52 protein-coding genes (2 of these 52 running past the window's edge) are annotated in these 55,992 nt (G+C 73.8%); 26 read left to right on the plus strand and 26 right to left on the minus strand.

Annotation, left to right across the window (positions count from 1 at the left end):
- The 3 genes from A6F73_RS07700 to A6F73_RS07710 all read right to left on the minus strand — a co-directional run.
- Positions 1 to 705, minus strand: the 5' end (the start) of a protein-coding gene (locus tag A6F73_RS07700) for an AlkA N-terminal domain-containing protein (RefSeq protein WP_063347092.1). 813 nt of this gene lie to the left of the window's left edge; the window shows 705 of its 1,518 coding nt (coding positions 1–705); its start codon is at positions 703 to 705; the stop codon falls past the left edge of the window.
- A gap of 541 nt (positions 706 to 1,246) precedes the next feature.
- Entirely contained in the window at positions 1,247 to 2,308 is a 1,062-nt protein-coding gene (gene rsgA / locus A6F73_RS07705; RefSeq protein ID WP_244293599.1) for a ribosome small subunit-dependent GTPase A, read from the minus strand.
- Positions 2,309 to 2,715: 407 nt separating this feature from the next.
- Entirely contained in the window at positions 2,716 to 3,711 is a 996-nt protein-coding gene (locus tag A6F73_RS07710) for a cytochrome c oxidase assembly protein (protein ID WP_079135508.1), read from the minus strand.
- Between the two features lie 302 nt (positions 3,712 to 4,013).
- Between A6F73_RS07710 and A6F73_RS07715 the strand changes: the two genes are divergently transcribed.
- The gene (locus A6F73_RS07715) at positions 4,014 to 5,690 is read left to right on the plus strand and encodes an FtsW/RodA/SpoVE family cell cycle protein (protein WP_063347094.1); all 1,677 of its coding nucleotides are present in this window, start codon (positions 4,014 to 4,016) and stop codon (positions 5,688 to 5,690) included.
- A 193-nt stretch (positions 5,691 to 5,883) separates the two neighbouring features.
- On the opposite strand, the gene A6F73_RS07720 is transcribed toward A6F73_RS07715, so the two are convergent.
- A complete protein-coding gene (locus A6F73_RS07720) occupies positions 5,884 to 7,176 on the minus strand; it encodes a YihY/virulence factor BrkB family protein (RefSeq protein WP_079135509.1) in 1,293 nt (430 codons plus the stop codon).
- A gap of 178 nt (positions 7,177 to 7,354) precedes the next feature.
- On the opposite strand from A6F73_RS07720, the gene A6F73_RS44360 reads away from it, so the two are divergent.
- From A6F73_RS44360 to A6F73_RS07770, 11 genes are all read left to right on the plus strand, one after another.
- Positions 7,355 to 7,438, plus strand: a complete 84-nt coding sequence (locus A6F73_RS44360; protein WP_347878562.1) for a putative leader peptide — start codon at positions 7,355 to 7,357, stop codon at positions 7,436 to 7,438.
- A gap of 199 nt (positions 7,439 to 7,637) precedes the next feature.
- Positions 7,638 to 9,362 carry a nitrite/sulfite reductase gene (locus tag A6F73_RS07725; protein ID WP_063347095.1) on the plus strand — a complete coding sequence of 575 codons (1,725 nt, stop codon included), beginning with the start codon at positions 7,638 to 7,640 and terminating at the stop codon, positions 9,360 to 9,362.
- Positions 9,359 to 9,604: a hypothetical protein gene (locus tag A6F73_RS07730; protein ID WP_063347096.1), complete on the plus strand. Its 246-nt coding sequence runs from the start codon at positions 9,359 to 9,361 to the stop codon at positions 9,602 to 9,604. The genes A6F73_RS07725 and A6F73_RS07730 overlap by 4 nt, the downstream gene beginning before the upstream one ends.
- Positions 9,585 to 10,286, plus strand: a complete 702-nt coding sequence (locus A6F73_RS07735) for a phosphoadenylyl-sulfate reductase (RefSeq protein ID WP_063347097.1) — start codon at positions 9,585 to 9,587, stop codon at positions 10,284 to 10,286. Before A6F73_RS07730 ends, A6F73_RS07735 begins: the two co-directional genes overlap by 20 nt.
- Before the next feature lie 34 nt (positions 10,287 to 10,320).
- The gene (gene cysC / locus A6F73_RS07740; protein ID WP_279634886.1) at positions 10,321 to 10,917 is read left to right on the plus strand and encodes an adenylyl-sulfate kinase; all 597 of its coding nucleotides are present in this window, start codon (positions 10,321 to 10,323) and stop codon (positions 10,915 to 10,917) included.
- Positions 10,914 to 11,855: a sulfate adenylyltransferase subunit CysD gene (gene cysD / locus A6F73_RS07745; RefSeq protein WP_063347098.1), complete on the plus strand. Its 942-nt coding sequence runs from the start codon at positions 10,914 to 10,916 to the stop codon at positions 11,853 to 11,855. The genes cysC and cysD overlap by 4 nt, the downstream gene beginning before the upstream one ends.
- A gap of 2 nt (positions 11,856 to 11,857) precedes the next feature.
- Positions 11,858 to 13,192 carry a GTP-binding protein gene (locus A6F73_RS07750; protein ID WP_063347099.1) on the plus strand — a complete coding sequence of 445 codons (1,335 nt, stop codon included), beginning with the start codon at positions 11,858 to 11,860 and terminating at the stop codon, positions 13,190 to 13,192.
- A gap of 195 nt (positions 13,193 to 13,387) precedes the next feature.
- On the plus strand, positions 13,388 to 14,575 hold the full coding sequence (locus A6F73_RS07755; protein WP_063351024.1) for an aliphatic sulfonate ABC transporter substrate-binding protein: 1,188 nt from the start codon (positions 13,388 to 13,390) through the stop codon (positions 14,573 to 14,575).
- A 173-nt stretch (positions 14,576 to 14,748) separates the two neighbouring features.
- Complete coding sequence (locus tag A6F73_RS07760; protein WP_063347100.1) at positions 14,749 to 15,552, plus strand: ABC transporter ATP-binding protein; 804 nt, start codon at positions 14,749 to 14,751, stop codon at positions 15,550 to 15,552.
- Complete coding sequence (locus A6F73_RS07765; protein WP_063347101.1) at positions 15,539 to 16,459, plus strand: ABC transporter permease; 921 nt, start codon at positions 15,539 to 15,541, stop codon at positions 16,457 to 16,459. Before A6F73_RS07760 ends, A6F73_RS07765 begins: the two co-directional genes overlap by 14 nt.
- 11 nt (positions 16,460 to 16,470) lie before the next feature.
- Positions 16,471 to 17,199: a CbiX/SirB N-terminal domain-containing protein gene (locus A6F73_RS07770; RefSeq protein ID WP_063347102.1), complete on the plus strand. Its 729-nt coding sequence runs from the start codon at positions 16,471 to 16,473 to the stop codon at positions 17,197 to 17,199.
- Positions 17,200 to 17,224: 25 nt separating this feature from the next.
- Here A6F73_RS07770 and A6F73_RS07775 read toward each other — a convergent pair whose 3' ends face one another.
- The 4 genes from A6F73_RS07775 to A6F73_RS07790 form a co-directional block, all read right to left on the minus strand.
- Entirely contained in the window at positions 17,225 to 17,626 is a 402-nt protein-coding gene (locus A6F73_RS07775) for a hypothetical protein (protein WP_063347103.1), read from the minus strand.
- A 284-nt stretch (positions 17,627 to 17,910) separates the two neighbouring features.
- Positions 17,911 to 19,425: a DEAD/DEAH box helicase gene (locus A6F73_RS07780; RefSeq protein WP_079136222.1), complete on the minus strand. Its 1,515-nt coding sequence runs from the start codon at positions 19,423 to 19,425 to the stop codon at positions 17,911 to 17,913.
- A gap of 409 nt (positions 19,426 to 19,834) precedes the next feature.
- Complete coding sequence (locus tag A6F73_RS07785) at positions 19,835 to 20,038, minus strand: cold-shock protein (RefSeq protein ID WP_063347104.1); 204 nt, start codon at positions 20,036 to 20,038, stop codon at positions 19,835 to 19,837.
- Between the two features lie 323 nt (positions 20,039 to 20,361).
- Positions 20,362 to 22,509: an MMPL family transporter gene (locus A6F73_RS07790; protein ID WP_244293601.1), complete on the minus strand. Its 2,148-nt coding sequence runs from the start codon at positions 22,507 to 22,509 to the stop codon at positions 20,362 to 20,364.
- Between the two features lie 472 nt (positions 22,510 to 22,981).
- Here A6F73_RS07790 and A6F73_RS07795 point away from each other — a divergent pair, with 472 nt between their 5' ends.
- Complete coding sequence (locus A6F73_RS07795) at positions 22,982 to 23,875, plus strand: aminoglycoside phosphotransferase family protein (RefSeq protein WP_063347106.1); 894 nt, start codon at positions 22,982 to 22,984, stop codon at positions 23,873 to 23,875.
- Between the two features lie 251 nt (positions 23,876 to 24,126).
- Complete coding sequence (locus A6F73_RS39150; RefSeq protein ID WP_079135511.1) at positions 24,127 to 25,155, plus strand: polysaccharide deacetylase family protein; 1,029 nt, start codon at positions 24,127 to 24,129, stop codon at positions 25,153 to 25,155.
- Between the two features lie 27 nt (positions 25,156 to 25,182).
- On the opposite strand, the gene A6F73_RS07805 is transcribed toward A6F73_RS39150, so the two are convergent.
- The 7 genes from A6F73_RS07805 to A6F73_RS07835 form a co-directional block, all read right to left on the minus strand.
- On the minus strand, positions 25,183 to 25,884 hold the full coding sequence (locus A6F73_RS07805) for an exonuclease domain-containing protein (RefSeq protein WP_063347107.1): 702 nt from the start codon (positions 25,882 to 25,884) through the stop codon (positions 25,183 to 25,185).
- 201 nt (positions 25,885 to 26,085) lie between these two features.
- On the minus strand, positions 26,086 to 27,339 hold the full coding sequence (efeB, locus tag A6F73_RS07810; RefSeq protein WP_063347108.1) for an iron uptake transporter deferrochelatase/peroxidase subunit: 1,254 nt from the start codon (positions 27,337 to 27,339) through the stop codon (positions 26,086 to 26,088).
- A gap of 173 nt (positions 27,340 to 27,512) precedes the next feature.
- Positions 27,513 to 29,456: an ABC transporter permease gene (locus tag A6F73_RS43925; protein ID WP_079135513.1), complete on the minus strand. Its 1,944-nt coding sequence runs from the start codon at positions 29,454 to 29,456 to the stop codon at positions 27,513 to 27,515.
- Positions 29,453 to 30,193: an ABC transporter ATP-binding protein gene (locus A6F73_RS07820; RefSeq protein ID WP_063351026.1), complete on the minus strand. Its 741-nt coding sequence runs from the start codon at positions 30,191 to 30,193 to the stop codon at positions 29,453 to 29,455. Before A6F73_RS07820 ends, A6F73_RS43925 begins: the two co-directional genes overlap by 4 nt.
- A gap of 73 nt (positions 30,194 to 30,266) precedes the next feature.
- Positions 30,267 to 30,722 (minus strand): GNAT family N-acetyltransferase, encoded by a 456-nt coding sequence (locus A6F73_RS07825; protein ID WP_063347110.1) that lies wholly within the window; start codon positions 30,720 to 30,722, stop codon positions 30,267 to 30,269.
- 145 nt (positions 30,723 to 30,867) lie between these two features.
- Complete coding sequence (locus A6F73_RS07830; RefSeq protein WP_159398396.1) at positions 30,868 to 32,427, minus strand: carboxylesterase family protein; 1,560 nt, start codon at positions 32,425 to 32,427, stop codon at positions 30,868 to 30,870.
- 310 nt (positions 32,428 to 32,737) lie between these two features.
- Positions 32,738 to 33,928 carry an SAV2148 family HEPN domain-containing protein gene (locus A6F73_RS07835; RefSeq protein WP_159398587.1) on the minus strand — a complete coding sequence of 397 codons (1,191 nt, stop codon included), beginning with the start codon at positions 33,926 to 33,928 and terminating at the stop codon, positions 32,738 to 32,740.
- Positions 33,929 to 34,473: 545 nt separating this feature from the next.
- On the opposite strand from A6F73_RS07835, the gene glgX reads away from it, so the two are divergent.
- The 3 genes from glgX (at position 34,474) to treZ (ending at position 41,064) form a co-directional block, all read left to right on the plus strand.
- Positions 34,474 to 36,696: a glycogen debranching protein GlgX gene (glgX, locus tag A6F73_RS07840; RefSeq protein WP_079135515.1), complete on the plus strand. Its 2,223-nt coding sequence runs from the start codon at positions 34,474 to 34,476 to the stop codon at positions 36,694 to 36,696.
- Positions 36,697 to 36,766: 70 nt separating this feature from the next.
- A complete protein-coding gene (treY, locus tag A6F73_RS07845) occupies positions 36,767 to 39,298 on the plus strand; it encodes a malto-oligosyltrehalose synthase (RefSeq protein WP_063347112.1) in 2,532 nt (843 codons plus the stop codon).
- An 8-nt stretch (positions 39,299 to 39,306) separates the two neighbouring features.
- On the plus strand, positions 39,307 to 41,064 hold the full coding sequence (treZ, locus tag A6F73_RS07850) for a malto-oligosyltrehalose trehalohydrolase (RefSeq protein WP_063351028.1): 1,758 nt from the start codon (positions 39,307 to 39,309) through the stop codon (positions 41,062 to 41,064).
- A 13-nt stretch (positions 41,065 to 41,077) separates the two neighbouring features.
- Here the strand turns inward: treZ and A6F73_RS07855 are convergent, their stop codons facing one another.
- Both A6F73_RS07855 and A6F73_RS07860 read right to left on the minus strand, forming a co-directional pair.
- A complete protein-coding gene (locus A6F73_RS07855) occupies positions 41,078 to 41,971 on the minus strand; it encodes a transketolase C-terminal domain-containing protein (protein ID WP_063347113.1) in 894 nt (297 codons plus the stop codon).
- A 106-nt stretch (positions 41,972 to 42,077) separates the two neighbouring features.
- On the minus strand, positions 42,078 to 42,791 hold the full coding sequence (locus A6F73_RS07860; RefSeq protein ID WP_063347114.1) for a transketolase: 714 nt from the start codon (positions 42,789 to 42,791) through the stop codon (positions 42,078 to 42,080).
- A 57-nt stretch (positions 42,792 to 42,848) separates the two neighbouring features.
- On the opposite strand from A6F73_RS07860, the gene soxR reads away from it, so the two are divergent.
- Positions 42,849 to 43,388 (plus strand): redox-sensitive transcriptional activator SoxR, encoded by a 540-nt coding sequence (soxR, locus tag A6F73_RS07865; protein ID WP_063347115.1) that lies wholly within the window; start codon positions 42,849 to 42,851, stop codon positions 43,386 to 43,388.
- Positions 43,389 to 43,494: 106 nt separating this feature from the next.
- Here the strand turns inward: soxR and A6F73_RS07870 are convergent, their stop codons facing one another.
- Complete coding sequence (locus A6F73_RS07870; protein WP_063347116.1) at positions 43,495 to 44,031, minus strand: GNAT family protein; 537 nt, start codon at positions 44,029 to 44,031, stop codon at positions 43,495 to 43,497.
- Positions 44,032 to 44,082: 51 nt separating this feature from the next.
- The gene (locus A6F73_RS07875; protein WP_063347117.1) at positions 44,083 to 44,727 is read right to left on the minus strand and encodes an SUMF1/EgtB/PvdO family nonheme iron enzyme; all 645 of its coding nucleotides are present in this window, start codon (positions 44,725 to 44,727) and stop codon (positions 44,083 to 44,085) included.
- Between the two features lie 76 nt (positions 44,728 to 44,803).
- On the opposite strand from A6F73_RS07875, the gene A6F73_RS07880 reads away from it, so the two are divergent.
- Complete coding sequence (locus A6F73_RS07880; protein ID WP_063347118.1) at positions 44,804 to 45,448, plus strand: CatB-related O-acetyltransferase; 645 nt, start codon at positions 44,804 to 44,806, stop codon at positions 45,446 to 45,448.
- Positions 45,449 to 45,572: 124 nt separating this feature from the next.
- Complete coding sequence (locus A6F73_RS07885) at positions 45,573 to 46,004, plus strand: SRPBCC family protein (protein ID WP_063347119.1); 432 nt, start codon at positions 45,573 to 45,575, stop codon at positions 46,002 to 46,004.
- 22 nt (positions 46,005 to 46,026) lie between these two features.
- Here the strand turns inward: A6F73_RS07885 and A6F73_RS07890 are convergent, their stop codons facing one another.
- The 3 genes from A6F73_RS07890 to A6F73_RS07900 form a co-directional block, all read right to left on the minus strand.
- Positions 46,027 to 46,488, minus strand: coding sequence for a hypothetical protein (locus A6F73_RS07890; protein ID WP_159398397.1), 462 nt, complete (start codon positions 46,486 to 46,488; stop codon positions 46,027 to 46,029).
- 92 nt (positions 46,489 to 46,580) lie between these two features.
- A complete protein-coding gene (locus tag A6F73_RS07895; RefSeq protein WP_063347121.1) occupies positions 46,581 to 46,868 on the minus strand; it encodes a hypothetical protein in 288 nt (95 codons plus the stop codon).
- Positions 46,865 to 47,314: an ATP-binding protein gene (locus A6F73_RS07900; RefSeq protein WP_063347122.1), complete on the minus strand. Its 450-nt coding sequence runs from the start codon at positions 47,312 to 47,314 to the stop codon at positions 46,865 to 46,867. Before A6F73_RS07900 ends, A6F73_RS07895 begins: the two co-directional genes overlap by 4 nt.
- A gap of 319 nt (positions 47,315 to 47,633) precedes the next feature.
- On the opposite strand from A6F73_RS07900, the gene A6F73_RS07905 reads away from it, so the two are divergent.
- The 3 genes from A6F73_RS07905 (at position 47,634) to A6F73_RS07915 (ending at position 50,127) form a co-directional block, all read left to right on the plus strand.
- Complete coding sequence (locus tag A6F73_RS07905) at positions 47,634 to 48,479, plus strand: helix-turn-helix transcriptional regulator (protein ID WP_063347123.1); 846 nt, start codon at positions 47,634 to 47,636, stop codon at positions 48,477 to 48,479.
- Positions 48,476 to 48,697 carry a DUF397 domain-containing protein gene (locus A6F73_RS07910; protein WP_244293326.1) on the plus strand — a complete coding sequence of 74 codons (222 nt, stop codon included), beginning with the start codon at positions 48,476 to 48,478 and terminating at the stop codon, positions 48,695 to 48,697. The genes A6F73_RS07905 and A6F73_RS07910 overlap by 4 nt, the downstream gene beginning before the upstream one ends.
- A gap of 170 nt (positions 48,698 to 48,867) precedes the next feature.
- Positions 48,868 to 50,127, plus strand: a complete 1,260-nt coding sequence (locus A6F73_RS07915; protein ID WP_063347125.1) for an alpha/beta hydrolase-fold protein — start codon at positions 48,868 to 48,870, stop codon at positions 50,125 to 50,127.
- A 722-nt stretch (positions 50,128 to 50,849) separates the two neighbouring features.
- Here the strand turns inward: A6F73_RS07915 and A6F73_RS07920 are convergent.
- Together A6F73_RS07920 and A6F73_RS07925 are read right to left on the minus strand one after the other, a co-directional pair.
- A complete protein-coding gene (locus A6F73_RS07920) occupies positions 50,850 to 51,404 on the minus strand; it encodes a hypothetical protein (protein ID WP_063347126.1) in 555 nt (184 codons plus the stop codon).
- Positions 51,405 to 51,560: 156 nt separating this feature from the next.
- Complete coding sequence (locus A6F73_RS07925; protein ID WP_079135516.1) at positions 51,561 to 52,457, minus strand: LysR family transcriptional regulator; 897 nt, start codon at positions 52,455 to 52,457, stop codon at positions 51,561 to 51,563.
- 70 nt (positions 52,458 to 52,527) lie between these two features.
- On the opposite strand from A6F73_RS07925, the gene A6F73_RS07930 reads away from it, so the two are divergent.
- Positions 52,528 to 53,313, plus strand: a complete 786-nt coding sequence (locus tag A6F73_RS07930; protein ID WP_063347127.1) for a hypothetical protein — start codon at positions 52,528 to 52,530, stop codon at positions 53,311 to 53,313.
- On the plus strand, positions 53,310 to 53,951 hold the full coding sequence (locus A6F73_RS07935) for an HD domain-containing protein (protein ID WP_063347128.1): 642 nt from the start codon (positions 53,310 to 53,312) through the stop codon (positions 53,949 to 53,951). Before A6F73_RS07930 ends, A6F73_RS07935 begins: the two co-directional genes overlap by 4 nt.
- 59 nt (positions 53,952 to 54,010) lie before the next feature.
- Here A6F73_RS07935 and A6F73_RS07940 read toward each other — a convergent pair whose 3' ends face one another.
- Entirely contained in the window at positions 54,011 to 54,550 is a 540-nt protein-coding gene (locus A6F73_RS07940; RefSeq protein WP_063347129.1) for a GNAT family N-acetyltransferase, read from the minus strand.
- 101 nt (positions 54,551 to 54,651) lie between these two features.
- Between A6F73_RS07940 and A6F73_RS07945 the strand changes: the two genes are divergently transcribed.
- Positions 54,652 to 55,938 (plus strand): histidine kinase, encoded by a 1,287-nt coding sequence (locus tag A6F73_RS07945; protein ID WP_063347130.1) that lies wholly within the window; start codon positions 54,652 to 54,654, stop codon positions 55,936 to 55,938.
- Between the two features lie 3 nt (positions 55,939 to 55,941).
- Here A6F73_RS07945 and coaE read toward each other — a convergent pair whose 3' ends face one another.
- Positions 55,942 to 55,992 carry the 3' portion of a dephospho-CoA kinase gene (gene coaE, locus A6F73_RS07950; protein WP_063347131.1) on the minus strand. 552 nt of this gene lie beyond the right edge of the window, so only the last 51 of its 603 coding nucleotides appear in the window; its start codon lies beyond the right edge, outside the window; its stop codon occupies positions 55,942 to 55,944.

Below are 55,992 nucleotides of genomic sequence, written 5' to 3' on the forward strand. Positions count from 1 at the left end.
GCCGGAGCGCGGACCGGGGACGACCTCCTCCACGCCGGGGACGGCACGCAGAGCGAGGAAGTCGATCAGGTGGTCGCTGTCTAGCGCGCCGCGGTAGGCCAGGCGCAGGGTGAGGCCGCCGGCCGGCGTCGCGACGCGGCGGCCGGCCACGACCTCGGCGCGCAGACCGCTGGGGGTGCGGTCGTAGACCTCGCGGACGGTGTCGTTGAACTGCCGCACCGAGGCGAAGCCGGCGGCGAACGCGATGTCGGTGACCGGGAGTTCGGTCGTCTGCAGCAGCAGGCGGGCGGTCTGGGCGCGGCGGGCGCGGGCCAGCGCGATCGGGCCGGCGCCCAGCTCGGCGATGAGCTGGCGCTGGAGCTGGCGGGAGCTGTAGCCGAGGCGGCTGGCCAGGCCCGCGACGCCCTCGCGGTCCACCACGCCGTCGCCGATCAGGCGCATCGCGCGACCGACCAGGTCGGCGCGGTGGTTCCACTCCGGGGAGCCCGGCACGGAGTCGGGGCGGCAGCGGCGGCAGGCACGGAAGCCGGCCCCCTGGGCGGCCGCGGCGCTGGGATAGAAGACGCAGTTGACGCGCTTGGGGGTCACGGCGGGGCAGCTCGGTCGGCAGTAGATGCCGGTGGAGGTGACGGCCGTGAAGAAGACGCCGTCGAAGCGGGCGTCTCGGCTGTCCACGGCTCGGTACCGGATGTCGTCGTCGATCACGCTGTCCAGTCTGCGGCACTGGGGCGGGGGGTGACTGGCGGGAATCGGACATGGCCGTTGGGGGCCCTCCCCCTCCCCCCTCCCCCACCCCACCCTCCGCCCACCTCCACCCACCCATCCCGAGCACCGGCCCGGAGGGCCCGCACCGGAGGCCCGCACTGGGGCCCATGCTGGGGGCCCAACCGGAGGACCACGCCGGAGGACCACGCAGGGAGCCCGCACCGAGGGGCTCACACCGGCGCCCACGCCGGAGGCCCCACACCGAGAGACCCACACCCGGAGACCCGCGCTGGGACGCCCGCACCGGGGCCACCCCAGGGGAAGACCGCGCCGCAGCGCTCGGCGCACGCGCGCGTTGCTCGCGGTCTGGCCGCCGGCCAGGGCGGCTCGCCGCCCTCGGTGACCCGGGTTTCACCGTGGACAACGCCACCACAGTGGCCCTGAAGCACTTCCGGCTGCCGGCCCGCCCGGCCTCCGCCGAGCCGGGTGGCCCGGGCGGAGGCCGGCCACGGCCCCCTGATTTCCTGGTCGGCTTTCCTGGTCAGCGCTTCACGGAGCCTCCCGCGGCGCGCATCGACTTGGAGAGCGACTTCCACTTCTTCGCCCGGGCCGAGGCCAGTCGAGCGTCCGAGCGGGAGGCGATCCACTCGTTCTCGCGCTGGAGCTTGAGGTAGCTGTCCATCCGGCGCTGTGGCAGGGTGCCGTCGGCGAGCGCCGCCTGCACCGCGCAGCCGGGCTCGGTGTGGTGGCCGCAGTCGTGGAAGCGGCACTCCTCGGCCAGTCCGGCGATGTCGGCGAAGGCCAGGTCCACGCCCTCGCCACCGTAGAGGCCGACCTCGCGCAGCCCGGGGGTGTCAATGAGCACACCCCCGCCGGGCAGCGGGATCAGTTCACGGGTGGTCGTGGTGTGGCGGCCCTTCTGGTCGACCGAGCGGGCCTCCTGGACGGCCATCGCCGTGACACCGGCGAGCGCGTTGGTGAGCGTGGACTTGCCGACGCCGGACTGGCCGATCACGGCCGTGGTGCCGGGCGCGCAGGCGCGCAGCACGTCCATGCCCTCGCCCGTCCCGGCGCTGACCACGAGCACGGTGACACCGGGCGCGACCGCCTCGACGTCGGCGCGGATGAACTCGGCGTCGTCCACCAGGTCGGCCTTGGTGAGGACGACCAGGGGGTCGGCGCCGGACTCCCAGGCCAGGGCGAGGAAGCGCTCTATCCGGCCGAGGTCCGGATCGGCGGCGAGTGAGGCGGCGATCAGGACGGTGTCGACGTTGGCGGCGAGCACCTGGCCGTCGGAGCGCTTGCCGGCCACCTTGCGGATGATCGCGGTCGAGCGGGGCAGCAGTGCGGTGACGGCGGCCATCGGCTGGGCGTGGAGGTCCACGGCGGCCCAGTCGCCGGTGCACGGGCAGTTGATCATGTCGGCGTCGCCGACCGGGCGGGTGTCGAGCCGGACGGTGCGCGGCTCGCCCGTCTCCGGATCGGCGAGCACGGCGTCGCACTGGCCGCGGTCGACCCGGACGATCCGGGCCGGGATCAGCCCGGCCTCGGCGAGCGGGGTGAAGAGTTCGGCGAGCTCGGGCGTCCAACCGTAGCCGGACAGCGGCAGCTCGTCAGAGGGGAAACCAGAGGGGGAGCCAGAGGCGGAGGTGGAGGGGAACGACGAAGTGGAGGCAGCGTTGAACAACGCAGTGGGCCCTTCGGGAGGAGATGATCCCGGCGGGCTGCGGCTGGCGCGGAAAAGGTCAGCCGGCGGCCGGGAAGAGGAGGTGAACGCGAGTACTGCCCAAGGCAGCTATCGGGGCGACAACGACCACGGGGTTCACCTCCTGCTCTCTACTCCTCGGGCGGCCGTGAAGGCCCCCGATCTGGACGGGACAAACGCTAGCTGGTGGGGGTGGCGGGGCCAAGTGGTTTTTGACCTGCGGAAACGCGGTGAAGGGATCCACAAGGGACCAACATTGGACCTACAAAAGTGCGGGCCCGCGCCCAGGAACCCGCCGGAGCCGACTACCCGCCGTACCGGTGCTTGAGGTTCGGGTCGTCCAGCCACCAGGGCCGCATCCCGGCCTCCTCCTCGGCCGGCAGCCCCGCCGCCTGCGCCTGCGCCGCGGCCTCCTCGAAACGGGCGTCCAGTTCGGCGTCCACCGCCTTGATCTCCTCCCGCCCCTGCACCACCATCCGCCGCACCAGCGCGGCCAGGAACGGCAGCCCGACCAGGTCGCCCAGCACCCAGAGCATGTTGCCGCCCCAGGTCTGGTCCTGCGCCAGGCTCGGCCCCCACGGCCGCCCGAGCGCCACGTAGTAGTGCTCGGCGACCAGGTGGCCGCCGTAGATCAGCACCAACCCGAGCCCCGCGTCGAAGATCACCTCGGCGAAGGTGATGAACAGCCCGACCAGGTGCGGGTACTCGCGCCCGACCGGGTCGATCTGCAGCCGCGGCCAGAAGTACGCCAGCCCGAGCAGCACCAGCGCCAGGTGCAGCAGCACGTTCCCGAACGCGCTGGACACCGACTCCTCGTACCAGGGCGTGAAGTAGAGCAGCCACGGCGGGGCCATCAGCAGCGCGGTGGAGACGGCCGGGAACATCAGCACCTTGGACGGCCGGCTGCGCAGCGCCCGCAGGATGCGCTCGCGCCGGGCCGGCGGCGCGGCCGCGACCAGCAGCGAGACCGGCGCGCCGAGGGCGAGCAGCAGCGGGACGAGCATCAGCAGCAGCACGACCTGGACGGCCCGGTCGGTGAACAGGATCCGCTCGTACACGCCGAGGCCGGAGCAGGTGCACCAGATCCACAGCAGCAGCCCGCCCAGGAAGGCGGCGGTGCGGGAGGGCTGCCAGCGCTCGCCGCCGGCCCGGTGGACGGTGCGCACCGCGGCCAGGTACCAGCCGCCGAGCAGCACGGAGAGGGTGAGCACCAGCGGTTCGGCCGTCCACGCGGTGGCCAGGTCGGACCACTGCCAGGGCGGTGGTCCGCTGTAGGCGAGCACTCGCACCGCGCCGTCCATCCGTCCGCCCACCTCGTTCGCGCCCTGCCGCCGCCGGCGCCGTCCGGCGGTCCGTCGGGCGCCGCGGACCGGACCGCGGCGCCCCGGCCATGATGGCCTCCCGGCCGGGGCCCGCCGCGCCCGGGGCCCGCCTCTATACCTGCGCCTGAACAAAGCTTTACCGAGCCCCGAAAAAGCTTTGCCCAGGCAAAGTTCCGGCCTCGACGGCCCCCGGACCGCAACCGGCGCAGGGCCGTGTTCGTCTGGCAGGATGCACCGTCGGCGATACCGGCCACGCGGGTGATGACAAGGGGAAGACAAGGGTGCAAGGCACTGCACGCGGCGAGGGCCGCCGACTGGCGGCGCGCCACCGCAACATCGAGCTGGGCCTGCTGGCGCTCGCGGTGGCCGTCTGTCTGGCGGGGCACATCGACGCCGATCTGGCACTGACCGGCAAGATGCCGCCCGGGCTGCTGGTCCACGGCCTGGCGCTGGGCGGCCTGGCCGGGGCGGCGCACCTGGCGGTGCGGCGGTTCGCCCCGTACGCGGATCCGCTGATCCTGCCGCTGGGCGTCTTCCTGACCGGCTTCGGGCTGATGCTGCTGGACCGGCTGGACATCTCCTACGCGGCGGCGCACGCCAAGAAGGGCGACTACCAGAAGCTCCCGGCCGCGCCCTCGCAGCTGATGTGGGTGTTCGTCTCGGTCGCGGTGGCGATCGCGCTGATCGCGCTGATCAAGCACCACAGGTTCTTCCAGCGGTACGTGTACCTGCTGATGACGGGGGCGCTGATCCTGCTGGCGGCGCCCGCGTTCTTCCCGGGCCGGCCGGAGGACTTCGGCGCCAAGCGCTGGATCCGCCTGTTCGGGCTCTCCTTCGAGCCGGACGAGTTCGTGAAGGTCGCGATCACGATCTTCTTCGCCGGCTATCTGATGGCCTCCCGGGACGCGCTCGCGCTGGCCGGCCGGAAGATCTGGGGGATGACCCTGCCGCGCGGGCGGCACGTCGGCCCGGTGCTGGCGATCTGGGTGGTCAGCCTGCTGGTGCTGGTCTTCGAGCGCGACCTCGGCACCTCGCTGATCTTCTTCGGCGTCTTCGTCGTGATGCTGTACGCGGCGACCGAGCGCACCAGCTGGGTGGTGCTCGGCCTGCTGATGGCGGTCGGCGGCGCGGCCGTGGTCGGCACCGTGGAGCCGCACGTGCACGGGCGCGTCGAGGCCTGGCTGCACCCGCTCGACATCTACAAGGAGCACCACGACCCGGCGATCATCTCCGACCAGCCCGCCGAGGCGCTGTTCAGCCTGGGCACCGGGCACCTGACCGGGACGGGCCTGGGCTCGGGGCGGCCGTGGCTGATCGGCTTCGCCGGGCGCAGCGACTTCGTCTTCACCACGATCGGCGAGGAGCTGGGCCTGGCCGGGGTGACGGCGGTGCTGCTGGTGTACCTGCTGCTGGTCCAGCGCGGGCTGCGGACGGCGGTCGGGCTGACCGACCCGTTCGGCAAGCTGCTGGCGACGGGGCTGTCGACGGCGCTGGCGCTGCAGGTGTTCGTGGTGGTCGGCGGGGTGAGCGGGCTGGTGCCGCTGACCGGCAAGGCGCTGCCGTTCCTGGCGGCGGGCGGCTCGTCGCTGCTGGCGAACTGGCTGATCGTGGCGCTGCTGATCAAGCTGAGCGACTCGGCCGGGCGCACGGCGCTGGAGCCGGCGCCGCCGAGCCCCGATCCGCTCCCGGCGCAGGCCGGGCCGGCGGGCCGGGCAGCGGCCCCGGGCGGTGCGGCCGCGGTGGATCCGGGCCCGAACCCGGGTCCGAACCCGACCGCGCCGAGCGGCCCGAACCCGACGGCCCCGGAGCTGACGCTCCCACGCCCGGCCGCCCCGGGCCCGGATCCGGACCGGACCGAGGTCAACCCGGCCGCCCCGCACCTCCCGGCCGGGCAGTCCCCGTACGGGTACCACCCGGCCCCGCAGTCCCCCTTCCCGCCGAACCCGTCCACCGCCTGACCGTCCGCCGCCTGACCGTCCGCCGGCCGCCCTCCAGGCAACGGCGAGCCGACGCCAGGAGAAGAACGGCGCCAGGAGAAGAACGGACGTCAGGAGACGGCCGGCGTCGGGAGACGAACCGACGCACAGGGCCTCCCCCGCGGGATGCGGGGGAGGCCCTGTGCGTCCGCCGTCGCGCCCGGAGCCCCGGGCGCTACTGCTGCTCCCACGGCGGCCGGGGCGGGTAGTCGGGCGCCCGCCGCTCCGGCGGCGGCCCGGCCGGCCGGTCGCTGTCCGGCGGGGGCGGCCCGGGCCGGTGGTGGGGCCCGCCGCGGGCGGTGAGGCGGCCGCGGACGTTGTCGGCGGCCAGGACGTCGGCCCAGCGTTCCGGGTACTCGGAGGGGACGTCGACGTCGTCGCCGTCCTCCTCGCCCCACTCCTCCTCGGCGCCTTCGGCGAGGCCGAGTTCGCGGGCGCGCCGGGCCCGTTCGGCGGCGCGCCTGGCGGCGACCTCGCGGACCACGGCGGCGGCGGCCTCCTCCTGGGCGCGCTCGTTCTCGGCGCGGGCGTCGGCGGTCTCCAGGGTGGGCCAGCGGCGGTCTATGGCGGCGTTCATGGCGGCGCCGATGAGGACGGCCAGGGCGACCACGAAGATCCACAGCAGTACGGCCACCGGCGCGGCCAGCGAGCCGTACACCGAGGGGACCTCGACCGAGCTGACCAGGTAGATCCGCAGGGCGACGCTGCAGACGACCAGCACCACCAGGGCGACCAGGGCGCCGGGGACGTCCTCGCGCCAGGGGGTGGAGACGGGGACGGCCAGGTGGTAGAGGGTGGTGAGGGAGACGATCAGCAGCACGATGGCGACCGGCCAGTAGGCGGCGCCGACCAGTCCGGCGACGCCGGGCACGGCGTTCTCGATGAGTCCGGGTCCGGCCATCAGCAGCGGCAGCACCAGGGAGCTGATGACGAGGGCGCCGAAGTAGAGGCCGAGGGACATCAGCCGGGTCTTGACGATGCCCCGCTTGCCGTCGAGCCCGTACATGACGGTGATGGTGTCGATGAAGATGTAGAGCGCTCTGGAGCCGGACCACAGCGACAGCAGGAAGCCGATCGAGACGAGGTCGGGCCGGGAGTGGGCGAAGACCTGGTCCAGCAGCGGCACCACGACCTCTTTGACGGACGAGTCCGACAGGACCGTCCCGGAGGCCGAGACGATGTCGTGCTTGAGCCGGTCGATGGTGCCGGCCCCGAGGAACTCGTCGAGGTAGCCGAGGGTGCCGGCCAGGCCGAGGAGCAGCGGCGGGATCGACAGCAGGGTGAAGAAGGCCGCCTCCGCGGCGAGTCCGGTGACCCGGTACTCGACGCAGGTGTTGGTGGTGTCCTTGACCAGCTCCCACGCCGTACGGCGCCAGGCGGCCTGTTTGGCCGCGCGTCGGGAGCCCTTGCCCCGGCGCCGGGAGGGCCGTTCGGGGTTCGGTCTGCTCGTCTCGCCTGCTGCTTGCACGGGTCTAACGGTATCGGGCCGGGGCCGCGCGGTTGATCTCCCCCGGGGTACGGGCGCGTGGACGGGCGCCGGGGCGGGGAGCGGCGGGAATCCCCGGCTGTCTCACATAACGAAACATCAGCGTCCACCATCCGGATGTTAGTGGACCGCAAGTCCCGCGCCGTGCCAATCTCTTGCCATGCCGAGCGCCGGAACCACCCTAGTTGGTCGACTCCACGTCGATCTCCTTCGCGTGTCCAGCGCCATCTGTCCGGCGATCTGAGCCCACCCCGCCGCATCACCGCACCCGGGCGCCACCCACCTCGCAGTCCCCGCTGGAGCGGACGCGCGGGCGCCCGGCCGGCCACGGTCACTGCTCTCCCCGGCCCTGGGAATACCCGCAGGTCACAGCAGCACCGCACCGCCGCGCACCCCCAGCGACCCACCCGGCGTCAGAGCCATCTGCCCCGAAGGACTTCACCATGGCCACCACCCCCGAGACCGCCGAGCCCACGGCCGACCGCGCCGCCGCGCGACGCCCCGCCGCGCCTCGCAAGGTGACCCGTCACCGCGGCGAGGGCCAGTGGGGCATGGGCCACTTCACCCCCCTGAACGCCAACGAGCAGTTCAAGAAGGACGACGACGGTCTCAACGTACGGACACGTATTGAGACGATCTACGCGCACCGGGGCTTCGACTCGATCGACCCCGCCGACCTGCGCGGCCGGATGCGCTGGTGGGGCCTGTACACCCAGCGCAAGGAGGGCATCGACGGCGGCAAGACCGCGATCCTGGAGCCGCACGAGCTCGACGCCGAGTACTTCATGCTGCGCGTGCGGGTCGACGGCGGCCGGCTGACCGTCGCCCAGCTGAAGGCGATCGCCGAGGTCTCCGAGCAGTACGCCCGCAACACCGCCGACCTGACCGACCGCCAGAACGTCCAGTACCACTGGATCCGGATCGAGGACGTCCCGGCGATCTGGCAGAAGCTGGAGGCCGTCGGCCTGTCCACCACCGAGGCCTGCGGCGACACCCCGCGCGTCATCCTCGGCTCCCCGGTGGCCGGCATCGCCGAGGACGAAATCATCGACGGCACCCCCGCCATCGAGGAGATCCAGCGGCGCTTCATCGGCAACAAGGACTTCTCCAACCTGCCGCGCAAGTTCAAGTCCGCCGTCTCCGGCTCCCCGCTGCTGGACGTCGCGCACGAGATCAACGACGTCGCCTTCGTCGGCGTGGTCCACCCCGAGCACGGCCCCGGCTTCGACCTGTGGGTCGGCGGCGGGCTGTCCACCAACCCCAAGCTGGGCGTGCGCCTGGGCGCCTGGGTCCCGCTGGACGAGGTCGCCGACGTCTACGGCGGCGTCATCGGCATCTTCCGCGACTACGGCTACCGCCGGCTGCGCAACCGCGCCCGGCTGAAGTTCCTGGTCGCCGACTGGGGCGTGGAGAAGTTCCGCCAGGTGCTGGAGGACGAGTACCTCACGTACCGGCTGGTCGACGGCCCCGCCCCGCAGGAGCCCAGCGGCCGCTGGCGCGACCACGTCGGCGTCCACCGGCAGAAGGACGGCCAGTACTACATCGGCTTCGCGCCGCGCGTCGGCCGGGTCGACGGCCGGCTGCTCGGCCAGATCGCCGACCTCGCCGCCGCGCACGGCAGCGACCGGCTGCGCACCACCGCCGAACAGAAGATGCTGGTCCTCGACATCGCCGAGGACCAGGTCGACTCGGTGGTGGCCGGCCTGGAAGCGCTGGACCTGCGGGTCACCCCGTCGCCGTTCCGCCGCGGCACCATGGCCTGCACCGGCATCGAGTACTGCAAGCTCGCCATCGTCGAGACCAAGGAGCGCGGCCGCACGCTCATCGACGAGCTGGAGAAGCGCCTGCCGGACTTCGCCGAGCCGCTGACCATCAACATCAACGGCTGCCCGAACGCCTGCGCCCGCATCCAGGTCGCCGACATCGGCCTCAAGGGCCAGCTCGTCCCGGACGGCAACGGCGAGCAGGTCGAGGGCTACCAGGTGCACCTGGGCGGCGCGCTCGGCCTGGAGGCCGGGTTCGGCCGCAAGGTCCGCGGCCTCAAGGTCACCAAGGACGACCTGCCCGACTACGTCGAGCGCGTCCTGACCCGCTACCAGGCCGACCGCACCGAGGGCGAGCGCTTCGCCCAGTGGGCGGCCCGGGCCGGCGAGGAGCAGCTGTCGTGAGCGAGCGTGCCGCACCGTTCTTCTGCCCGTACTGCGGGGACGAGGACCTGCGCCCCTCCGAGGTCGGGCACGGCGCCTGGGAGTGCCACGGGTGCCGCCGCGCCTTCCAGCTGAAGTTCCTCGGCCTGCTGTCCCCGACCGCCTCGGCCCCGACCGCGACCTCCTCGAACGCGGCCATCATGACTGCGCCCAACTCGACTGCGACCGACGGGGGTTCGTCCAGTGACCAGCGCGGCGACTGACTACGAGGAGATAGCCGTCCGGGCCGGCCGCGAGCTGGAGGAGGCGACGCCCCAGGAGATCCTGGCCTGGGCCGCCGACACCTTCGGCCGCCGCTTCTGCGTCACCTCCTCGATGGAGGACGCGGTCGTCGCCCACCTCGCCTCCTCGGTGTTCCCCGGCGTGGACGTGGTGTTCCTGGACACCGGCTACCACTTCCCGGAGACCATCGGCACCCGGGACGCGGTGGCCGCGACCATGCCGGTCAACGTCATCACCCTCAGGCCGCTGCGCACCGTGGCCGAGCAGGACGCCGAGCACGGGCCGCACCTGCACGACCGCGACCCGGACCTGTGCTGCTCGCTGCGCAAGGTCGAGCCGCTGAACCGCGGCCTCGGCGGCTACGACGCCTGGGCGACGGGGCTGCGCCGCGACGAGTCCCCGAGCCGGGCGGACACCCCGGTGGTGTCCTGGGACGCCCGGCGCCGCAAGGTCAAGATCGCCCCGATCGCCCGGTGGACGCAGGAGGACGTGGACGCCTACGTCGCCGCCCACGGGGTGCTGCTCAACCCGCTGCTGTGGGAGGGCTACACCTCGATCGGCTGCTCGCCGCGGTCCTGCACGCGCAAGCCCGCCGAGGGCGAGGACGCCCGGGCCGGGCGCTGGTCCGGCTCCGGCAAGACCGAGTGCGGCATCCACCTCTGACCCACCCCCCACTACCGACGAAGGACTTGAGACTGTGACAGCTCACACCCGGGCCGCCGACGGAGCCGCGGAGGCGGCCCCCGCGGCCGCCCCCTGCGAGCGCGGCGCCACCGTGTGGCTGACCGGGCTGCCGAGCGCGGGCAAGACCACGCTCGCCTTCGCGCTGGCCGGACGGCTGCGCGCCGAGGGCCACCGGGTCGAGGTCCTGGACGGCGACGAGATCCGCGAGTTCCTCTCCAAGGGCCTCGGCTTCACCCGCGAGGACCGGCACACCAACGTGACCCGGATCGGCTTCGTCGCCGAGAAGCTCGCCGCCCACGGCGTCAAGGTGCTCGCCCCGGTGATCGCCCCGTTCGCCGACTCGCGCGCCGCGGTGCGCGAGCGGCACGCGGCGGCCGGCACCGAGTTCCTGGAGGTCCACGTCGCCACCCCGGTCGAGCTGTGCGCCGAACGCGACGTCAAGGGCCTGTACGCCAAGCAGGCCGCCGGCGAGCTGGCCGGCCTCACCGGCGTGGACGACCCGTACGAGGCGCCGCAGAAGCCGGAGCTGCGGATCCAGACGCAGGGCCGCGCGGTCGCCGAGTCCGCCGCCGAGCTGCACGCCTTCCTGACCGAGAGGGGTCTCGCATGACCACCGCGACCGACGGCCCGGTCCGCACCCACGAAGACACCCCCTTCGCGCTGTCCCACCTGGACGCGCTGGAGGCCGAGTCGGTGCACGTCTTCCGCGAGGTCGCGGGGGAGTTCGAGCGCCCGGTGATCCTGTTCTCGGGCGGCAAGGACTCCATCGTCATGCTGCACCTGGCGCTCAAGGCCTTCCACCCGGCCGCCGTGCCGTTCTCGCTGCTGCACGTCGACACCGGGCACAACTTCCCCGAGGTGATCGCCTACCGCGACCGCGTCGTGGCCGAGCACGGCCTGCGCCTGCACGTCGCCCACGTCCAGGACTTCATCGACGACGGCCGGCTGCGCGAGCGCCCGGACGGCACCCGCAACCCGCTGCAGACCGTCCCGCTGCTCGACGCCATCGAGACGAACCGCTTCGACGCGGTGTTCGGCGGCGGGCGCCGCGACGAGGAGAAGGCCCGTGCCAAGGAGCGGGTGTTCTCCCTGCGCGACGAGTTCGGCGCCTGGGACCCTCGCCGCCAGCGCCCCGAGCTGTGGTCGCTGTACAACGGCCGGCACGCCGTCGGCGAGCACGTGCGCGTCTTCCCGCTGTCCAACTGGACCGAGCTGGACGTCTGGCAGTACATCGAGCGCGAGGGCATCGACCTCCCGGAGATCTACTACGCCCACGAGCGGGACGTCTTCGCCCGCGCCGGCATGTGGCTGACCGCCGGCGCGTGGGGCGGCCCCAAGGAGAACGAGCCCGTCCAGCGGCGGCTGATCCGCTACCGCACCGTCGGCGACATGTCCTGCACCGGCGCCGTCGACTCGGACGCCACCGACATCCAGGCCGTGATCGCCGAGATCGCCGCCAGCCGCCTCACCGAGCGCGGCGCGACGCGGGCCGACGACAAGCTGTCCGAGGCCGCGATGGAAGACCGCAAGCGCGAGGGGTACTTCTAACGATGACCAGCACCACCCAGGAAGCCACCGCCACGTCGCTGCTGCGCTTCGCCACCGCCGGATCCGTCGACGACGGCAAGTCCACCCTGGTCGGCCGCCTGCTGCACGACTCCAAGTCCGTGCTCGCCGACCAGCTGGAGGCCGTCGAACGCGCCTCCCTGAACCGCGGCCAGGACGCGCCCGACCTCGCGCTGCTCACCGACGGCCTGCGCGCCGAGCGCGAGCAGGGCATCACCATCGACGTGGCCTACCGCTACTTCGCCACCCCCCGGCGGCGGTTCATCCTCGCCGACACCCCCGGGCACGTGCAGTACACCCGCAACATGGTGACCGGCGCCTCCACCGCCGAACTGGCCGTGGTGCTGGTCGACGCCCGCAACGGCGTCGTCGAGCAGACCCGCCGGCACGCCGCCGTCGCCGCGCTGCTGCGGGTGCCGCACGTGGTGCTGGCCGTCAACAAGATGGACCTGGTCGACTACGCCGAGCCCGTCTTCGCCGCCATCGCCGAGGAGTTCACCGCCTACGCCGCCTCGCTCGGCGTGGGCGACGTGGTGGCCGTGCCGATCTCGGCCCTCGCCGGGGACAACGTCGTCGAGCCGTCCGCGCACATGGACTGGTACGGCGGCCCGACCCTGCTGGAGCACCTGGAGACCGTCCCGGTCGGCAGCGACCCGGACGCCGCTCCGGCCCGCTTCCCCGTCCAGTACGTGATCCGCCCGCAGAGCGAGGAGCACCCCGACTACCGCGGCTACGCCGGGCAGTTGGCCTCCGGCGTGCTGCGGGTCGGCGACCCGGTGACGGTGCTGCCCTCGGGCCACACCACCACCGTCGCCGGGATCGACGCGCTCGGCCGCGAGACGGACCTCGCCTGGGCGCCCCAGTCGATCACCGTCCGGCTCGCCGACGACCTCGACGTCTCCCGCGGCGACCTGATCGCGGCCGGCGTGATCCCCGCGCCCACCAGGGACATCGAGGCCACCGTCAGCCACCTCAACGAGCGCCCGCTGCGCGCCGGGGACAAGGTCCTGCTCAAGCACACCACCCGCACCGTGCGCGCGCTGGTCAAGGACATCACCTACCGCATCGCTCTGCCGACCAAGGCGGGCGACACCCTCGAACAGCGCTCCGGCGCCCAGGGGTTGAACGTCAACGACCTCGGCCACGTGGTGCTGCGCACCGCCGAGCCGCTGGCGCTCGACGCCTACTGCGACAACCGCCGCACCGGCTCGTTCCTGCTGATCGACCCGGCCGACGGCACCACCCTCACCGCCGGCATGGCGGGCGAGGCCTTCGCGACCGTACGCGCCACCGAACCCGCTGAGGAGGACTGGGTCTGATGCCCAGCGAGGCGTTCTCGGACATGGACAAGGAAGGCGGCCGCATCGGCAGCGGCGTCCTCGGCAGCGGCCAGGGCGGCCTGACCCGATGTGCGGGCCGACAGCGCTGAGTTGCGACCCCCGGCCGCCCCGACGGGCGACCGCCACGTCCCCGAGACCGCCTCCCGACGGTCCGTCGATGAACAGGACTTCACCATGGCACCGAACCTGGCCCCCTCGCATACCCATGCCCGCCCCAACGCCGGCCGGATCAGACGCTCCGCGGTGGCCGCCGTGGCCGGCCTGACCGCCGTGACCCTGCTGTCGGCGTGCAGCTACGGCTCCAAGGCGGACGACAAGAAGGCGGGCGCCGACTCCGCCGCCAGTTCGGCCGGCGCCTCCGGCGCGAAGCTGTCCGCGGACACCGTGAAGATCGGCTACTTCGCGAACCTGACCCACGGCACCGCCCTGGTCGGCCTCCAGGAGGGGCTGTTCCAGAAGGAGTTGGGCGCCACCCAGATCAAGACCCAGGTCTTCAACGCGGGCCCGTCCGAGATCGAGGCGCTCAACGCCGGCTCCATCGACATCGGCTGGATCGGCCCCTCCCCCGCGATCAACGGCTACACCAAGTCCGACGGCCAGTCCCTGAAGATCATCGGCGGCTCGGCCTCCGGCGGGGTCAAGCTGGTGGTCAACCCGGACAAGATCTCCTCGCTGGACGACCTCAAGGGCAAGAAGATCGCCACCCCGCAGCTGGGCAACACCCAGGACGTGGCGCTGCTCAACTACCTGGCGGGCAAGGGCTTCAAGGTCGACGCGGCGTCCGGCGCCGGCGACGTCTCGGTGGTGCGCACCGACAACAAGGTCACCCCCGACGCCTACCGGCAGGGCTCCATCGACGGCGCCTGGGTGCCCGAGCCCACCGCCTCCAAGCTGGTCACCCTCGGCGCGAAGGTCCTGCTCAACGAGAAGGACGTCTGGCCGGACAAGAAGTTCGTGATCACCAACATCATCGTCTCGCAGAAGTTCCTCAAGGAGCACCCGGACGTGGTGGAGGCCGTGCTGCGCGGCTCGGTGAACACCAACGCCTTCATCAAGGCCAACCCGGACAAGGCCAAGGCCGACGCCAACGAGGCGATCAAGAAGGAGGCCGGCAACGCGCTGGAGCCGGCCATCCTCGACCCCGCCTGGGCCGACATCGACTTCCTCGACGACCCGCTGGCGAACACCCTCCAGGCCGAGGCCGACCACGCCGTCACCGCCGGGCTCCTCAAGCTGCCCAAATCAAGTTCCGCTGGCGCGGGGGCCAACCTGAACGGCATCTACGACCTCACCCTGCTCAACAAGGTGCTCGCGGCCAAGGGCCAGGGCCCCGTGGCGGACGCCGGACTCGGCGCCAAGTAGCGCCACCCGGCGCCGAACAGCACCGCGCGGCGCCGAGTCCGCCCCGACTCCGCGGTCCGGACCCCCGCCCACCCGGTCGATCCGCGATCGATGCCCACCGGGACGGGCGGGGCCGGGCCCCGGCCCCCGCTCCGCCAGCCCTCAGCCAGACCACTCACGCAGGAGGTGTCCGGATGACCCCGGCACTGACCACCTCGGCGGACACCGCCGGCGCCGGCGCCGGCGGCGCCGCGCCCGCCGTCCGGATCTCGCACGTGCACAAGTCCTTCGGCCGCCCGGGCGCGCAGACCCACGTCCTGGACGACATCACCCTCGACGTCGCGCCCGGCGAGTTCGTCACCCTGCTCGGCGCCTCGGGCTGCGGCAAGTCCACCCTGCTCAACCTGGTCGCCGGCCTCGACCAGCCCACCGCCGGCGCCATCGAGGTGCCGGGCGGCCGCCCCGCGCTGATGTTCCAGGAGCACGCGCTGTTCCCCTGGCTCACCGCCGGCCGCAACATCGAACTCGCCCTCAAGCTGGCCGGCGTCCCCCGCGCCGAGCGCCGCGCCGAAGCCGAGCGCCTGCTCGAACTCGTCCGCCTCAAGGGCTCGTACGGCAAGCGCGTGCACGAGCTGTCCGGCGGCATGCGCCAGCGCGTCGCGATGGCCCGCGCGCTGGCCCAGGGCAGCCAGGTGCTGCTGATGGACGAGCCGTTCGCCGCGCTCGACGCCATCACCCGCGACGTGCTGCACGACGAGATCACCCGGATCTGGGCCGAACGGCAGCTGTCCGTCCTGTTCGTCACCCACAACGTGCGCGAGGCCGTGCGCCTGGCCCAGCGCGTCGTCCTGCTCTCCTCCCGCCCCGGCCGCGTCGCCCGCGAGTGGCGGATCGACCTGCCGCAGCCGCGCCGCATCGAATCCGCCGGCGTCGCCGACCTGTCCATCGAGATCACCGAAGAACTGCGTGGGGAGATCCGTCGCCATGGCCAGCACTGACAGCACCCCGGTCCTGGAGAAGGCCGACAAGACCGACAAGGCCGCCGCCACGGACACCGCCGGTGTCGGCGCCGGCCTGGACGCCCTCGACTCCGTCTCGGCCCAGCGCGGCTCGCTCGGCCAGGCACTGCGGACCAAGGCCCTGCCGCCGCTGATCGGCGTCCTCGTGGTGCTCGCCCTGTGGCAGGGGGCGTACAGCCTGCACCTCACCTCCGCCTACAAGCTGCCCAGCCCGACCGACGTGTGGCACTCCGCCCAGGACCTCTGGTACCAGGGCACGCTGTTCTCGATCATCTGGACCAGCGTCTGGCGCGGCCTGTCCGGCTTCCTGCTCGCCGTCGTCATCGGCACCCCGATCGGGCTGGTCGTCGCCCGCGTCCGGCCGGTGCGCACCGCCATCGGCACGGTCCTCCAGGGCCTGCAGTCGCTGCCCTCGGTCGCCTGGGTGCCGGCCGCGGTCATCTGGCTCGGCATCAACGACCAGATGATGTACGCGGTCATCCTGCTCGGCGCCGTCCCCTCCATCGCCAACGGCCTGATCGCCGGCATCGACCAGGTGCCGCCGCTGTTCCTGCGCGCCGGACGCACCATCGGCGCCACCGGCCTCACCGGCGCCCGGCACGTCCTCATCCCCGCCGCGCTGCCCGGCTACCTGGCCGGCCTCAAGCAGGGCTGGGCGTTCTCCTGGCGCTCCCTGATGGCCGCAGAACTCGTCGCCTCCTCCCCCGACCTCGGCCGGGGCCTGGGCCGGTTCCTGGAGGACCAGCGCGAGTTCTCCGACATGTCCGGGGTGCTGCTCGGCATCATCCTGATCCTGTTCGTCGGCATCGCCATCGAACTGCTCGTCTTCACCCCGGTCGAACGCCGGGTGCTGCGCAACCGCGGCCTGCTGGCCGCCGCCAAGTAAGGCCGACGCCGATGCCCGCCCTCCTGCTGATCGCCCACGGCAGCCGCGACCCGCGGCACGCCGCGACCGTGGCCGCACTGGTCCAGGAGGTGCGGGTGCTGCGCCCCGGGCTGGACGTCGCCACCGCCTACCTGGACCACTGCGCGCCGCGCATCCCGCAGGTCGTCGGGCGGCTCGACGACGCGGTGGCCGTCCCGCTGCTGCTCAACCGGGCCTACCACGCCAAGCACGACATCCCGGCCGCCCTGCGCACGGCGGGCGCGGCCCTGCCCGTCGCCGCCGTCCTGGGCCCGTCGCCGCTGCTGCTCGCCGCCCTGGAGCGCCGCCTCGCCGAGGCCGGGGTGGACGTGCGCTCGGCCGCCGTCCGGGCCCGCACCGGCGTGGTGCTCGCGGCGGCCGGCTCCTCCGACCCGGCCGCCGACGCCGCCACCCGCGCGGTGGCCGCCGCGTGGCGCCGCAGCCGCGGCTGGGCCGCCGTCGAGGTGGCCTACGCCTCCGCCACCGGCCCGCGCGTGCCCGACGCCCTGGCCGCCCTGCGCGCCGCGGGCGCCGCCCGCACCGCCGTCTCCCCCTACCTGCTGGCCCCTGGCCTCCTGCCCGACCGCATCGCCGACGCGGCCGCCGGAGCGGACGCCGTCGCCGACGTCCTGGGCCCCGCCCCCGAACTGGCCGCCCTCCTCCTGGAACGCTACGACGAGGCCCGCCTGGCAGCAGCCGTCGCCCCGGCCCTCACCGCCTGAGCCGGAGCGGGCCCCGGCGCGGCCGTCACCGAGCCGCCTTCTCCGCCTGGTGAAGACACTCGGCCTGTCCGACCGCCTCCCAGTGCCGCGCCCGCTCGAAGTGCAGGGCACTACGGGCCGCACGCTCCCGCAGCTGGTACCGCGCAGCCGCCGCGATGACCACACTCGGCGGCACCGGCTGCTCCAGGTCGGCGACGGCGGCCTCGATCCACTCCCGCATGATGGCCGTCGGTTTCAGCCCCCGCTCCCGTGCCCGGCGCCGCACCTCGTCCATCACCGGCTCGGGCAGCCGCAGCGAGGTGGTGATCATCACCGACTCCGCCGCCAGCGGCTCGGCCGGCTCGGCGCTCATGATCTCGTCCTCGGTCAGCCCGTGTGTCCCGTAGTGCTCGGCGACCGCCTTGAGCCCCGCGTCCTTGTCGGCCATCCGCCCCTCCGCTCACGACACCGGCACCCCGGCGGCTTCCCCGTGGGCACCGTGTCACCGACCTCACGGGCAAGGCCAGCCGCCACCACACCTACGGGTGACGGCGCGCGGAAGCGCCGATGGGTGCGCACGGCCGGACCGTGCGCACCCATCGGCGCCGGGAACCGCTACGAAACCGCGTCCGGGGTGTGCACCTCCCCTGGCCGCCACGCCGGTGGCCCGACGACGAAACGGCCCGGCCCCCTCGGTGCGAGGGGGCCGGGCCGTTTGTGGTTCGCCGGGGGTTAGTCGAAGGCGCGGCGCTGGCGGCCGGTGCCGTAGTTGGAGCCGGACTTGGCGCCGCTGCCGGGCTTGGCGCGGCCGGAGGAGCGGCCGATGAAGCCGGCCGCCTGGGGGCGGTCGCCCTGGGCGGCGGCGCCGCCCATGCGCTGCTTGGGGCGGGGGCGGCGCGGGTTGCCGTTCATGTCGACGTCGGCGGGCAGCGCGGAGCGCTTGCCGGGGCGGCGGCGCGGGTTGCCGGACTTGGCGTCGGCCTTGGCGGCGGGGGCCTCGGCGGGCGCGGGGACGGCGACGGCGACCGCGACGCCGCTGGGGGTGCGGGCGCCGGTGATCTTGGCGAGGTCGGCGTCACCGGGGCGGACCTTGGTGACGGTGGGGCGGATGCCCGCGACCGTCATCAGCCGGTTGACCTCGCGGCGCTGCTCGGGCAGGACGAGGGTGACGACGGTGCCGGACTCGCCGGCCCGGGCGGTGCGGCCGCCGCGGTGCAGGTAGTCCTTGTGGTCGACCGGCGGGTCGACGTTGACGACCAGGTCGAGGCCTTCGATGTGGATGCCGCGGGCGGCGACGTTGGTGGCGATCAGCGCGGTGACGTGGCCGTCGCGGAACTGGTCGAGGACCCGGTTGCGCTGCGGCTGGGACTTGCCGCCGTGCAGGGCCGCGGCCCGGACGCCGGTGGCGAGCAGCTGCTTGGCGAGGCGGTCGGCACCGTGCTTGGTGTGCACGAACATGATCACGCGCCCGTCGCGGGAGGCGATGTGCGCGGTGGTGGACGCCTTGTCGGCCTGGTCCAGCTGGAGGACGTGGTGGTCCATGGTGGTGACCGCGCCGGCCGACGGGTCGACCGAGTGGGTGACCGGGTCGGTGAGGAAGCGCTTGACCAGGCGGTCGACGTTGCGGTCCAGGGTCGCGGAGAACAGCATCCGCTGCCCGCCCTCGGCGACCTGCTCCAGCAGCTTGCTGACCTGCGGGAGGAAGCCCATGTCGGCCATCTGGTCGGCCTCGTCGAGGACGGTGATGGCGACGTCGGACAGGTTGACGTCACCGCGGCCGATCAGGTCGTCGAGCCGGCCGGGGGTGGCGACCAGGACCTCGGTGCCACGGCGGACGGCGTTGGCCTGGCGGTTGATCGACATGCCGCCGACGACGGTGGTGATCCGCAGGTTGACGGCGGTCGCGTAGGGGGTGAGCGCGTCGGTGACCTGCTGGGCGAGCTCGCGGGTGGGCACCAGGACGAGCGCCAGCGGGTAGCGGGCGACGGCGCGGCGCCCGGCGGTGCGGGCGAGCAGCGGCAGGCCGAAGGCGAGGGTCTTGCCGGAGCCGGTGCGGCCGCGGCCGAGCACGTCGCGGCCGGCGATCGAGTCGGGCAGGGTGGCGCCCTGGATCGGGAACGGCGCGATGACGCCTTCGCGGGTGAGCGTGCTGAGGATGCCCTTGGGCAGGTCCAGCTCGGCGAAGGTGTCCGCCGGGGGCCGGGCCGGGGTGCCCTCGACGACGGTGAATTCGGCGGCCTCGGGCACGGCGGCGGCGCGGGTGTTCTTGGGGGCGCCGGTGCGGCCGCGCGGCTTGCGAGCGCGCTCGGCGTCGCCGGTGGCGCGCGGGTTCTCGCCGCGGCGGGCGCGGTCTCCGGCGCCGGTGCGGCCGGCGTTCTCGCCACGGCCGGTGTTCTCGGCACGGCCGGCGCCGGCGCTGCGGCGCGGGTTCTCGCCGCGGCGGGCCTGGTCGGTGGTGCGGGCGGCGCGGTCACGCGGCGGGCGGGCAGGGGTGGTCACGAAGTCTCCATACGTCGGTCGGCAGCCCCGGGTAGGGGCTGGTCGGCCGTCGGTAGGAAATTCGCCGCCCCGGCCGTACGGCGGCATGCGCGGGGGCCCGCACCGTGTGGTACGGGCCCCCGCTTCGCGAGATCGCGAGTCAGCGTGGAGGCTGACGTCAGATGACGCGGATGTTCTCGGCCTGCGGGCCCTTCTGGCCCTGGGTGACGTCGAACTCGACCTGCTGGCCCTCGACGAGCTCACGGAAGCCGTTCGCCACGATGTTCGAGTAGTGGGCGAACACGTCCGGGCCGCCCTCGGCCTGCTCGATGAAGCCGAAGCCCTTTTCGCTGTTGAACCACTTCACGGTGCCGGTAGCCATAACCGTCTCCTCAAAAACTGGGGCATCAGGGATTCACACCGCGTGAACCCCGGAGTAGCCGCGATCCCCATCCGGAGACTGAAACACCGGACAAAACAAATGCGCCTGTTGGTTGGAACCAGCAGGCGCACACATACGTTCATGGGAACCAAAACTGCAACTGGGTCGACTGTAGCACGGCGACACCCCGATTGACCGGGGACTTTTGTGCTCGACAGATCACGTTTGGCGGCCAGGAAAAGGGGGCAAGCGGCGCCCCGCCGAAGCGGGACGCCGCCTGTTTGGCGCGTCGGTCGGGCGTCGCCCGTGTCCGAACGAAGCGATCAGCGCCGTCCGGCCGGCTCCGGCACGCCGTACGCGTCCGCCGCCGGCGCCGGGCCGGCACCGTGGCCCCCGCCGTGGCCATGCTCGGGGTCGGGGTCGGCGCCGTGGCCGGGCCACCAGGCCCGGTTGCCGATCAGCGCGGTGAGCGCCGGGGTGAAGAACATCGCCATCACGAAGGCCGCCAGCACGATGCCGAAGGCCATGGCGAAGCCGAACTCCATCATGAAGGTGTTGCCGGCGAGCATGAACGTCCCGAACGAGGCCGCCAGGATGAAGCCGGCCGCGGCGACGGTCGGGCCTGCGTGGCGCAGCGCCTCACGGGCCGCCTCGCGCGGGCTGCGGCCCGCGCGGGCCTCCTCGCGTAGACGGGCGATGATCAGGATGTTGTAGTCCGTCCCGATCGCCACCACGAAGAGGTAGATGAGGATCGGCATCATGAACATCAGGCCGGTCTCGTTGCCGATCTTCTGGAAGATCAGCGTGGTGGCGCCCAGCGTGGCGCTGAAGCCGAGGCCGACCGAGGCCATCAGGTACCAGGGGGCGACCACGCTGCGCAGCTGGAGGGCCAGGATGAGCAGGATCAGCAGCCCGGCGATCGGGAAGACCAGCTTGTAGTCGTGGGTCATCGCCAGGTTGATGTCCTTGAACACCGAGGTGAGGCCGCCGACCTTGGCCTCGCTGCCGGCCGGGGCCTGCGCGTGGGCGACGGTGCGCAGCTCGGTCACCGCGTCGATCGCCTCGTTGCTGGCCGGGGCGTCCTTGAGCATGACGGTGAACTGGGCGGTGGCGCCGTCGGCGCTGATGCTCTTGGCGTCGGCGCTCGGCAGGTAGACCTTGGAGACCCCGACGACGCCCTGCAGCTTGTCGGCGTAGGCCGGGAAGGAGGCCGGGTCGAGCTTCTTGCCGTCGGTGCTGCTCAGGTAGACCTGGCTCGGGTCGGCGGCGCCGGCGGAGAAGCCCTTGGCCATCGTGTCCTGGACGACCATCGACTCCTTGTCCTTGGGCATGGAGCTGCCGGCCATGTCGAAGTTGCCGTTGTAGCCGAGCGCGCCCACGGACAGGGCGACCAGTACGCCGCCGGAGGCGACGGCGGCCAGTGCCGGGCGCTTCTGGACGATCCGGCCGAGCGCGGTGAAGCGCGCGGTGCTCGGCTCGTTCGTCCACTTCTTGCCGGGCCAGAAGACGGCGCGGGCGGGGATGACCGCGAGCAGTGCGGGGGCCAGGGTGATCGAGGCCAGGGCGGTGACCACGACCGCGATCGCCAGCGCGGGGCCGAGCGCCTGGAACATGCCGAGGCTGGAGAGGATCAGCGCGGCGAAGGCGATGGTGACGGCGCCGGCGGCGGAGGCGATCGCCTCGCCGACCCGGCCGACCGCGTTGGCGACGGCGGCGTTGCGGTCGTCGCCGGCCCGCAGCCGCTCGCGGTAGCGGAAGGCGAGGAACAGGAAGTAGTCGGTGCCGACGCCGAGCACGACGACGATCAGGATCGCCATCAGGATGGGTGTGCTCTTGAGGTCGAAGATGTCGGTCGCGTAGTTGATCAGGCCGATGGAGGCGGGCAGCGCGATCATCAGCGAGACCAGGACCGGCAGCAGGCCGGCCAGGATGCCGCGGAAGATGATGCCGACGATCACGATGACCAGCAGGACCGTGGCCATGGTGATGATGCCCTCGGCCGAGCCGGAGGCTTCCTTCTGGTCGAGCGCCTGGGCGGCGGGGCCGCCGAGCTGGAACTTCAGGTCGGTGCCGGAGGCCAGCGCCTTGCCGTCGTCACGGATGGCCTTGGCGATGTCCGCGGTCTTGTTCTGGTCCTGCTGCTTCGACTTGTCGACGGCGATCATGGCCATCGCGTACTTGTGGTCCGGGGATATGCCCAGCTGGTCGGACGGCGGGATGATCTTCTCGACGCCGTCGATCTTCTTGGCCGTCAGGTCCTGGACGAGCTTGCCCATCGCGGCCTTGTCCGCGTCGGTGAACGCGGCGCCGTCGTTGCGCTCGAAGAGTGCGAGCGCGCCCGGGGTGAAGGCGGCCGGGAAGGCCCGCTCCTGCACCTGTGCGGCCTGGATGGACTCGTAGTGCTTGGGGAGGAACGCGGCTTCGTCGGTCTGCGAGCTGACCTTCGGCGCGGTCATGATGACGGCGATCATTCCGATCACCCACGCGATGATCACCCACCACGCGCGGCGTACGACGAATTGTCCTAGTCGGTGGAACATGCTCGATGCCTCCTGGGCATGGTTCACCGCAGCCCTTGGGGGACGGGACGCCGGGCGACGGCTGGACCGGTGGGAGACGCGCGGCGGCGCTCCCTAGCCGGTCGGCAGGTAAGTAGGTCTGGGCGTCATCCTACGAGCACTTGCTTGCCGACCGGCAAGGAGCCCCCGTGGTCCAACCCCCGTCGGGGCCGCCGCTCAGCGGCCCCGGCCCAGTTTCCCCCGGGCGCACCACCCTTGACCTCGTGCTCCGGGTGGAGACAGCTCCCCCTCAGGGTGGATCTCTCCCCCTACCCCCTAGGAGGAGATGTCAGGGTAGGAAGGTAGGGAAAACCCCACCCCGGTCCGTCATGATGATCACCGTCCGGAGGCCTCCGGATGAACGCCGCCCCAACGGAGCACCGCCATGATCCCCTTCGACGAAGGCCGCGCCCGGCTGCTGCTCGCCCACGCCTGCGAGTCCGCCGGACTGCCCGGCCCCGGCGACGCCCGGCTGCTCGCACTCGGCGAGAACGCCGTCTTCGACCTCGGCGACCCTGCCGTCGTCGCCAAGGTCGGCCGCGGCCCCGAACTGTACGAACGGGCGCGGCACGAACTCGCCGTCGCCCACTGGCTCGCCGCCCAGGACGTCCCGGTGGTCCGCCCGTACGACGCGGTGGAAGCCGAGCCCCAGCTCGCCCACGGGCACCCCGTCACCTTCTGGCACCGGCTCGCCCCCGCCGTCCGCCCCGCCCGCCCCGCCGACCTCGCCCCGCTGCTGCGCACCCTGCACCGGCTGCCGCTGCCGCCCTTCCCGCTCGCCCACCGCGACCTGCTGGCCCCCGTCGAACGCTGGCTGGCCTCCGCCGAGGGCCACGTCGACCCGGCCGACGTCGCCTTCCTGCGCCACCGCCGCGACGGCTTCGCCGCCGCCCTGCCCGACCTCGCCCCGCACCTGCACCCCGGCGTGATCCACGGCGACGCGCTGCCCCGCAACGTCCACGTCGGCCCGGACGGGCCCGTCCTGCTCGACCTGGAGAACGTCTCGCACGACCTGCGCGAACACGACCTGGTGGTCCTCGCGCTCAGCCACGACCGGTACGGCGTGCCCGGCGAGGAGTACCGGGCCTTCGTCGAGGCGTACGGCTGGGACGTGCGCGCCTGGCCCGGCTTCGCGGTGCTGCGCGGGGCCCGGGAGACCGCCAGTGCCTCCTGGGTCGCCCAGCAGGTACCCGGCAACCCGGCCGCGCTGGCGGAGTTCCGGCGCCGGGTCGCCTCGCTGCGGGAGGGCGCCACCGAGGTGCGCTGGTACCCGTTCTGAGGCGTCGGGCTCCTGGGGCGTCGAGCTTCCGAAGTGACGGCTCCTGAAGTACCGGGCCGCCCCCGGCACGGCCCCCGGGATACCCGGCGGGCCGCGGGGGCGCCAACCGGGCGCGTGTGAGAAGACTCCTACGGCGCTGCGGTCCGCTCCGCAACCGGGGCACGTACGCTCGGCGTCCTATCGGACAGTCATCCTGACCGAGGGATCGGCGCCCGTCCTCTGCACCCCTCTGCACCACAGGAGCCGCCGCCATGCCCCACTCCGCCACCCGCCGGCCCTCCCCCCCGACCCGTACCGCGCTCACGGCCCGCCGCCGGCTGGTCGCAGGCTGCGTCGTGGCGGCCGCCGCCCTGGGACTGGCCGCGTGCGGCACCGCCAGCGGAGCCCTCCAGCCGACGGCCGGCGTCAGCACCCAGCCCCCGATCACCCTCGCGCCGACCGACGGCCGGCCGACCGACGGGCCCGTCGCCACCGTCGCGCCCACCCCCGACTCCGACGGCGCACCCGCCTCCACCGCCCCGCCGGCCGTCCCGAAGCCGCACACGCCCCAGGCGCCGGCCGGGACGAGCGCCCCGCCCCACGGCGGCACGCCGAGCACCCCGGTCACCACCACGACCGTCGCGACCACGCCCGCGACCACGCCCGCGGGCACCCCCGCGCCGCCGCCCGCGCCGGTCAAGCCGGGCACCGTCATCGGCTCCACCGCCTCCGGCGGCCGCACCGTGGCGCTCACCTTCGACGACGGCCCCGGCCCCGCCACCGGCCAGATCCTCGACCTGCTCGCCCAGTACCACGCCAAGGCCACGTTCTGCGAGATCGGCCAGAACGCCGCCGCCAACCCGGCCCTGGTCAAGCGCGTCCTCGCGGCCGGCCACCGGCTCTGCGACCACAGCGTCCACCACCCGCAGCCGTTCGCGAAGCTCCCCCACGACAAGGCCGTCTACGAGATCTCCGCCGCCAGGGACATGATCGTCAAGGCCGGCGGCCCCGGCACCCGGGTCGACTGGTTCCGCGCCCCCGGCGGCGGCTTCAACGCCGACAACGAGCAGATCACCGCGAGCCTCGGCATGTCCTCGCTCGGCTGGTCCGTCGACCCGCGCGACTGGTCCCGCCCGGGCGTGCCCGCCATCGTCTCCACCGTGCAGAAGCAGCTCAAGCCCGGCGGCGTGATCCTGATGCACGACGGCGGCGGCGACCGCACCCAGAGCGTGGCCGCGCTCAAGCAGCTGCTGCCCTGGCTGGTCGCCCAGGGCTACACCTTTGACTGGCCCGCCGAATAGCCGACTCACCGGCCACACCGGGGGCGGCTACCTCATCGGCCACCGCGGGTCGACCACGGCCTGCGGGTCCTTGCCGCGGCGCAGCCACGCCTGCAAACCCTCCGCCCACTCCCGGTACCAGCCGATCTGGCGCCCGTGCAGCTCGGCCGGCGCGACGTCGCCGACCTCGGCCCGGTAGCGCTCGGCGAGGGCGACGGCGACCCGGACGGCCGCCAGCGCGTCGCTGCCCGCCTCGTGCGCGTCCGTCAGCTCGACGCCGTACACCTCGCAGACCCGCTGCAGGGTGCGCGAGCCCTTGCGGTACTTGTCCACCGCCCGGTCAACGACCAGCGCGTCCAGCACCGGCCCGACCGGGGCGCCGAGGCGCTCGGCGAGCGGCACCAGCCCGTACCGGCGCAGCTCGGCGTCGAGCAGCGACAGGTCGAACGGCGCGTTGAACGCGACCACCGGGCGCCCTGCGGCGAGCCGCTCGCAGAGCGCGCCGGCTATCTCCTCCACCGCCTCCTTGGCCGGCCGGCCCTTGCCGCGGGCCAGGTCGTCGCCGATGCCGTGGATCGCCTCCGCCTCGGCCGGGATCGGGACCCCGGGGTCGAGCAGCCAGTGCACGGCCCCCACCCGGCGGGCCCCGACGGTGTCCACGAGCGCGGCCGTGACGATGCGGTCCACGGCCGGGTCGGTGCCCGTGGTCTCCAGGTCGAAGCCGACCAGTGGCTGCTGCCACCAGCTCATAAGGGGGTGTCCTTCCGTCCTGCCTCTCGAAACAGCCCCCATCATCACCCGCCCCACCGACAACCCGGCCGCTGGGGCGGTCGGGGTGCGGGCCGGTGCGGCGGCGGACGACGGCGGACGGCCCTCCTCGGTTTCGGCAGGTCGCCCCAACGGCGGGCGCCCGCGCCCCGGTTGGGGCGACGGGCGCGCGGACCGGGGCGTTCAGGTGGTGGTGAGGAGGGTGCGGCCGAGCCAGTCGGTGGTGTCGTGGGCGCCGGGGAGGACGTAGAAGTAGCCGCCGCCGGTGGGGCGGAGGTGGCGGGCGAGGGGTTCGGCGTTGAGGCGGGTCTGGACGGCTTCGAACTGGCGGGCCACGTCCTGCTGGTAGCAGCAGAAGGCGAGGCCGAGGTCGGGTTCGCCGTCGGGGTCGAGGCCGCGGTCGTAGTTGAAGGCGCGGCGCAGGATGCGGCTGTCGCGGGTGCCGTCGGTGCGGGGGTTGGCGAGGCGGATGTGGGAGTCGAGGGGGATGACGGCGCCGTCGGGGTCGTTGCGGTAGTCGGGGGTGTCGGTCTCGCCGGCGGCGCCGAGCGGGGCGCCATCGTTCTTGCGCCGGCCGATCAGGCGTTCCTGCTGCTGGAGCGGCACCTCGTCCCAGCCGGCGACGAGGGTGCGGATGGCGCGGATGACCTGGTAGCTGCCGCCGGCGGCCCAGCGCGGTTCGTCGCCGCCCTCGCCGACCCAGACGAGGGCGTCCAGTTCGCGGGCGTTCGCGGTGTCGGGGTTCTCGATGCCGTCCTTGAAGCCGAGCAGGTTGCGGGCGGCGCCGGTGGGGCGGGAGCGGTTCTGGAAGCCGTCGAGCTGCCAGCGCGGGCGGATCAGGCCGTGGGTGCTGCGCAGCAGGTCGCGGATGGTGTGCTGGACGGTGTCGCGGTTCTCGGCGCAGATCTGGAGCGAGAGGTCGCCGTGGCATTCGGCGGGGCGCAGCGCGTCGACGGGGAAGGGGCGCATGGCGGTGAGCCGGCGGGGGCGGTGGCGGGTGAGGCCGTAGCGGGTGTCGAAGAGGGAGGCGCCGACGGCGACGGTGACGGTGAGGTCGTCGGTGGGCAGGTCGGGGCCGAGGGTGCCGCTGTCGGAGGGGGCGGTGGCGGGGCCGAGGTCGGGCGGGGTGCCGCCGGTGGTGAGGAAGCGGATGCGGTCGGTGAGGGTGCGCAGGAGGGTTTCGAGGGCCTTGCGGTCACGGGCCTTGACGTCGAGGGCGAGGAAGGTGCCGTAGCCGGGGGGCGGGTTGGTGATGCCGGCCTGGTGGCGGCCGTGGAAGTCGATGCGCCGGGTGGCGGGGCGGGGCGCGGCCTGGGCGGGGCGGGCGCCGGTGAGGGTGAGGGCTCCGGCGGTGGTGGCGCCGAGGGCGGTGCGCAGGAGGCCGCGGCGGGTGGCGCGGGGGTGTTCGGAGCCGGTGGAGTGCGGGCTGTCGATCATGGACGGGACGCTAACAAGCGGTCGGGCCCGGTGCTCGGGTGAGCGCCGCGCCCGACCGCCGGTCACCATCCGTCCGGCCTACTCCCCTCACCCGGGCGAGGGGCACCCGGGTGAGCGCCGCTGAGCGAACGTCACCAGGAGACCGTCACCGGGCGAAGGTCACCGGCCGAACGTCACCGGGCGCGGGCGAGGGCGATCCGGCTGGGCAGCACGCTGGCGGCGACGGCCAGGGCGAGGCAGACGGCCGCGGCGGCGCCGAGCGGGAGCCAGGGCAGGTGCGGGTCGATGGCGGCCTGGCCGGCCAGGATGCGGTGGTTGAGCAGGGCGGTGGTGCCGTACTGGGTGAGGGCGGTGACGGCGAGGGCCAGGACGGCGGCGGTGGCGACGACCAGGACGGCTTCCAGGGCGACCATGTGCAGCACCTGACGGCGCAGGGTGCCGGCCAGCCGCAGGACGGTGAAGTCGCGTCGGCGGTCGGCGGCGGACATCACCATGGTGTTGGCGATCGCGATGAGCGCGTACAGCAGGGCGGGGCCGAGGATCGTGGTGGTGGCGATCCACGCGTAGTGGGCGCCGGGGTCGGGGCCGGGGGCGCGGGCGTCGGTGAGTTCGCCGCCGAGCCGGTCGGCGGCCGGGGGTTCGGCGGAGAGGTGGACGGCGCCGGGGTGGGCGCCGGCCAGGTGGGCGCTGGTGGCGTCGCCGCTGAGCAGGATCTCGTCGAGGCCCAGCTGGGTGCGGTAGACGAGGGCGAGGCGCAGGGTGGTGACGGTTCCGTCGGCGAGGCGCAGGTGGACCTGGTCGCCGAGGGTCCAGCCGTGGCCGCGGGCCTGGTCGGTGGAGGCGGCGAGGGTGGCGCCGTGCAGGTCGGCGGCGGCGCCCTGGACGACGGGCAGGGTCCAGGCGGTGGCGAGGTCGCCGTCGACGACGGTGGCGGCGGAGGGGGCGGAGGCGGGTGAGTCCTCGCCGGGGTCGGCGAAGTCGGCGGGGGCGGCGCCGAGGCCGGTGACCACGGTGGGGGTGGTGGCGGTGGCGCGCAGGCCGGGCCGGTCGGCGGTGAGCCGGTGTGCGGCGTCGTCGGGCAGCGTGGTGGCGCCGGGGCGCAGCACGTACCGGGCGGCGGTGGTGGCCCGGTTCTGGGCGGTCATGGCGTCGGCGAAGGCGGCGGTGGAGCCGATGACGGTGCCGGTGAGGGCGATGGTGAGGAAGGCGGGGGTGGCGGTGGAGACGGTGCGGCGGACGGCGGTGAGCGCGTTCTGCCGGGCGAGCAGGGGTGCGGCGCCGACGGCGCGGGCCAGTGGCGCGCTGAGCGCCCGGACCAGGGGCGGGACGATCAGCGGGGCGAACAGGGCGAGGGCGGTGATCGTCAGCAGGTCGGCGCCGAGGACCCACTGGGAGGCGAGCTGCGGGTCGGCCGGCTGGTCGCCGGGGGCGGCGGGCATGGTCGGGGCGGCCAGGTAGTAGCCGACGGTGCCGGCCAGGGCGAGCAGTCCGGCGAGGGCGCAGGCCCAGCGCACGGGCGTCATGACCGTACGGTCGACGGCGGCGTCGCCGAGTGCCTCGACGGCCCGGACCCGGCCGGCGCGCAGGGCGGCGGTGACGGCGCCGAGCAGGGCGACGAGCAGGCCGACGGCGGCGGCGGTGAGCAGCGGGGCGGGGGCCGGGTGCGCCGCGAAGCCGTCCGGGGCGGCGCCGCGGGCGACCAGCCAGGCGGCGAGGGCGGGCGCGCCGGGCAGGGCGAGCAGGCAGCCGGTGACGGCGGCGGCGAGCGCGACGACGGCGGCCTCGCCGGTGATCAGCCCGACGACCTGACGGGGGGTGGCGCCGACGGCGCGCAGCATCGCGATCTCCTGACGGCGCTGGGCGACGGCGAAGGCGAAGGTGCCGGCGACGACGAAGACGGCGACGAAGGCGGCCATCGCGGCGCTGAACAGGAGCACCTTGTGGAGGGAGGGCGCGCCGAGCGGGGAGTCGTCGCCGGCGGTGTTGTCGAGCAGCGTGCCGGTGGTGGCGACCAGGGTGACGCCGAGGGTCAGGGCGAGGTAGGAGCCGGCGAAGGCGGCCTTGCGGCGGCGCAGTGCGGCGGCGGCGACGGGCAGCAAAGTAACGAGGGATCTCATGCCGCCGTCTCCAAGGCGGTCATCCGCTCGGCGATCTGCGGGGCGGTGGGGTGGTCGAGGTCGGCGACGAGGCGGCCGTCGGCGAGGAAGAGCACGCGGTCGGCGTAGGAGGCGGCGACCGGGTCGTGGGTGACCATGACGGTGCTCTGGCCGTCGCGGTCGACGAGTTCGCGCAGCAGGGCGAGGACGTCGCGGCTGCTGGCGCTGTCGAGGGCGCCGGTGGGCTCGTCGGCGAAGAGCACCTGCGGGCGGGTGATCAGGGCGCGGGCGATGGCGACGCGCTGCTGCTGGCCGCCGGAGAGCTGGGAGGGCAGGTGTCCGGTGCGTTCGCCGAGGCCGACCTGGGCGAGGGCGCGGTGGACGTCGGCGCGGTCGGGGCGGCGCCCGGCCAGGCGCAGCGGCAGGCCGACGTTCTGTTCGGCGGTCAGCGAGCCGACCAGGTTGAAGGCCTGGAAGACGAAGCCGAGCTTCTCGCGCCGCAGGACGGTCAGCCTGCTCTCAGTGAGTGCGGCGAGGTCGGCCCCGTCGAGGACGACCCGGCCGCCGTCGGGCCGGTCGAGCCCGGCGGCGCACTGGAGCAGGGTGCTCTTGCCGGAGCCGGAGGGGCCCATGACGGCGGTGAAGGTGCCGCGGGCGAAGTCGACGTCCACTCCCCTGAGCGCGTGGACGGCCTCCGGCCCGGTCCCGTAGGTGCGGTGCAGTTGTTCGAGGCGCAGTACGGCCCCGTCATCCCCCATGATCATCACGGGGGCTATGACTACCACGGCCGCCCCTGCTCCGACCAGCCCTGACCGCTGGGGCGGGCCCGGTTCAGGCGGCGGGCTCGCGGACCAGGTAGACGTCGATCGGGTCCTCGTGGTCGAGGACGAAGCCGTGGCGCTCGTAGAGGCGGCGGGCGGGGCTGCCCTGGAGGACGTCGAGGCGCACGGGCTCGCCGGCGGCGTCGGCCTGGGCGAGGAGGTGGCGCAGGACGGCGCTGCCGAGGCCGCGGCCCTGGTGGGCGGGGGCGAGGTAGAAGTGCTCGATCCAGCGGCCGCCCTGCTCGGCGGGGCGGACGGTCACAGAGCCGGCGAAGGCGCCGTCGACGAGGATGACGGAGCTGTGGCGGCTGGAGAAGCCCGCCCGCAGGCGCCGGCGGACCCGGTCGTCGTCGTAGCGGCCGAGGCGTTCGAGGTCGGCGCGCAGCACGACGGCCTTGAGTTCGGCGACGGGTTCGACGTCGGCGGCGGTGGCGGGGCGCAGGGTCCAGGCGGCGAGGCTGTTCACGGCCCGCAGTGTGGCAGCGGCCGCACCGGCCTGGCCAGCGGGTTTCGGGGGCCGGACACCGGGGCGGGGCGTGCCGAGGGGGCCGGGCGGTGGCCCGGCCCCCTGCTCCGACGGGCCGGCGGGAAGGCGGGAAGGCGGGAAGGCCTCAGCGGGTGCCGAGGTCCAGGGCGGGGAAGGTGTAGTCGTCCCAGAGGGCGCGTTCGTCGTCGTGCGGGGCGTACTGGACGCTGGGGTTCAGGTCCCAGATCCGGGTGGCCCGCGCGTCGGCGGTGTAGGACGGCCAGCCCGGGTCGCCCTGGCGGGCGAAGGAGGCCCAGGCGTCGGCCATCCGCTCGGACAGCCGGGTGAGTTCGGGCCGCTGGGCGGCGACGGTCTGCGCGCCGCGCGGGATCGCGCCGAGGTCCAGTCCGCCGAAGACGAAGGGCAGTTCCAGGGTGTGCATGGCGCCCAGGTTCTGGGCGGCGGGCAGGCCGGGGACGTAGGGCACGTGCCAGTCGAACTGGTAGACGTAGGTGGGCCGCCAGCGGGACTGGGCCTCGGCCAGGCGCAGGGTGGGGATCCGCTCGGTCTGGTCGGTGAGCATCGCGTTCACCACCCGGCCCTCGGTGGCCCCGGGGCGGTCGGCGGCGTACCGGTCGTACATCTGCTGTTTGCGGTCGGCGAGCACCGGGGGCAGGTTGCGGTAGGCGCTCAGCGGGAGGTCCGGCAGCGTGGGGTCGAACAGCGCCCAGTAGTCGGTCTCGTTCTCGGTGGTGCCGGTCATCACGTCGACGTCGCGGGCGCTGCCGGCGGCGATCCGTTCGACGACCGGGCCGGGCACCAGCGCCCCGTCGATGGAGGGGCCGAAGAAGACCGCGGAGGACAGTCCGGAGAGCCCGTGCTGGACCTGTTCCTGGAGTTCGAGGACCTGTTGGGTGCTCAGCCGGTCGAGGTCCGCGACGGTGTGGATGCCGCCGGTGGCGAAGACCTTTCCGGCGGTGGCCTGCGCGGCGGCCGCGGTGTGCACCAGGTAGCCGGGCCCGCTCTCGACGATGGCGCGCTGGAAGAGCTGCTCGGGGTGGTCGCCGGCCAGCAGGGCGCTGATCGAGATCGCGCCGGCCGACTGGCCGAAGACGGTGACGTTGCCCGGGTCGCCGCCGAAGGCGCCGGCGTGCCGGCGCACCCAGGCCAGCGCGGCGCTCTCGTCGCGCAGCCCGTTGTTGCCCGAGCCGGCGTAGGACGGGTCGAGCGCGCCGAGTTCCGTCCAGCCCAGGATGCCGAGCCGGTAGTCCAGGTTCACCACGACGGCGTCGCCGCGCTCGGCCAGCAGGCCGCCGTCGAAGACGGGCTGGCCGGCGGCGCCGAGTTCGTCCGCGCCGCCGTGCAGGAAGACCATGACGGGTTTGCGGGCGCCGCCGTGGTGCGCCGACCACACGTTGAGGTACAGGCAGTCCTCGGTGCCGCCGCCGCCCGCGCTCAGGTCCTGCGGGCAGCCGGGGCGGGCCCGGGTGGCGCGCAGCGTTGCGGGCCAGGGTGCGGCCGGCTGCGGCGGGCGGAACCGGCGCTCGCCGGTGGGCGGCGCCGCGTACGGGACGCCCAGGTAGGCGCACCGGCCGTCCTGGGACACCCCTTGCAGGCGGCCGACGGAGGTCGCCGTACGGCAGCCGCCCGTCTCCCGGGCCTCGGCGGGGACGGCCGGCAGCAGGCCCAGCAGGGCCGCCGCCACACCGGCCAGTGCGAGCGGCCAGCGCCAGTGGGCGGTTCCGCCGCTTTCCCCCGGCCGTCTTCCGCGCAGCCCCGCCCCGGGCCCTTCGCCCAGCCTTCCGCGCGCTGCCCCCCGTCCTGTCCCGCGCTTCGTTCCGTACACCACGGCGCACTCCCATCGACGTCGTCGCGCCGCTCGTGCGGCCGCGACCCCGTCTCCAGCTTGCGCGGCCCGGCCCGGGGGTGTCGCCGCCGCACGGATGGATTTCCGGGCCTCCACCCGGGGGTGGAGAGGGGCAATTGACGATCCGTCAGGAACGGGGGGTGCGGGTTCAGGACACCGGCCGGGAGTCGCCCCAGGCGCCCTCGAACTCCTCGCGGTAGACCTCCAGCAGGCCCTGCTCGCTGCCGCCGGGCTGCTGGCCGGCGCCGCCGCGCAATACCAGGGCCGGGGACTCCATGCCCCGGGCGCGGCGCAGGTAGGGCTGGATGACGCCGAGGTCGCGGCTCTGGCGGCGGCCGCCGACCTGGCCGGTCGGGCGGGGGCCCTCGACGAGGTAGGCGGTGAAGCGCGGGGTCTCGTCGAAGACCCGGATCTCGAAGCCGCCCTGGTCGCGCAGCCGGGCCCGCACCCGGCGCACATGCATGATGTTCATCTCGATGGAGCGCGACAACTCACCGCGCCCGAGGCCGAGTTCGCGTTCGCGGCGGCGGACGGCGCTGCTCGCCGGGTTGAGGAAGAGCAGGCGGACCCGGCAGCCGTCGCCGGCCAGGCGCACCAGCCGCTTGCCGGTGTAGTTCTGGCAGAGCATGCCGAGGCCGATGCCGAGCGCGTCCAGGCGCCGGGCGCCGTCCAGCAGGTCCTCGACGGGCAGGTCGCGCTGGAGACGGACGCGGTCGGCGTGCACGGCGACGACGTCCGCGTACCGGCCGGCCACCAGCGACTCGACGACGTCGGCGGGCACGCCGCCGGCGCCGCCGTCCAGGACGGCGAGCAGGCGGGCGGCGGCGCGTTCGGTCTGGGCGAGGACGGTCTGGGTGAGCACCCGGTTGCGGGAGACCACGTGCCGGGCCACTTCCAGTTCGTCCAGGGCGAGTTCGATCTCGCGCCGGTCGGACAGGTAGGGCTCGAAGCAGGGCCAGTGCTGGACCATCAGCTCGCGCAGCTGGGGCAGGGTGAGGAAGACCAGCGGGTCGTCGTCGGCCGGGTCGAGCAGGTAGCCCTTGCGGCGGCTGACCTCGCGGACGGCTCCGGCCCGGTGCGCCCACTCCTCGCCGGCGGGGCCGGCGGCGGCGGTGACCCAGTCCTCGCCGTGGGCGGGGGCGTAGATGGGGTGCAGCACCTCGTCGACGAGGGAGCGCAGCCGCTGCTCGACGAGGTTGAGCCAGACGTAGGCGCGGCCGGACAGCCGGACCCGCTGGTAGGCGTCCTCCCATTCGGCGGCGGACCAGGCGAGGGCGGGGATCTCGACCGGGCCGCCCTGGGCGGGCACCAGGGGGCGGCCGGACAGGGTGGGGCGCATGACGACCGTGGGCGCCTCGCTGCGGGCGCCGCCCCGGTCGGGGCCGTCGGGCCCCGGGCCGCGGCCGCCGGCGGGGAACACCATGCGCCACCTCACCTGGTCTGCTGTTCTACGCTCCGCCCCTGCGCGGCTGATGGAGCGCCACCGGCCCGGGGGCGGCCGGACGATCAAGGGTACTGCCCGCCGCGAGCGGTGCGCAGCCGGATGGCCCCCGGGGCCCGGCACCACCACCAGGCCCACCCTTCACAGACCCGCGCCCATCGCAAGCCCCGCCCGCCATAGGCCCCGCTCGGCGCAAGCCCCGCCCGCCGCGAGCCCGGCCCCGCTTATCACAGGAATGCCGGCTGGACACCCGTTCGGGCGAACCGGCCGCACATGTCCCGGCCGCCGGGGGAAGGCTCGGGGAGTATGCGCACTGTGCCGTGCGTCACGGCGCGCGAGCGCCGCACATGCCCGGCCGCCCGGCCGGGAAGAGAGCGTCCGGGTCCGGGCACGTTATCGGACTACACGTCAGTTTCCGTTGAGTGCAAGGAAGTTGAGGACTCATGCAGGTCTGGCCCGGTAAGCCCTACCCCCTCGGCGCCACCTACGACGGGGCCGGCACCAACTTCGCGGTGTTCTCCGAGAGTGCCGACCGGATCGAGCTGTGCCTGATCGACGAGGACGGCTCGGAGACGGCCGTCGAACTGCGCGAGACGGACGCCTTCGTCCGGCACGCCTACCTCCCCGGCGTCCAGCCCGGCCAACGCTACGGCTTCCGCGTCCACGGCCCGTACAACCCCGGCCTCGGCCAGCGCCACAACAGCGCCAAACTGCTGCTGGACCCGTACGCCAAGGCGATGAGCGGGCACATCGACTGGGACGAGGCCGTCTACGGCTACCACTTCGGCGCGCCCGAGCGCCGCAACGACCTCGACTCCGCCCCGCACACCATGCACTCGGTCGTGATCAACCCGTACTTCGACTGGGGCACCGACCACCCGCCGCGCACCGACTACCACCGCACCGTCATCTACGAGGCGCACGTCAAGGGCCTCACCCGGCTGCACCCGGGCATCCCCGAGGAGATCCGCGGCACCTACGCGGGCCTGGCCCACCCGGCGGTGATCGAGCACCTGGCCAAGCTCGGCGTCACCGCGATCGAGCTGATGCCGGTGCACCAGTTCGTCCGCGACCACCGGCTGCGCGACCTGGGCCTGTCCAACTACTGGGGCTACAACACCATCGGCTTCTTCGCCCCGCACTCCTCCTACGCCTCCAGCGGCGACCGGGGCCAGCAGGTGCAGGAGTTCAAATCGATGGTCAAGGCGCTGCACGCGGCCGGGATCGAGGTGATCCTGGACGTCGTCTACAACCACACCGCCGAGGGCAACCACCTCGGGCCGACGCTGTCCCTGCGCGGGCTGGACAACGTCTCCTACTACCGCCTCGCCCGGGACCAGCGCTTCTACGAGGACACCACCGGCACCGGCAACAGCCTGCTGATGCGCAGCCCGCACGTGCTCCAGCTGATCATGGACTCGCTGCGCTACTGGGTCACCGAGATGCACGTCGACGGCTTCCGCTTCGACCTCGCCGCCACCCTGGCCCGGCAGTTCCACGAGGTCGACCGGCTCTCCTCCTTCTTCGACCTCGTCCAGCAGGACCCGGTGGTCTCCCAGGCCAAGCTGATCGCCGAACCCTGGGACCTCGGCGAGGGCGGCTACCAGGTCGGCAACTTCCCGCCGCTGTGGACCGAGTGGAACGGCATGTACCGGGACACCGTGCGCGACCTGTGGCGCGGCGAGACCGCCGCCCTCGCCGAGTTCGGCTCCCGGCTCACCGGCTCCTCCGACCTCTACCAGGACGACGGCCGCCGCCCCATCGCCTCCATCAACTTCGTGACCTGCCACGACGGTTTCACCCTGCGCGACCTCGTCTCCTACAACGACAAGCACAACGAGGCCAACGGCGAGGACAACCGCGACGGCGAGTCCTTCAACCGCTCCTGGAACTGCGGCGTCGAGGGCCCCTGCACCGACCCGGCCGTCGAGGAGCTCAGAGCCCGCCAGCAGCGCAACCTCATCGCCACCCTGATGCTCTCCCAGGGCGTGCCGATGCTCTCCCACGGCGACGAACTCGGCCGCACCCAGCAGGGCAACAACAACGCCTACTGCCAGGACAACGAACTCACCTGGGTGCACTGGCCGGACGGCGACGGGCCCGAGGCGCGGCTGCTGGAGTTCACCCAGGGGATGATCTGGCTGCGCCGCGACCACCCGGTGTTCCGGCGGCGGCGCTTCTTCCACGGGCGGCCGGTCCCCGGGCGCCCCGGGCCGGGGACGCTCGCCGCCGGCGGCCGCCCCTCCGGCGGTCACGCCTCCGGCCGTCACCTCTCGGGCGGTCACCTCTCGGGCGGCTACGACTCGGGCGGCTACGACGACCTCACCGACATCGCCTGGTTCACCCCCGGCGGGGAGGAGATGACCAAGCGCAACTGGGGCGCCAGCTACGCCAAGTCGCTGACCGTCTTCCTCAACGGCTACGCCATCTCCGAGCCGGACCGGCGCGGCGGGCGGATCGTCGACGACTCCTTCCTGCTGATGTTCAACGCGCACTTCGAGCCGCTGGAGTTCACCCTGCCCGCCGACCACGGGCAGGAATGGCAGGTCGTGGTCGACACCGCGCAGGCCCGGCTGCCCGCCCCGGGCGCGGGCGCGCGGGTCAAGGCCGGGGACGCGCTGTGGCTCACCGACCGCTCGCTGATGGTGCTCCAGCGGCCGGCCTGACACCCCGCGCTCACCTGTTCGGACCAGCAGCGGGTCTTGGCGGCGGGCTCCCCCGGGTACTCATGGACCTATGACCTCCGCCGCCGAGCCCGCACCGCCCCGCCCGGCCGCCCCCTCCCCCTCATCCGCCACCGCTACCGCTACCGCCACGGCCCCCACGGCCAGCTACCGCCTCCAGCTGCAACCCGGCTTCACCCTCCACGACGCCGCCGCCGCCGTTCCCTACCTCGCCGCCCTCGGCGTCTCCCACCTGCACCTGTCCCCGCTGCTGGAGGCCGCCCCCGGCTCCACCCACGGCTACGACACCGTCGACCACGGCCGGGTCAGCGAGCAGCTCGGCGGCGAGGCCGCCCTGCGCGCGCTGGCCGCCGCCGCCCACCGGCACGGCCTGCGGCTGCTCGTCGACGTGGTGCCCAACCACATGGCGGTGCCCGTCCCCGAGCGGCTCAACCAGCCGCTGTGGCAGGTGCTGCGCGACGGCCCCGACTCGCCGTACGCGCGCTGGTTCGACATCGACTGGGCGGCCCAGCCGGGCCCCGTCGACGCCCCCGCGCGCGGCCGGGTGCTGCTGCCGCTGCTCGGCGACCGGCTCGGCGCCGTGCTCGACCAGCTGGTGGTGGACGGCGAGGTGCTGCGCTACCACGACCACGAGCTGCCGCTGCGGCCCGGCACCTCGGGACTGCCGCTCGACGAGCTGCTCGCCCGCCAGTGGTACCGGCTCGCCTGGTGGCGGCTGGCCCGCACCGAACTGAACTACCGGCGCTTCTTCACCGTCAACGAGCTGATCGCCGTCCGGGTCGAGGAGCCCGAGGTGTTCGCCGCCACCCACGCCACCCTGCTGCGGCTGCACGCCGACGGCGTCGTCGACGGCTTCCGGATCGACCACCCCGACGGGCTCGCCGACCCGCGCGGCTACCTGCGCCGCCTCGCCGGCGCCACCGGCGGGGCGTACACCGTCGTCGAGAAGATCCTCACCGGCGACGAGCGGCTGCCCGCGGACTGGCCGGTCGCCGGGACGACCGGCTACGACGCGCTGCGCCGCATCGACGGCGTGCTCACCGACCACGCGGGCGCCTGCCGGCTGGCCGGGGCGTACGCGGCGTTCCTGACCGGCTCCGCGCCGGACGGCCAACCCTGCGCCGACCCCCACCCGGCGGTCGCCGCCGCCCGGCGCGGGCGGGCCGACATGACCTCGCCGCACGGCGAGCTGGCCGCCGAGGTCGACCGGCTGGTGCGGATCGCGCTGCGGATCGGCGCCGCCGAGCCCGCGCACTCCGACCACGCGCCCTGGCAGCTGCGCGCGGCGCTGCGGCGGCTGTTCACCGGCTACCCGGCGTACCGGCCGTACGCCCGGCCCGGGGAGCCGGTGCCGCCGGCCTCCGCCGAGCAGCTGCGCGCGGCGCTGGGCGGCTCGGCCGACCCGACGGACCGGCTGGTCGCCGCCCTGGCCCTCGGGGAGCTGGGGAGCGGGCCGCAGAAGGACGAGTTCTGCGAGCGCTTCGCGCAGACCGCCGCCGCCGTCGCCGCCAAGGGCGTCGAGGACACCGCCTTCTACCGGTGGAACGCGCTGCCCGGCCTCAACGAGGTCGGCGGCGAGCCCGGCCGGCCGGGGCTGCCCCCGGCCCGGTTCCACGACTGGTGCCGCTACCTGGAGCGCGCCTGGCCGCACAGCATGACCGTGCTGTCCACCCACGACACCAAGCGCAGCGCCGACGCCCGCGCCCGGCTCGCCGTCCTAGCCGAGCAGCCCGAGGCCTGGGCCGCCGAGGCCGCCGCCTGGTCCACCGCCGCCGGGCCCGGCCCCCGCGGCGATCACGACCGCGAAGGCCGCCACGACGGCGAAAGCGGCCCCGACCCCGGTGCCCGCGACGGCGACTGGCTGCTCTGGCACACCCTCGTCGCCGCCTGGCCGATCGACCCCGACCGGCTCGTCGCCGCCCTCCTCAAGGCCGCCCGCGAGGCCAAGCTGCACACCTCCTGGACCACCCCCGACGCGCGCTTCGAGCAGGCGCTCACCGCGCGTGCCCGCGCCGTCCACACCAACCCCGGACTGCTGCCCCGGATCGAGGGCCTGGTGCACGCCCTCGCCCCGTACGCCCGCGCCAACACCCTCGCCGCCGCGCTGCTGCACCTCACCGTCCCGGGCGTGCCCGACCTCTACCAGGGCAGCGAGGAGCCGCTGTACACCCTCGTCGACCCGGACAACCGGGGCGTGGTGGACCTCGGCGCGCTCGCCGTCCGGCTCACCGACGCGGCCGCACCGCGCCCCGGCGACCTCGCCCGCGAGAAGCTGCACCTCACCAGGGCGGCGCTGCACCTGCGGCGCGACCGCCCGCTCGGGCCCTACCGGCCGCTGAGCGCCGCCGGCCCCGCCGCCGACCACCTGCTGGCCTTCGCCCGCGGCGCCGACGTGGTCACCGCCGTCACCCGGCTCCCGTACGGGCTGGAGCGCGCCGGCGGCTGGCGCGGCACCGTCCTGGAGCTGCCCGAGGGCGGGCCCTGGACGGACCAGCTGACGCTGCGGACCCACCCGGCGGGCCCGGTGCCCGTCGCGCGGCTGCTGGCGGACCGGCCGGTGGCGCTGCTGACGAGGAGGAGCTGAGCGTGCGGATCTACGAGGTGTGGGCGCCCCTGGCCACCGACCGGGTCGAGGTCGAGGTCGACGGCTCCGCCCATCCGCTGGCCCGGTGCCCGCAGCGCCCGGGCTGGTGGACCGGCGGCGCCCCGGCCGGCGACTACGCCTTCCGCCTCGACGGCGGGCCGCCGCTGCCCGACCCGCGCTCCCCCTGGCAGCCGCACGGGCCCGACGGACCCAGCCGCCCGGTCGACCACGCCGCGTTCCGCTGGTCGCAGACCGGCTGGCGCGGCCGCGCGCTGCCCGGCGCCGTGCTGTACGAGCTGCACATCGGCACCTTCACCCCCCGCGGCACCTTCGACGCCGCTGCCGAACACCTCGACCACCTCGTCGAGTTGGGCGTCGATTTCGTCGAACTGATGCCGGTCTGCCCGTTCCCCGGCCGGCACGGCTGGGGCTACGACGGGGTCTCGCCGTGGGCCGTGCACGAGCCGTACGGCGGGCCCGAAGGGCTGAAGCGCTTCGTCGACGCCGCCCACCGCAAGGGCCTCGGCGTGGTGCTGGACGTCGTCCACAACCACCTCGGCCCCTCCGGCAACCACCTTCCCGCGTACGGCCCGTACTTCACCGACCGGCACCACACGCCGTGGGGGGCGGCGGTCAACCTGGACGCCCCCGGATCCGACGAGGTGCGCCGCTACCTGATCGGCAGCGCGCTCGGCTGGCTTCGCGACTACCGGATCGACGGCCTGCGGCTGGACGCCGTGCACGCCCTCGCGGACGACCGGGCCGTCCACTTCCTGGAGGAACTGTCCCACGAGGTCGATAAGTTGGCCGTCGCGACCAACCGCCCGCTGTTCCTGATCGCCGAATCCGACCTCAACACCCCGCACACCACCGCCCCGCGCGCGGCCGGCGGCCAGGGCCTCACCGCGCAGTGGAGCGACGACTTCCACCACGCCCTGCACTGCGCGCTCACCGGCGAATCCCAGGGCTACTACGGCGACTTCGCGCGCCACCCGCTCGCCGCCCTCGCCAAGACGCTCACCCGCGGCTTCTTCCACGACGGCACCTGGTCCGGCTTCCGCGGCCGCGGCCACGGCCGCCCCTTCCCGCCGGACGGCGGACACCGACTGCTCGGCTACCTCCAGACCCACGACCAGATCGGCAACCGGGCCCTCGGGGACCGCATCTCCACCTGCCTCACCACCGGCCGGCTCGCCTGCGGCGCCGCGCTGGTGCTCACCTCGCCGTTCACCCCGATGCTGTTCATGGGCGAGGAGTGGGGCGCCGCCACCCCCTGGCAGTACTTCACCGACCACACCGACCCGCAGCTCGCCGAGGCCGTCCGGCAGGGCAGGCGCCGGGAGTTCACCGACCACGGCTGGGCCGCCGAGTCCGTCCCCGACCCGCAGGAGCCCGCCACCGTCCTGCGCTCCGTCCTCGACTGGACCGAACCCCGGCGCGCCCCGCACGCCGAACTCCTCACCTGGCACCGGACGTTGATCCGGCTGCGCCGCGACCGGCCGGAGCTGTCCGACCCCGGCCTCGGCGCGGTACGGGTGGCCTACGACGAGGCGGCGCGCTGGCTGGTGGTGCACCGGGGCCCGTACCGGATCGCCGTCAACCTCGGCCCCACCGAAGCCGCCCTGCCACTGGACGGGACCGGGCGCGAACTGGTCGCGGCCTTCGGGGCGGCGGCACTGGACGGGACGGCGGTACTGGACGGGACGGCGGTACGGCTGGGGGCGGACGCGGTGGCCATCGTCGCGGTGGCGGTCGGCGCGGCCTGACCCGCCACGCGCGTCACCAGAGGAAGGTGCCGATCCGCTCCCGCAGCGAGGCCGCGTCCAAGCCGTAGGCGCTCAGGTGCTCCGCGATCGAGCCGTAGTGCCGGTGCTCCTCGCGCGGCACGCCCAGGCCCAGCACCCGGTGCGGGCGGTCGGCCAGGGCGGCGTGCGCCTCGTTCGCCGAGGTGCCCGCCAGGTACGGCTCCACCAGCACCACGTCCGCCCGCTCCCCCACCGCCGCCCGCAGCCCGGCCGCGTCGAAGGGGCGCACCGTCGCCGCGTACAGCACGGTGGCGTCCAGGCCCTCGGTGGCCGCGAGCACCGCGTCCAGCATCGGCCCGACCGCGAGGACCACGCCGCGCGAGCCCTGCCGCACAGTGGTGAACCGGCCCGCCTCGACCGGCAGGGCCTGCGCGTTCTGGTGCGCCGAGAGGCGGACGTAGACGTTGCGGTCGCCGTCCGCGACGGCGTGGCGCAGCAGCTGCTCGGCCTCATCCGGGTGGCCCGGCACATGGACCGTCCAGTCCGGCAGGGTGTCCAGCAAGGCGACGTCGCCCGGGGACATGTGGGTGCGGCCGCCGGCCGGCCAGTCGTAGGAGCCGGCCGCGCTCACCAGGACAGCGCCGACGCCCTGGTGGACGAGGTCCAACTTGACCTGCTCAAAAGGCCGTTCGATCAGGAAGCTGGCGAAGGTGTGGGCGATCGGACGCATCCCGGTCAGCGCCAGGCCGCCGGCCGCGCCGATCAACAGTTGCTCGCGGATGCCGACGTTGACCACCCGGTCCGGGTGGCGCTGCTGGGCCGGGGCGAAGGCGGCCGCGGTGATGTCGGCGAGCACCACGGCCAGCCGGGGATCCTCGTCCAGCAGGCGGCTGGTGACGTCGATGAAGCGGTCGCGCATGGTGTCCATCGGTGAAGTGCCTTTCGGTTCGTGCTGGTTGGCGCGTGCGTGCTGGCTTGGCGCTTGCGTGAGGGCTCGCGGGCCCAGGAGGCCTCGGGCTCAGGAGGTCTCGGGCTCAGGAGTCCTTGGGCTCGACCCGGGCGACCACCACGTGCGGGCGGCCCGGGTGCTCGGCGGTGTAGGCGCGGTACAGCGCCTCGTGGTCGCGGCCGTCCACCGTCGCGGTGGACCAGTCCTCGGCCGCGAACCGGGCCGCGATGCCGCCGTGCCAGCCGTGCGTGGCCGAGGAGTTGTCGATCACCACCACGTGCAGCCGCTCCAGCCCGTACGCACCGGCGAAGGCCACCGCCTCGTGGTTGGAGCCCTCGTCGAACTCGGCGTCGCCGACCAGCACCCACACCGCCGGGTCGGTCAGGCCCTGCGCCCGCAGCCCGAGCGCCGTGCCGACGCCCAGCGGCAGGCCGTGCCCGAGCGAGCCGGAGGCGATCTCCACCCCGGGGACGAGCATCCGGTCCGGGTGGTGGCCGAGCGGAGAGTCGTAACCGCCGAAGCTCGGCAGCACCCCGGGGTCGATGAAGCCCTTGGCCGCGAGCACCGCGTAGTACGCCATCGGGCCGTGGCCCTTGGAGAGCAGGAAGCGGTCCCGGTCCTGCGCCCCGGCCCGCTCCGGGCTCACCCGCAGGACCCGGTCGTACAGCACCCAGAGCGCGTCCAGGGTGGAGGTGGCGGCCGGGCCGTGCTTCTCGTCGCCGGTCATCAGGCCCATCAGCGCCGACAGGTCCTCGAAACGGGTGGTTTCCGCGAGGTCCGCGGTTGCGTTCGTCGTCATGACCACGATGGTGCAACTTAAAGTCGACTTGAGGTCAAGCGGCTAGAGTGGGTGCCCATGACCGCGACCCCGGACCACGGCCGAGCACCCGGCCCGCACCGCGACGACCTGCTCACCATCGGCCAACTCGGCCGCCGCAGCGGCCTCGCCGCCTCCGCCCTGCGCTACTACGAGAGCCTCGGCCTCATCCACGCCACCCGCACCGCCGGCGGCCAGCGCCGCTACCCCCGCGGCACGCTGCGCCGGATCGCCTTCGTCCGCGCCGCCCAGCGCGTCGGACTCTCCCTCGACGAGGCCCGCGTCGCCCTCGACCGGCTCCCCGAGCGCCCCGCCCCCAGCGGCGCCGAGTGGGACCGGGTCGCCGAATCCTGGCAGAGCCGCATCGACGAGCAGATCGCCGAGCTCCAGCGCCTCAAGGCCAAGCTGACCGGCTGCATCGGCTGCGGCTGCCTCTCCCTCTCCCGCTGCTCCCTCTACAACGCCGCCGACCGCGCCGCCGACACCGGCCCCGGCGCCCGCTACCTGCTCACCCGCGACCCGGCCGGCGGCCCGGAACCCCTCTCCCCCGCCGCCACCGACGCCTGCGGGCCCCACTGAACCGCTCCGGCGCGGGGCGCTTCCCTCATCCCGACCCACCTCGGCGGGAGTTGAAGCCCTCCGCGCGGACGCTGGACGCCCTCGCGGAGGAGTGGTTCGGGATCGCCTAGGTCCGGTCAGAAAGCGGCCGGGGGTCGGTGCGCAGCAGGCTGTAGCGGACCACGTCACGCCACTGGCCGTCCCGGAAGCCCATGCTGCGCTGGACGCCCTCACGGACGAAGCCGCACTTCTCCAGCGCGCGCTGCTCGGCGAGGTTGGTGTCCTCGGTATCCGCCTCCAGCCGCATCACCACGGTGTGGGCGAACAGGTAGTCCACCAGCAGTTGTTGGGCCCGCGTGCCGATGCCCCGGCCGCGCGCCTCCGGGCGGATCATGATGCCGAGGTTCCAGTACGGCGCCAGGTCCGGCCGGCCGACCTGCCGCCAGGCGACGAACCCGGCGAACTCGCCCCCCACGAGCACCGCGAGCATCGACTGCTCGGGCGCCAGCAGGCCGTTCTCCGCCCAGAGGCGCCGGGTCCGCCCGGGGTCGCGCCACCCGAACCACTGGAACGGGCCCGACGCCCTGGGGTCGTTCAGCAGTGCTTCGAGCGGGGCGAGGTCGGCTTCGCCGATCGGTCTGAGGGACACCGGTGCGTCGTTCATGCAGGGCCCAACGGTCCGTGACCGGGCCCGGGTTCCCCGCGGCGCGCGCCTTCAGGCGGTGATCGACCGGGCGAGCCGGAAGCCGACGTCGTCGATCCGCAGGGTGGGGTGGCTGCGGCGGCGGACGGAGGCGCGGCAGCTCCAGTGCTCGTCGAACCAGCCGCCGCCGCGCAGCACGCGGTAGCCGCCGTACACCTCGGCGTCGTACACGTCCCAGCACCACTCCCACACGTTGCCGAGCAGGTCGTACAGGCCGAAGCCGTTGGGGCGCAGGCCGCCCACCGGGTGCGGGCGCTCGTCCGAGTTGCCGCGGTGCCACGCGATCTCGTCGAGCGGCCCGTAGCGGGGGCCGTCCGTTCCGGCGCGGCAGGCGTACTCCCACTCGGCCTCGGTGGGCAGCCGGTAGCCGTCGGCGGCGCGGTCCCAGGTGGCGGACTCGCCGTCGAGCCGGTAGGCCGGCGCCAGCCCGTCCCGCCGGGACAGTTCGTTGCAGTAGCGGACGGCGTCGTACCAGGAGACGCTGTCGGCGGGGAGCCGGTCGCCGGCCCCGGCGCCGTACTGCTCGCGGGTGACCGGACAGGCCGCCAGCTCGTAGGGGGCGAGCTCGACGGTCCAGCTCCGCTGCGTACGGCGGTCCGACAGCGTGACGCGGCCGGGCGGGACGGCGATCAGGTCGGTTCGGGTGCTCGCATCCATGGGCCGCGATCCTAGCCCGTGGGATGATCAATGTCCTTTCCGCTCTTCACACCTGACGATCAGGAGTGGCACCGCCATGAGTTCCGTCCCGCCGGACCCTTCGACTCTCCACCCGGTGGCCGGGCAGCCGCGCGTGGTGCTCCTCAAGCCGTTGGTGACGTCCCCGCTGATCGACGTCGGCGACTACTCCTACTACGACGACCCGGACGACGCGACCGCGTTCGAGACGCGCAACGTGCTCTACCACTACGGCCCGGAGCGGCTGGTCATCGGGAAGTTCTGCGCGCTGGGTACGGGGGTCCGGTTCATCATGAACGGGGCGAACCACCGCATGGACGGCCCCTCGACCTTCCCGTTCCCCATCATGGGCGGAAGCTGGGCCGAGCACTTCGACCTGGTCACCGGCCTCGCCGGCCGCGGGGACACGGTGGTCGGCAACGACGTCTGGATCGGCTACGGCGCCATGGTGATGCCCGGCGTGCGCATCGGCCACGGCGCGATCATCGCCTCCGGCGCCGTCGTCGTCGACGACGTCCCCGACTACGGGATCGTCGGCGGCAACCCGGCCAAGCTCATCCGCACCCGCTACGCCGAGGCGGACATCGCCCGCCTGCTCGCCCTCGCCTGGTGGGACTGGCCGACCGACCACCTCACCCGCCACCTGCGCACCGTCATGTCCGGCACCGTCGACGACCTCGAAGCGGCCGCGCCGGGAAGGTGAACATCCCGCGCGAATCGCCAGGCCCCCTGGCGTCGCCCGTACGGCGGCCCGAGGATGGTGTCCGTCCGCACGGCGGCCCGAAGATGGTGTCCGTCCGTACGAAGGCCGGCGAAAGGCGACGACGATGGCAGGCACGAAGGTCAGTACGGTCGTGGAGGCTCCGGCCGAGCAGGTGTGGGAGCTGCTGGGGGACTTCCACAACCTCGGCGGCTGGCACCCGGGCCTGCCGGCCAGCAGCCTCGGCAACGAGCTGACGGGCAACGCGATCGGGTCGGTCCGGGTGTTCGAGATCGACGGCGCGGCGCTGCACGAGACGCTGCTCGCCTACGACGAGGAGGCCCGCAGCTACACCTACAGCTTCCCCGAAGGGGCGTTCGAGCTGTACGGCTACCGGGCGACGCTGCGGGTCACCCCGGTCACCGCGCTCGACGCCAGCTTCGTGGAGTGGGGCGCCACGTACGACGTCGAGGCCGAGCACCGCAAGGACTCCGCCGACCGCCTCCACGGGGTGTTCACGACCGGCCTGGCGGCGCTGCGCGAGCGGTTCGCCAGCTGACGGCGGCGGGCCGTCCGGGAGTTCAGCGCCCCATCACCGCGTAGAGCGCGACCAGCGACCAGCCCAGCAGCGACAGCACCCCCACGGTCCACCCGAGGACGGCCGCCGTCTGGCCGTACTCGGGGCCGCGGGCGCGCTGGAACGCGGCCACCAGCGCGGGGATCGCGGCGACCGGCAGGAACAGGAAGGCCGCCAGCATGAGCCACGCGCCGAACCCGATCACGAACCAGATGCCCACAAACAGCAGCGGCACCGAGGCGATCGCCACCACCGCGCCCGCCGCCGCACAGGCGGTCCGGAACGGGCCCCGCTCCCGGTAGCACACCGGCACGGCGGCGGCCGCAGCGCTGACCAGCGCGATCACGTGCAGGAACGAGAACGAGCCGCCCAGGCCGAACGCCACCAGCACGAGCGCCAGCGGGAGCAGGCACACCGCGGCCGCCAGCCCCGCCAGCACCCTCGCACTCCCCGGCACCACGGCCACGGCTCCCCCTTGCGCCCACTTATTTGAACGCGTTCAAAGCTAGCACGCACCACGCCGGGAGAAGCGGCAGGGCCGGCCCGTCGCGCGACGGCTCACCATTCGCCTCCGGGGGGCGTCCAGCCGAGACGCAGGTGGTGGAGGGAGTCGGGGAGAACGACAGGGAGGTCGAGCGGGCCCGCACTGGCGAGGTAGCCGGCGACGAAGCGGTCGGCGGACGGGCCTGTGAGGTAGCGCTCGAACCACAGCCACTGGGGACGGCTCATGGGCTGGAACTGGAGGGAACGCCAGAGGGCGTCGAGCGCCTTGGGGAGGAGGGCGTAGATCGTCGGCGGCATCAGACCGCCGGTGATCTCGGCGGTGACCAGGCGGTCCTCGTTCACGCCACACGCTCCACGGGGGCGGAGGAGGCGGCGGCGGAACCGATCTCCGACCACACGATCTTCCCGATGGGCACGCGCGGGCAGCAACCCCAGCGCTCGGACAGGAGCTTGACGAGGAGAAGGCCCCGTCCGGACTCGTCATCGGCGGACGCAGGGCGAAGGAGCGGCGCGCGGTCACGGCGCGCGTCGTGCACCTCGATGCGCAGTCGCGAGGGGATGAAGGAGAGGGAGAGCCACAGCCGGTTGCCGATCGGAGTGCCATGCACGACGGCATTGGTGACGAGCTCGGAGACCACCAACAGACCGGAGTCCGCGAAGAGTTCACCGGCGGGGGTCGAGTCGAGGAGCCGCAAGAGCGCCTGCCGGGCCTTCGCCGGCGACCGCCGACTGCGCAGCAGCCAGCAGCTGGACACGAACTCGGGGGGATTGTCAGGCGATTCGAACATGGCGAAGCCACCTTCGGGAGCGAGTGGAGAAGATCCAAGGCAGAGCTGCCGACTCGGCGGGCTTCCACGACCAGCGCAGCACCCAGCACGAGGCGCCGGAATGCGCGCCCACCGACCTACACAGGCGTTCACAGTCAGCTAGCACTCCGTTACTCAAAGCATGATGCACGCCACATCGGAAGCGCAAGGCAAGTCGAGCAAATATGAAAACTTTCACCTTGAGTGGCAAGGCGTCGCCCTTAGACTCCCCGAAGGTGGTGGCGAAGCATCACATACGCCATGCACACTGGTTCTTGGAAGCTTTGAAGGGGTCACATAGATGGCGGTCGCAGTACCAGCCGTGCGATACCGGCGCATCGCAGCCGAGCTCAGGCGACTTCGCGAGCTCAAGAACCTGTCGGCCGAAGAGGTGGCGGCCCAGGTCGACGGCGTCAACCTGGTGAAGCTCAGCAGATACGAGAACGCCCGCGTCCAGCTCAAGCCGGACGTCGTCCGCGCGCTGCTCGACTTCTACGAGTGCGACGAGGAGCTCAAAGAGGTCCTCGTCGAGATCCTTCGAGACAAGCGGCGTCCCGGCTGGATCGCGGGCTACGAGCAGTTGAGCCCGCTCTACACGGATCTGATCCGCCTCGAAGAGACTGCCGTGGGCAACAAGTCGTACGAGTCTGCCTACATCCCTGGCCTGCTCCAGACGCGCCAGTACGCTCACGCCATCATCTCCAGCGGCGTCATAAAGAAGCCCAGCGTCGAAGAGCGAGTCGAAGTCCGGATCAACAGGCAGTCCGTCCTGACTCGATCCGAGAACCCGCTGAAGCTATGGGCCGTGATCCACGAGTCGGCCCTGACCATGAGTGCCGCCCCAGGCGTGATGGCTGACCAGCTGGACAAGCTGCTGCAGTTCAGCCGGCTCCCCAACATCAGGATCCAGGTCATGCCGGCCATGGCTCCGCCGCACCCCGGCATGACCGGGCCGTTCGCACTCCTGGAGTTTCGGCAACGCGATCTCGACCTGGTTCTGCTCAGCGGAATGCTCAGCAGCGACTGGGTTGAGGACCCGGACCAAGTCGATGTCTATCGAGCGGCGTTCGACGAAATCATGGCAGCCGCCTTGTCTCTGGACCAATCTCTCAACCTCATCACACAGAAGAGAGACACGCTCAAGTGACCCACTTCCCTGTCGCCTCCGCACTCCCTGTGCAGTGGAAGAAGGCAAGCGCCAGCAACCCGAACGACAACTGCGTCGAAGTAGCAGCCAGCATCACCGGCATCGTCCCGGTCCGCGACAGCAAGGACCCGCACGGCCCGGCCCTCAGCTTCAGCCCCGAGGCCTGGCAGTCCTTCATCGCCGCCGTCCAGACGGGCGAGCTCCCGGCAGCTCGCTAGCCTCAACTGTCCTGGGCGGCCCCATGCCGAGCACGGGGCCGCCCCCGGATTGACGTCCACGCCCGGTCCACGACACCGCGCCAAGTGCATCGACTCGCGCTCCCAGCCTTCTTCCAGCGACCTGCCAGCCTCTCATCGACTTCTCATCCGGCACCCCTAGCCTCCGCCAGATGAACGTCTCCCTGCTCGGCGGCTGGTTCCCCTGGGCCGTCCAGGCCGTGGCCCTCACCCTGTTCCTGGCCGCACTCGGCTGGCGGGACCGGGTCTGGCGGCTGAAGTGGGGCCCGGTCGCCCTCGGGACGGCGCTGCTGCTCACCGCCCTCGCCGCCGTCGGCGTGCTCACGCTCGCCGGGATCACCGATCCGATCCCGTTCGGGGTGTGGCTGTGGGGCGGGGTCGCGGTCGCGGCGGTCAGCGCGCTCGGGTTCGGCTGGCGCGGCGCCCGCTGGTGGCGCCGGGCGCTCGCGCCGCCGGCCGCGCTGCTCGCCCTGTTCTGCGCCGCCAACAGCGTGAACATCGCCACCGGCTACTACCCGACCCTCGACGACGCGATCGGTGAACTGAGCGGGCAGCCGCTGCCGGAGCAGATCACGCTCGCCGAACTCGGCTCCCTGCACGGGAAGACGAAGACCGGCCGCATCGTCCAGGTGGACATCCCGAGCACGGCCAGCGGCTTCACCCACCGCCAGGAGCTCGTCTACCTGCCGCCCGCGTGGTTCCGCAGCCAGAACCGGCCGAAGCTGCCGGCGCTGGAGCTGATCGGCGGCGAGTTCGCCGCGCCCGACAACTGGATCCGCTCCGGCAACGCCGTGAGGACCGCGGACGACTTCGCCGCCAAGCACAACGGTTTCGCGCCGATCCTCGTCTTCGTCGACGCGACCGGCGGCTTCCGGGTCGACACCGAGTGCGTCGACGGCCCGCACGGCAACTCCGAGAGCCACCTGCTCAAGGACGTCCCGCCGTTCGTCCAGAAGACCTTCAACGCCGCCACCGACCCGCACAAGTGGGGTGTGGCCGGCTGGTCCATGGGCGGCACCTGCGCCGTCGACCTCACCGTCGAACACCCCAACGTCTTCACCCACTTCGGCGACTTCTCCGGCGACAAGGGCCCCTCCACCGGCGACAAGGACCACACCGTCCAGGAGCTGTACGGCGGCGACGCGGCCGCCTGGGCCGCCCACGACCCGCTGACCGTCCTCGCCCACCACCCCAAGTACCAGGGCGTCTCCGGCTACTTCGGGCAGGGCGACGAGGAGCACGGCCAGATCGAGTCCGCCAGGGCCCTCAACGACGCCGCCCGGAAGGACGGCATCCGCACCACCACCGCCGTCGGCTCCGGCAAGCACACCTGGCAGACCGGCGCCGCCACCTTCGCCCAGGCCCTCCCCTGGCTCGCCCAGCAGCTCGGCGTCCCCGGCACCCACGCCTGATCCGCCACCGGTCCGGGGGCGCACCGTGCCGGGCCGGGCCAGGCGGGCCGCCCGGCGGGAGGGCGGCGGATCCGGTCGGGGGAAAGCCTTGGCATCAGTCGTCCGCCGCGACCGGCCGCGGGCCCGCACGGGCGGGTCGGCCGGGGCTGCGGCCGACCGGCAAACCCCCGCCCGACAGGGGGAATCCGCGACCGCGCGCCGTCTCGCCGACCGGTCGGGCGCCGAGGGCCCGCCATACCTTCCGACACGCCCGCACACACGTTCACCACCAACGCCCCCGCAGCGGCCGGGGAAGGCGGCCTACCCGCCGGTATCCCGCTTTGCTCCCGGCGGCCCGGTGGCATAAGTTTCGACCGCCGTCGACGCAGCCGACCCCGACCGCCCCTCGGAACAGAGGAGCGCAGCGGGCCGGCGGCCGGGCGGCAGAACGTACGGGGGAAGGGAACAGCCATGCCGAGTGCCGGCATCCGCGAGGCGACCGGGCAACGGGAACGGGCGGACGGCGCCGCGCACACACGGCCCGGGACCACCGCGGGCCCGGCCCCGGGCCACTCGGCCCGCTCGGGCCGCTGACCCGGCGCCACGCCCCGACCACCACCACAGAACCACCACAGACGGCCCCGCGCACCGCCGAGGCGGCGCACGGGGCGGACGGCAGGTCGGCCCGTCCGGCACAGGGGACCGGACGGACCGACCGCCGCACCAGCACAAAAACCAAAGGGTCAGAGGCCGAGGCTGCTGAGCGCGGTGGTCCAGTCGGTCACGATGGCGCTGCGGGCGTCGTCGAGGCCGACCGTGCCCTTGCAGACCGCGTTCTTCAGCTTGGTCTCGACGCCGTCCTTGCCGGTCGCGGTCTGGCTGCCGTAGCGGGGCTCGGGCCAGAGGTTGCGCGGGTCGCGCGGGGCGCCGCCGAGCTCCAGCGGGACGAAGTGGTCCTCCTCGTAGTCGGACAGGTTGGTGTCCACGTAGCCGTACTGCGCGATCTGCTGCGCCTTCAGCGCGTTGGTGTAGCTGGTCGGCGGGCGGACGGTGGAGGTCCAGCCGGAGACGCAAATGGTCTGGCCGATGGTGGCCTGGGTGACGTCCGGGTTGTAGGCGCCCGGCGTGCAGGACGGGTCGGGCAGCGGCAGGTAGGCCTGCGAACAACTCGCCGCGAGCGGACGGATCTTGACGGGTGAGCCCTTCGCGGGGGCGGCCTGCGCGGTGCCGGCCGCGAGCCCGGCGGCGGCGAGGGCGGCCGCCGCGGCGACGACGGTGAGACGCTGACGGAGCATCATGTGGGGAGATCTCCTAGGCCTTGCCCGGCCTCTCGCCGGACGACTGTGCCCATGACAGCACCACCGAAGCGGCCACCGTCAGTCCCAGGACGTGAACGACCGGTGATCGCGTCTCCACAAACACCGCGGGCGCCCGGCGCGATCCGGGGCGCGGGCTCAGGGCGTGCCCGACAGCAGCCGCGCCAGCAGCGCGGCCGGCCCCTCCGGCAGGCTGCCGTGCACCAGTTCGGTGCGGTGCACCAGCCGCGGGGCGGCGATCGGCGCGGACGCGACGCCGGGCGCCCCGGCGAGGACGGACGCCGGGAGGAGGCTGAGCCCGTGTCCGGTGGCGACCAGGGCGAGCAGCCCGTGCACGTCGGTGCCCCGGTAGCGGGTGGCGGGGCGGAAGCCGTCGACGCCGGCGGCGGCGCGCAGCCGGGCGGCGGTCGGGGTGAGGTCGGGGGCGTCGAGCCAGCGGGCGGCGGAGAGGTCGGCGAGCGCGACGCCGGTGCGGCCCGCGAGGGGGTGGCCGGCCGGGAGGGCGACGGCGACGGGCTGCTCGTCGACGGCGACGGTGGTGAGCGGGCCGACGTCGGGCAGCGCCAGCGGGTCGCTGGGGGCGGCGAGGCCGTCGATCAGGGCGAGGTCGACCTCGCCGGTGGCGACCTGGGCGGGCAGCGCGTCCTGGGCGAGGACCCGGACGACGAGGTCGGCCGCCGGGTGGGCCCGGCGCACCTCGCCGAGTGCGCGCCCCAGGGTCGCTCCGACTGCCAGCGGGGTGGCGCCGAGCACCAGCCGGGCGCTCGGGGCGCCGGCCAGGCGTGCGACGTCGGCGCGCGCCGCCTCCAGTCGGACCAGCAGGGGCGCCGCGTGCTCCAGCAGCCGCAGGCCGGCCTCGGTCGGGCCGACCGGGCGGCGGCTGAGCAGGCCGGTCCCGAGGTCGGCCTCCAGGGCGGCGATCTGCTGGGAGACCGCGGACTGGGTGTAGCCGAGTTCCCGCGCGGCCTCGGAGAAGGAGCCGAGGCGGGTGACGGTGACGAAGGTGCGCAGCTGCTGCGGATCCACGGCAGTCATCAACTCTTCTGATCGATGGGTAAGAAATCATCGTTGGCGCTGATCTCGGGTGCGGGGTCAGGATAGCCCCATGACCTACCTCACCCCGCGGATCGCCCTGGTCGGCGACCGCTCCCCCGCCGTCCGCTCGCACGCCCGCATCCCCGGGCTGCTCGACGCCCTCGCCGAGCGCGAGCAGCTCGTCCTGGACGCCTACTGGATCCCCACCGAGGACGCCGGGGCGCCCGGCGCCCTGGACGGCTTCGACGCCGTCTGGCTGCTCCCCGGCAGCCCCTACCGCAGCGAGGCGGGCGCGCTGGCCGCCGTCCGGACCGCCCGCGAGCGCGGCATCCCCTTCCTCGGCACCTGCGCCGGGTTCCAGCACGCGGTGCTGGAGTACGCCCGCAACGTCTGCGGCCTCGGCGGGGCCGTCCACGGCGAGGAGCACCCGGAGCGGGACGAGCAGGTGATCGTGCCGCTGGCCTGCTCCCTGGTCGGCCACGAGGGAGCGGTCGCGATCACCCCCGGCACGCTCGCCGAGCGCGTCCTCGGCACCACCCGCACCCTGGAGCGCTACCACTGCGCGTACGGCCTCAACGCCGACTACCTGGACCGGCTGCGCGCGCACGGGCTGCGGTTCAGCGGCGCGGACGGCGCGGGCGAGGTGCGCGTCCTGGAACTGCCGGACCACCCGTTCTTCCTCGCCTCGCTGTTCCAGCCGGAGCTGTCCGGCGACGGCACCCGGGCGCACGCCATGATCCGCGCGCTGGCCGGCGCCGCCGTCGCCCACGCGGCGGGCTCGCCGACCCCTGCCGACCGAACCGCCACCATCCCGGGCACCGACCCGGGCACCACCACTCTGGAGGCCACCGCATGACCGCCACCGAGATCGCCGGAGTCCGGATCCCCGACAGCCGCCTCGCCACCGAGGCCACCGAGCTGGTCCGGGACGCCACCACCGAGCTGCTGTACCACCACTCCCGCCGGGTCTACCTGTTCGGCGCCCTCCAGGGCCGCCGCCGGGGGCTCGACTTCGATCTCGAACTGCTGTACCTGGCCGCGATGTTCCACGATCTCGGCCTGGGCCCCGAGCACCACGCCTCCGGTCGGCGCTTCGAGGTGGACGGCGCCGAGGCCGCCGCCGCGTTCCTGCGCGGGCACGGGGTGGACGAGCGGCGGGTGCGCCTGGTGTGGGAGGCGATCGCCCTGCACACCACGCCCGGCATCCCGGAGTTCCTGGAGCCGGAGATCGCGCTGACCACCGCCGGGGTGGAGCTGGACGTGCTCGGCATCGGGTACGCAGACCTCGCCGCCGCCGACCGGGACGCGGTGGTCGCCGCCCATCCGCGCCCGGACTTCAAGCGCGGCATCCTGCGCGCCTTCCACGACGGCGTCGCGCCCAAGCCGGAGACCGCCTTCGGCAACGTCAAGGCGGACGTCCTCGCCCACTTCGACCCGGACTTCGAGCGGACCGACTTCGTCGCCGTGATCGAGAACTCCGCCTGGCCGGAGTGACCCCGCCCGGCCCCGCGCCCGCCCAACCCCCGCCCCCACTCCCACCCCCACAGGGCACGTCACATCGGCAGCGAGCGCAACCGCACCGGCCCCTCCGGCCACCCGGCGCCCTCCGCCAGCGGCGCCCACATGGTGCGCAGCGGCATCACCGCCAGCCGCCCCTCGGGCTGCTCCACCGTCACCTCCTCCGCGACCTCGCGGAATCCGAGCCCCCGGTAGAACGTGGCCAGCGGCGGGCGGCAGAACAGCAGCGCGTGCCGGTGGCCGAGGGCGCGGGCGTGGCCGAGGGCGGCCCGGACCAAGGCCTGCGCGAGGCCGGCGCCGCGCCGGTCGGGGGCGACGGCGACGCCGCCGACGCCGACCGCCGTCAGGTCGGTGCCGCCGACGGTGAGCGGGAGCGGCAGCAGCCCGGTGTGCGCGACGAGCCGGCCGTCGGCGGCCCGGACGCCGAAGTGGATGTCCTTGGGCAGCCAGGCCAGTCCGGTGTAGGCGACGCCGTACGGGTCGTCGCCGGGGCCGAGGATCTCGTCCTGGTCGGCGCGGGTGTACTGCGGCAGCCGGACGACGGTCGGCGGCTCGGGAGAGAAACGATCATCCATCCGACCATGATCCCTTCCGGGGAAGGCGAATTCCAGGCTGTTCCCGGCCACTGCGGCCCGCTCGCCACCCCGGGCCGGACGGGGTGTGCGAGCATGCCCCCATGCGCCAGCCCACCCAGCAGCGGCCCCGACTCCGGCGCCCCACCGGCCGGTTGGACCCCACCCGTCACCAGCACCACCCGTCCACCGACCAGCCCCACGCCGCCCACCACACCGACGCCGCCGACCAGTTGGACTCCGCCCTCGCCGCGGTGCCGCTGCCGGGCCCGCCGCTGCGCCTGCCCGGCCCGGTCGTCGCACTCGGGCCGACCGCCCTGGTGCTGCTGGTGCTCGTCCCGCTCGCCGCGGGCGACCCCGACATCGGGCCGACCACCTCGGCGCCGGTCAACGCGGGCCTGGTGGCGGCCGGCGCGCTCGCCCTCGCCGTCCGCCGTCGGTACCCGGCGGCCGTCGCCGCCGTCACCCTGCTGGGCGGCCAACTCCCGCTCGCCGTCGCCCTCTACGGGCTGGCCACACGGCGCGGCGCCACCCGGGTGCTGGCCGTCCTGGCCGCGCTGGCCGGGGTGCGCCTGCTCGTCCCCATGGACCTCGGGGACGTCAGCAGTCTCTCCGCCCTCGCCAACCTGGCCGAGGACCCGCTGGTCTTCGGCACCGTCCCGCTCGCCCTCGGCCTCACCGCCCACCAGCGCGCCCGCGCCGTCGCCACGCTCGCCGAACGCAACCGGCTGCTGGAAGCAGCCCGCCGGCACGCCGAGGAACGCGCCGCCGCCGCCGAACGCGCCCGGCTCGCCCGGGAGATGCACGACGTCGTCTCCAACCGCGTCTCCCTCATCACCCTGCACGCCGGCGCCTGCCAGGTCGCGGCCGCCGACGACCCGACCACCGTCCGGGAGACCCTCGGCCTGATCCGCACCCTCGGCCTCCAGGCCCTCACCGAACTGCGCGGCCTGCTCGGCGTCCTCACCCCGGCCTCCGACCAGGGCCCCTCACTGCACGGACTGCCCGCCCTCGTCGAGGAGTCCCGCCAGGCCGGACTCGCCGTCGACCTCACCCTCACCGGCCCCGCCGAAGGACTGCCCGCCCCCGGACCGGCCGTGCAGTACGCCACCTACCGGATCGTCCAGGAAGCCCTGACCAACGCCCACAAGCACGCCCCGGCCGCCGAGGTCGCCGTCACCGTCGAAGTCCACCCGGACGGACTGCGCCTCGACATCGTCAACTCCCCCGCCACGACCGCCGACCCCGACGGACCCCGACTGCCCTCCGGCGGCCACGGCCTGGACGGCATGCGCACCCGCGCCGACGACCTCGGCGGCACCCTGCACGCCGGCCCCACCACCGAGGGCGGCTTCGCCGTCCGGGCCCGCCTACCGCTGACCGCCGCCTGAACCTCAGGCAGCGGCGACGCGCTTCACCAGCTCCGCCCACACCTCGTCGACCCG

The sequence above is a fragment of the Streptomyces sp. MJM8645 genome (assembly GCF_001625365.1).
In the GTDB taxonomy this organism is placed as follows: domain Bacteria; phylum Actinomycetota; class Actinomycetes; order Streptomycetales; family Streptomycetaceae; genus Kitasatospora.

Excerpts from the sequence above, each read along its gene's own strand:
- A6F73_RS07710 (WP_079135508.1), bottom strand. The coding sequence starts at position 3,711 with ATGGACGGCGCGGTGCGAGTGCTCGCCTACAGCGGACCACCGCCCTGG.
- A6F73_RS44360 (WP_347878562.1), top strand. The coding sequence starts at position 7,355 with ATGCCGAGCGCCGGAACCACCCTAGTTGGTCGACTCCACGTCGATCTC.
- A6F73_RS07725 (WP_063347095.1), top strand. The coding sequence starts at position 7,638 with ATGGCCACCACCCCCGAGACCGCCGAGCCCACGGCCGACCGCGCCGCC.
- cysD (WP_063347098.1), top strand. The coding sequence starts at position 10,914 with ATGACCACCGCGACCGACGGCCCGGTCCGCACCCACGAAGACACCCCC.
- A6F73_RS07750 (WP_063347099.1), top strand. The coding sequence starts at position 11,858 with ATGACCAGCACCACCCAGGAAGCCACCGCCACGTCGCTGCTGCGCTTC.
- A6F73_RS07755 (WP_063351024.1), top strand. The coding sequence starts at position 13,388 with ATGGCACCGAACCTGGCCCCCTCGCATACCCATGCCCGCCCCAACGCC.
- A6F73_RS07760 (WP_063347100.1), top strand. The coding sequence starts at position 14,749 with ATGACCCCGGCACTGACCACCTCGGCGGACACCGCCGGCGCCGGCGCC.
- A6F73_RS07765 (WP_063347101.1), top strand. The coding sequence starts at position 15,539 with ATGGCCAGCACTGACAGCACCCCGGTCCTGGAGAAGGCCGACAAGACC.
- A6F73_RS07770 (WP_063347102.1), top strand. The coding sequence starts at position 16,471 with ATGCCCGCCCTCCTGCTGATCGCCCACGGCAGCCGCGACCCGCGGCAC.
- A6F73_RS07775 (WP_063347103.1), bottom strand. The coding sequence starts at position 17,626 with ATGGCCGACAAGGACGCGGGGCTCAAGGCGGTCGCCGAGCACTACGGG.
- A6F73_RS07785 (WP_063347104.1), bottom strand. The coding sequence starts at position 20,038 with ATGGCTACCGGCACCGTGAAGTGGTTCAACAGCGAAAAGGGCTTCGGC.
- A6F73_RS07790 (WP_244293601.1), bottom strand. The coding sequence starts at position 22,509 with ATGATCGCCGTCATCATGACCGCGCCGAAGGTCAGCTCGCAGACCGAC.
- A6F73_RS07795 (WP_063347106.1), top strand. The coding sequence starts at position 22,982 with ATGATCCCCTTCGACGAAGGCCGCGCCCGGCTGCTGCTCGCCCACGCC.
- A6F73_RS39150 (WP_079135511.1), top strand. The coding sequence starts at position 24,127 with ATGCCCCACTCCGCCACCCGCCGGCCCTCCCCCCCGACCCGTACCGCG.
- A6F73_RS07805 (WP_063347107.1), bottom strand. The coding sequence starts at position 25,884 with ATGAGCTGGTGGCAGCAGCCACTGGTCGGCTTCGACCTGGAGACCACG.
- efeB (WP_063347108.1), bottom strand. The coding sequence starts at position 27,339 with ATGATCGACAGCCCGCACTCCACCGGCTCCGAACACCCCCGCGCCACC.
- A6F73_RS43925 (WP_079135513.1), bottom strand. The coding sequence starts at position 29,456 with ATGAGATCCCTCGTTACTTTGCTGCCCGTCGCCGCCGCCGCACTGCGC.
- A6F73_RS07820 (WP_063351026.1), bottom strand. The coding sequence starts at position 30,193 with ATGGGGGATGACGGGGCCGTACTGCGCCTCGAACAACTGCACCGCACC.
- A6F73_RS07835 (WP_159398587.1), bottom strand. The coding sequence starts at position 33,928 with ATGCGCCCCACCCTGTCCGGCCGCCCCCTGGTGCCCGCCCAGGGCGGC.
- glgX (WP_079135515.1), top strand. The coding sequence starts at position 34,474 with ATGCAGGTCTGGCCCGGTAAGCCCTACCCCCTCGGCGCCACCTACGAC.
- treY (WP_063347112.1), top strand. The coding sequence starts at position 36,767 with ATGACCTCCGCCGCCGAGCCCGCACCGCCCCGCCCGGCCGCCCCCTCC.
- A6F73_RS07855 (WP_063347113.1), bottom strand. The coding sequence starts at position 41,971 with ATGGACACCATGCGCGACCGCTTCATCGACGTCACCAGCCGCCTGCTG.
- A6F73_RS07860 (WP_063347114.1), bottom strand. The coding sequence starts at position 42,791 with ATGACGACGAACGCAACCGCGGACCTCGCGGAAACCACCCGTTTCGAG.
- soxR (WP_063347115.1), top strand. The coding sequence starts at position 42,849 with ATGACCGCGACCCCGGACCACGGCCGAGCACCCGGCCCGCACCGCGAC.
- A6F73_RS07870 (WP_063347116.1), bottom strand. The coding sequence starts at position 44,031 with ATGAACGACGCACCGGTGTCCCTCAGACCGATCGGCGAAGCCGACCTC.
- A6F73_RS07875 (WP_063347117.1), bottom strand. The coding sequence starts at position 44,727 with ATGGATGCGAGCACCCGAACCGACCTGATCGCCGTCCCGCCCGGCCGC.
- A6F73_RS07880 (WP_063347118.1), top strand. The coding sequence starts at position 44,804 with ATGAGTTCCGTCCCGCCGGACCCTTCGACTCTCCACCCGGTGGCCGGG.
- A6F73_RS07885 (WP_063347119.1), top strand. The coding sequence starts at position 45,573 with ATGGCAGGCACGAAGGTCAGTACGGTCGTGGAGGCTCCGGCCGAGCAG.
- A6F73_RS07900 (WP_063347122.1), bottom strand. The coding sequence starts at position 47,314 with ATGTTCGAATCGCCTGACAATCCCCCCGAGTTCGTGTCCAGCTGCTGG.
- A6F73_RS07905 (WP_063347123.1), top strand. The coding sequence starts at position 47,634 with ATGGCGGTCGCAGTACCAGCCGTGCGATACCGGCGCATCGCAGCCGAG.
- A6F73_RS07915 (WP_063347125.1), top strand. The coding sequence starts at position 48,868 with ATGAACGTCTCCCTGCTCGGCGGCTGGTTCCCCTGGGCCGTCCAGGCC.
- A6F73_RS07920 (WP_063347126.1), bottom strand. The coding sequence starts at position 51,404 with ATGATGCTCCGTCAGCGTCTCACCGTCGTCGCCGCGGCGGCCGCCCTC.
- A6F73_RS07925 (WP_079135516.1), bottom strand. The coding sequence starts at position 52,457 with ATGACTGCCGTGGATCCGCAGCAGCTGCGCACCTTCGTCACCGTCACC.
- A6F73_RS07930 (WP_063347127.1), top strand. The coding sequence starts at position 52,528 with ATGACCTACCTCACCCCGCGGATCGCCCTGGTCGGCGACCGCTCCCCC.
- A6F73_RS07935 (WP_063347128.1), top strand. The coding sequence starts at position 53,310 with ATGACCGCCACCGAGATCGCCGGAGTCCGGATCCCCGACAGCCGCCTC.
- A6F73_RS07940 (WP_063347129.1), bottom strand. The coding sequence starts at position 54,550 with ATGGATGATCGTTTCTCTCCCGAGCCGCCGACCGTCGTCCGGCTGCCG.
- A6F73_RS07945 (WP_063347130.1), top strand. The coding sequence starts at position 54,652 with ATGCGCCAGCCCACCCAGCAGCGGCCCCGACTCCGGCGCCCCACCGGC.